Below are 57,671 nucleotides of genomic sequence, written 5' to 3'. Positions count from 1 at the left end.
CATAGGTATGAATATGGGCAAAGAACTGACTATGGACAAGGCCAAAGAAGAGCTGAAAACCCGTTTAAATCAGCTGCAATTACCTGCAGGTTATGCCTGGTCTTTTGAAGGCAGTTTCCAGTATCAGGATGAAGCTCAGGGCATAATGCAAATTAATATGTTGCTGGCTGTGGCTATGATTTATCTGGTGATGGCGGCTTTGTTTGAATCCTTAATTATGCCAACAGCTGTTATAGGTTCTTTGTTGTTCTCTTTTGTTGGTGTGTTTTGGGCCTTTTTATTCACTGGCACTTCTATGGGTATTATGGGCATGATAGGTATGCTGGTGCTGATGGGTATAGTGGTCAATAACGGTATAGTACTGGTGGATCGTATTAACCAATTACGCCACGAAAGCCCGGATGCAGAGCTGGTGCCCTTAATTATTGAAGCCTGTGAAGCCCGGTTACGACCTATTTTGATGACGGTATCTACTACTGTATTGGGTTTATTACCACTGGCTTTTGGTGATGCCGCTATAGGTGGCGACGGCCCAAGTTATGCGCCTATGGCCATAGCTATTATTGGCGGACTGGTGTTCTCGACTTTAACCAGTTTATTGCTGGTGCCATTAACTTACTGGGGTTTAATTCGCTTTACCATCCGCTGGTCTGGCTTTTTAGGCAAAGCCAGAGGGCTTGCGAATAAGGTGATTACGGCGCCTTAAATGGCGAGTTGCGAGTTAAGGTTAGCTGTGATTCGCAGATTGATTCAGGTGGCAGCGGAAAAGCCATAGTGCACGCAGACTCGCTGTTACTATCCAAGTATCTTGGAGATGCAGGGAGGCGAGAAGCCAGCCAGACCCCAGGAACATAGTAGCCTTATGTTCCTGTGGTGTGATGGAGTAGTCTGCAGTTTCAGGTACGACGGGCAGAATACTTATCGGACCCAGTCCAGCAACCTTGCAGGTCAGGGTTTGCTTAGCATCATTACTTTTCTCGCTTTGGCGGACTGGTCTTTCTCTATCTACTATGGCGAAAAGTATGCGCTTTAACTGACTGGCGTTATGCCAGATACAAAAGTAAGTCATACGTTATTGTTTTAGTGTCTCGTGACTACAAAACTTTCTTTTACTCCATTTACCGTAACTAGTGTTTATATATTGTTGATTTCGCTTCAAAAAACGGATAGCTTGAAATAATAATTACTTTCAACGCATGCAATGACTTGCTAGTTCGTTGCGGTTTGAAAAGTACGATTGGTTTTTGAAACGAACATATGCGTACTAAGCCTAATGTCCTTCAGAGTTGTATAAGTGCGGAGTAAAAATGGGTAAAAAAATCAGTGGTGCAGAATACCCTCTAGCCAAGATCTTCAGTTCAGACTTTGAATATGTAATTCCGTCATATCAGCGACCATATGCGTGGACAGTCGATCAAGCAGCGGAGCTCTATGATGATCTTTATACTTTCTATAGTTCTGAGCCAGAGGACGGTTATTTCCTCGGAAGTATAGTTCTGATTAAGCAAGAAACTTCGCCTTTTTCTGAAGTGATTGATGGCCAGCAGCGCTTGACGACGCTAACTATTCTGTTATCCGTGCTTGCTTCGATCTTGGAAGGGAAGCAGCGAGATACTCTTTCCAAGTATATTCAAGAGCCAGGAAATGAATTTGAAGGCTTGGAGCCTAAACCTCGTTTGACTTTACGTGAAAGAGATAAGACGTTTTTTGCAAAGTATGTGCAAGCATTGAATTTTGACAAACTAGGTGATCTGGACGAGAAGAGTCTCGACAATGAATCTCAAATAAATATCAAGAAAAATAGCCAACTTTTTCTTCAATTAATCGAGAAAAATCTCGGAAATAACGGCGAAAGCATAAAAGGGTTTGTTGCCTTCTTGCTTCAACGATGTTTTCTTGTCGCCGTATCCACGCCAAACCAGCAGTCTGCTTTTCGTGTGTTCTCAGTCATGAATAGTCGTGGGTTAGATCTTCAGCCAACGGATATTATTAAGGCGGACATTATTGGTAAGCTTACCACTGACAAACAGCGAGATGCATACAACGAGCGGTGGGAAGACATGGAAGTTGAATTGGGTCGTGGTGGTTTCAATGACCTGTTTACCTATGTTCGAATGATCTACGCGAAAGAGAAAGCAAAAAAATCTCTTTTAGATGAATTTAGAAATCATGTTCTTAAAGTTTCCAATGATCCAGAAAAGCTTGTCAGCGACGTTCTGGAGCCTTATGCGAGTGCATTAGCGACGGTTCGTAAGGCAAACTACGAAGCAGTCTCTCATGCTGAAGAAATCAACAGATACCTGCGTTGGCTTAATCGTATTGACAACTCAGACTGGATGCCTGTGGCGATACTCTTTCTATCAAGAAATAAAAACATACCAAAATACGTTGAATGGTTTTTTAGCAGGCTTGAACGTTTAGCTGCTTATATGCATGTATGCGCTTTGAATATCAACGAAAGGATTGAACGTTACAACGATGTCATAAGAGCGTTGGAGGATGAGCACTCATTTGACTCGCCAGCCCAAGCTGTGGAATTGATTGGAACAGAAAAGGAGAAAATGCGTGAGGTATTGAATGGGAATGTATACGAACTTACACCAAGGCGAAGAAATTATCTGATTCTTCGCCTTGATGCTTTTCTGTCTGACGGCGCTGCGTCATATGATCCTAGTATACTGACTATTGAGCACGTTCTACCTCAAACGATAGATGACAACACGGAATGGTCAAAATTGTGGCCAGATGAACAACAACGCCAAGAGTGGGTGCATCGGATAGCAAATCTGGTTCCTCTTAATAGAAGACGTAATTCTCAAGCACAGAATTATGACTTCTCAAAGAAAAAGGAGGCTTATTTTTCCGGAAATAAAGGTGTGTCGTCATACATACTTACAACACAAGTTCTGAACAGTGTGCAGTGGACACCGGAACACCTGCAAAATCGTCAAAGTGAATTGCTTGAAGTTTTGCAAGAGAACTGGAGGTTGGGCGCATAGGAACGCATTGAGTCAGGTCTCGAATGTTGTGCGCATTGCGTTGAATCAATCATGGAAAAATTCATAAATGAGTTGTGATACACCAGGCCGGCCCCTGAGGAATTCTGCAATTAGACTTGATAAAACTGGAAGCAAAATGACTCATAACTGCTTCCAGTTTGTTCTCAACATAGCTGTTATTTAGGCAAGTTATTTGGCAGGATTTAGTATTTAATTTCGTTAAATCGGTCCATCACAAATAATCAGCATACCCCCACGCATACATATTTGTTCTGGTGACGGGGTAATGGTTTTTGATGTGTCGGTCACATGCCCATGATTATCAGTGACTCGTAACCTGACGTGAGTAGGTTCATACACATCAATATGGTGGTCGGTCACACTGACTCCATTAACCCATTTTTCAACCTGGGTAATATGTCCATCCCGATCCGAGTACTCAAAGGCGGCAACTGCTATTCCAGCCTGGTAATAGGTAGTGTCAGTTCTGCTGTCGTAGCTCTCCTGAATATAATGCTGACGAATAACAGCTCTTGGCGTGTACTGACAATTTTCCACAGTACGCTGATCATTGCCAACCGCAGGTAAATAGCCGGAACATTGATAGGTCACGTAATTATTACCATCCCGATGACGTTCAGTAAGCGTCACCCACTGTGTGGCGCTTCTGGGTATATAGGACGACAAGGAGCGCCCACGGCTGGAGCAACTTGCCCAACCATAATAATATGGGGTTGATACGGTGCTCGTAGTACAGTTTACTTTTGCATCGCCGTTAGGAGAGCTTTGAGCATAGCTTTGGATACTGGTACAAGAGAGTAACAGGGCAGGTATTAACAACTTCAATTTCATATACACCTCTTTTTATTATGTTTTATAAGCAGTTTTCTGCTTAGTCGCGTCAGTAAAGAAACAAGTAAAGCTAAAACAGCCTTATTCTGTTATCATATTTATAACATCTATCTATGTAAGTTTACAACGGTTTCTGTCTTTGGGGCGGACTTGGCTTCAAGTTTTAACCAACAGGGTCAGGTCTTGAACATTTCATGGATTGAGTTAAATTGTTTATGAAAAAACTCATAAACACATCTGTCATGCGAAAGGCAATACCTGACTCGTTGAGCTAAGGTCGAAGTAGTCCAGCACCAGCAGTGATTGCTGACCAGGAGCAAATGAACTGGGGCTCGCCCTTGCTCAGGCCGTTTTTCCGTCCTTTTGTCCCAGTCTGATAGCGCAGGTGAACTGCCGGGTGTTTACTTTCAATTGCACGATGATTAACCAAGCATATTGTTAGTGTTGGGCGGTATTTAACCGCCCTTTTTTATTGGGGCGTGATATGAAACTATTCACAACAGTAGTCTGGCTGCTCAGTTTTTGGTGCTGCTACATTCAGGCAGAGCAGGCATTAAGCACACAGCAGCAACAGGTATTTGCTGCAGAACGCGCTTTTGCCAAATCTATGGCTGACCGTGATTTAAAGGCGTTTGAGCAGCATTTATCCAATGAAGCCATTTTTTTCGGTGAAGCAGTGCTTAAGGGTAAAGCTGCTGTTGTTGCAGGCTGGAAATCCTTTTACCAGCACAAAACAGCGCCTTTTTCGTGGGAGCCGACACAAGTTGAAGTGTTGGATGATGGGTCTTTGGCGCTAAGTAGCGGACCTGTCAAAGATCCGTCCGGCAAAGTAATAGCGACTTTTTCATCCGTTTGGCGCCAGGAACAACCAGGGATCTGGAAAGTGGTGTTTGATAAAGGTTGTGCCGTATGTCACTACGATAAAAAAACGTAAAACAGGCCAAACATCATTTCTGCTCTGATGTTGTGATTTGTTATAGTTTTGATACTGCAGTCACAACTCTTCCGTTTCTGTGGTTAAATCAGCAAATAAACGCATATCGCCTTTACGTTAATGGCAGATGCTCAGCAATTGTCTGCTTTTAACTGCTTGAATATTTCGGTTTGGGATAACTTTGGTAGTGTGGCGTTGAAAATACTGCTTGTACTGATGTCCGCTATTTTTTTATAGTAGTTAACACCCCGTTGTAAAATTACAAATCATCAACTGATTACCTGCTTCGGCGATCCGGTAGCTCTATTGGTTCATAATAAGGACAATAATGAATATAAAATTTGGTTTTGTGCTGGTTTGTCTGGCACTTTTGGTATCTGGTTGTACTGCCACAAAAAAAAATCCAACAGCTCTGCCTAAAGGCGTTGTTGTGAATAAATCTGTTCAGGTGCCTAACCCGGTAAAACTTCGCTACTATGTTCCTAAAGCCGCTCTGGACTCTAAGTTTTTTGCCAGTTGGCGTGGCTTATGGGTGAGCCCCGGGCAAGGACTTGCTCAAGGTGTTGATGCAGCGTTTAAGAGCCACTTTTCTGACTCTGCTTTAGCTAAGTTTAATGCAAATGATGAGTACGCATTGCTTGTTGCGCTTGCACCTGAATGGAAGCCAGGTAGTGGAGTGTTAAATTTTGAGCTGAGTTATAAGGTGTTTGACAGCAAAGGAAAGGTACTGCTGGAAGGTAAAGAAACTGATAAGGCTGACATTGGCGATATAGCGCAAACTGCAGCCTTTTATAACACCGCATTGAAGACAACTCAGGTGATCAGTGTAAAAGTATTGAATGCGCTGAACCCCAGCCTCAGCACCTTTCCAGAACTTGCGAAGATTGATTCGGTTGCAAAAGAAACGCTTGCTGATATGAAAAAACCAGTCAGTACTGGTACAGGCTTTTTCGTTAATAAAAATGGACAGGTTCTCACCGCAGCTCACGTATTGGACGATTGTCTGGTGACCAAAGCGACATTTGGCAAAAAAGACTCTTATGCGACCTTGCTGGCTAATTCAATCTTGCTGGATACAGCTGTATTGAATACTGAATTTACTCAGGTGCCATTTTTACCTGTCAGAGAAGGGGACGATACCGTAGTGGGTGAACCTGTGGCAAATGTAGGCTACCCCTTGCAAGGTGTGTTGGCTCAAAGCGCCAATTTAACCAGAGGAAATGTCAGTGCTGCTGATGGTATACCGGGCTCTATGGGGCATTTACAATTTTCCGCACCTATCCAGCCTGGTTCAAGTGGTGGCCCTATAGTCTCTGATGGTGGTGAGTTATTAGGAATGGCGGTAAGCACGCTTAATGTCACCAGTTTGATCGAAAAAGGCATAGTGCCTCAAAACGTAAACTTTGCATTAAAGCGGCATCATATTCGCCGTTTTTTAGATAAACATCAGATAGCCTACAGCAATTCAAAGCCCGATTTTAAAGCTGACTTCCGCACTGGCAATGATGCTGCATTGGCCACTGTTGTTAAATTATCCTGCTACCAATAAGGACTTTGTAATGAAATATAGCCTTGGTTTATTCGTGATGATGTCTTTTGCCTTACAGGTTAATGCCGCCGATCTGCCAGTCCAGTTTATCTCCACCTTTGATAAAGAACTGGGCATTGAAGAACAATTGAAGCAACTGCCTCAATTGACGAATCTTGGCGCTGAGACTTACGGTACTCCGGTTAAGTTGTTGGTGACCTACCATGATCAGGGCACTGCCGGAGGTGATGTTGCCAGTTTTACCTCTTTAATGCTTGCAGCAGGTTCACTGGGTATATTGCCTATTGTGGAGAACAACGATTTTGTGGTGTCCTATGAATTAAGAGTTCACTCCAAATCTATCGCAAGCTTTAGCTACAGTATCAATACCACTGAAGCAAAAAATATGTACACCATGGACCATAAGCCGAGTAAAGAAGTGCTGGATTTCGCGAAAACCACACCAGCCTTGTTCGCAAAAGATTTGGCAACTGTTCCGGCTTTTAAAGAGTTACAGCAGGAATATAGCTTTTATTTTCCAGCGAAGTAGCTGCTTCTAAGCTGCGGATAGATGAAGCTAAGCCTTTAACATAGGTGAATAGTTGTAGATGAAAAAAGAGCAAAGCAGAGATGCATTGCTCTTTTTTGCTAAAAAAGTGGATGGTTTTTGCGTCTAACTATTTTTTTCAGCCTGCAATTTTTCCAGCTGAGCCCATAACTCTTCTGCTTCTGAAGTTAAATCGGCAAATAAACGCATATCGCCTTTTCGCTGTGCCAGCATGGCTTGTTCAGCTTTGGTATCGTATTGCTGGCGTAATTTTTTCACAGGGTCGCGCTTTAAAAAACTGAACATAGATGGCTCTTAAGATGAGGCTGAACTGGATGCAGTTTAATACGCCCAGCTCAGCTGTTTAGCCCACTAAAAACTACAATGCTTTTAAAATCGCATCCACAGTGGCTTTGGCATCACCAAAACACATCTGAGTGTTGTCTTTATAAAACAATGGGTTATTGACGCCAGAGTAGCCTGTGTTCATGGAGCGCTTAAACACAATGACGTTGTGAGCTTTCCAGACTTCCAGTACAGGCATACCTGCTATAGGGCTGGTTGGATCTTCAGCTGCAGCGGGGTTGACTGTATCGTTGGCACCTATCACCAGCACCGTATCTGTATCGGACAAATCTTCATTAATTTCATCCATTTCCAATACTATGTCGTAAGGCACTTTGGCTTCGGCAAGCAACACATTCATATGGCCTGGCATACGACCGGCCACAGGGTGAATGCCAAAACGCACTTTGATGCCACGGGCTTTGAGCTTCTGGCAGATCTCCGCCACCGGGTATTGTGCCTGTGCCACAGCCATACCATAACCAGGGGTGATCACTACAGAGCTGGAGTTTCTAAGCAAATCCGCCACATCTTCTGGACTGATTTCCCTGTATTCGCCTTGCTCTTCGTCGCCCGAACTTTGTTTTGCATCGACCTGACCAAAACCTCCGGCTATCACTGAGATAAAAGAGCGGTTCATCGCTTTGCACATGATGTAAGACAAGATAGCGCCGGAAGAGCCAACCAAAGCACCAGTGACAATCAGCAAGTCGTTGGACAGCATAAAACCCGCAGCTGCAGCGGCCCAGCCTGAGTAGGAGTTCAACATAGACACCACGACCGGCATATCAGCGCCGCCAATGGAGGCCACCAGATGCAGGCCAAATACCAAAGCAATCAGCGTCATAATCAACAGGGCAGATTCTGCGCCATCAAAGCTTACAAAATAAACCAGCAATACAGCAGATGTGATTAGTGCCAGTAAATTCAGTTTATGTTTATGCGGAATATTCAAAGGTTTAGAGCTGGCTATACCCCGAAGCTTGGCAAAAGCCACCACTGAACCTGAGAAAGTGACAGCTCCGATAAATACCCCTAAAAACACTTCAGTTAAATGTACGGTAAGTTCTGCGCCCGTAGTGGTGGCGAACTCAAAAAAGCTGTTGTAACCCACCAGCACTGCAGCCAAACCGACAAAGCTGTGCAATATAGCCACCAGCTCCGGCATTTGCGTCATTTCAACTTTCAGTGCCAGCCGAAGGCCTATGGCAGCACCTATAGCCAAAGCGATAAATAACGGCAGCATTGCATCCATGCTGACGCCTGCAATGGTGGCGAGCAGGGCTATGGTCATGCCCAAAATACCCAGCCAGTTACCACGACGGGCAGTTTCCTGCTTAGATAAACCGGCTAAACTCGCGATAAAAAAAGCGGCTGCCACTATATAAGATGCTGTAATTAATCCTTGTGTCATGGCTGTTACTCCCCGCCTTTACTAAACATTTTCAGCATGCGCTGTGTGACGGTAAAACCACCCACTATATTGATACTGGCAATCAGCACGGCAAAAAATGCCAGTACCTGCACCAGCAGTGAGTCGCTGCTGATTTGTAGCAAAGCCCCTAAAATGATAATGCCAGAGATGGCATTGGTGACCGACATCAACGGTGTATGTAAAGCATGAGTGACGTTCCAGACCAGATAAAAACCCACCACGCAGGACAATAAAAATACTGTGAAATGTGCTAAAAAGTCACTGGGGGCGGAGTACCCTATCCAAAGTAACAACAAAGCGGCGGCAGCTATAAACCAGTTGGAATGAATGGATTTTTTAGGGGCTGCCGGGGCTGTTGTGGTGGCAGCTATTGGTTTAGCTGTAGCTGTCACGCTAATAGCTGGAGGCGGGTAGGTGACTTCGCCCTGATGCACCACAGACATGTTGCGGATAATTACATCCTGCATATCCAGCAGTATCTGACCATCTTTGGTTTTACATAAAAGTTTGGCTAAGTTCACCAGGTTAGTGCCATAGAGCTGTGACGACTGAGCGGCTAAGCGGCCTGGCAAGTCGGTGTAGCCAATGACTTTAACCCCTGAACTGGTTTGGAAAATCTCACCCGCCTGAGTGTATTCACAGTTGCCACCAGTTGCCGCTGCTAAATCAACAATGACAGAGCCGGGTTTCATTGAATCGACCATCTCTTTAGTGATCAGCTTAGGTGCTGGTTTGCCGGGAATAAGAGCTGTCGTAATGATAATGTCGACTTCTTTGGCCTGAGCTGCAAACAGCGCCATTTCAGCGGCAATAAATTCATCCGACATCACTTTGGCGTAGCCACTGGAAGAGGAGCCATCTTCGGCAAATTCCAGTTTTAAAAATTCACCGCCCAAAGACTCAATTTGTTCTGCCACTTCAAGCCGGGTATCAAAAGCCCGCACTATAGAACCTAATGAACGTGCCGCGCCAATAGCGGCAAGACCTGCTACACCAGCACCAATCACCAGCACTTTGGCAGGCTGTACTTTACCTGCAGCTGTAATTTGACCACTTAAAAAACGACCAAAACTATGAGCCGCTTCAATCACTGCGCGGTAGCCGGCAATATTCGACATAGACGACAAGGCATCCAGCGACTGAGCCCGTGAAATACGGGGCACCATATCCATCGCCAGTACATTAATGCCTTGGGCGGCAAGGCGTGTTACTAAATCCGGGTTTTGTGCCGGCCAGATAAAACTCACCAATGTGCTGCCTTTTTGCAGTTGGCTGATTTCCTGCTCTGTTGGGGCATTGACCTTATAAATCAGTTCGCAGCCCCAGAGTTGGGGGCCCTCTGCTATGCTGGCACCGGCCTGAATATAAGCTTCATCGGTAAAACCCGCGGCAGTACCAGCGCCAGTTTCTACCAGCACAGTAAAACCTAATTTACGCAGTTGCTCTGTGGTAACAGGGGTAGCCGCCACCCTGGTTTCGTCTTGAAGAGTCTCTTTGGGGATAGCAATAAACATCCTGACCTCTTGTCTTATTTTTTTGATCCGGCAAAGCGAATACCAGTGCCTGTTGAAAAGCTTTGGCCTGGTGATGTTTTAGCGCAAGGGCTGAACTGTTCATAAGAACAGAACTACCACTGCTTAGAGGATAGTCGGCAATTTCAGTTTTGCTTTTCAAAGGCTTAGCAGAAGATATGAAAATGGCAGAAAAAAGCAGGTAGGTTTAGATGACAAGGTTCAGATAATAAAAACCCGACAACGCTCAAGCGGTTTGTCGGGTCTCGGATAGTGAAGAGCTCTAGCTCAGGAATTTGCCGCAGAAACTTACTGTTGCTCCGGGTTCTTCAGTTTGTACTTCTGCGCATAAGTTAAAATAGCCATACTGATGCAGCTAAAAATTAAGAAACCAGCGGTCACAGGGATCACTGTGCCGTTATACATCTGGCCTATCACTGTGCCTATGCTCATCGACATAACAGAGGAGGTTGAGCCAATAATAGCTGCTGCTATTCCCGCCACATGGCCCATAGGTTCCATCGCCATAGCGTTGATATTACCAAACACCAGACCAAAGCAGAAAAACAGCACAGAAGCGTACAGCACAAAAGTCCACAGCTGTATTTCAATCACTAAATGAAGTGCTAAAAATAAGGCTGAGCTACTAATAATGCCCCAGACAGCGCGGTTGGATAAATGCTGCATGCCCCATTTTTGCACCAGACGGGAGTTCACCAAAGAGGCTGCGCCAAAGACTATAGCCAGTAAACCAAAGTACAAGGTAAACAACTCGCCTGTTTTAAATAAGTCCTGAAATATTTGTTGTGATGAGTTCAGATAACCAATAAAGCTGCCAAAAAACAACCCCATACAAATCATATAGCACACTGTTGGCACATTGCTGATCACTTCCTTAAAGCCTTCAGAAAAGCCCTTTGTGCTCATGGCAATACGGTGCTCTTTTGGCAAGGTTTCTTCTAAGCGCATAAAAATCCACACTACGATAAGCAATGCATAAAACACATAAAGCACAAAAATATCGCGCCATGTGCCTACCCATAACACGGCCTGGCCAAGGCTTGGCGCTAAAGCCGGCACCATCACAAAAATCATCATCACCAGCGACATAATACGCGCCATATCATTGCCGGAGTATTTGTCCCGCACTATAGAAATAGCCGATACATAAGGGCCTGATACCCCTAAACCCTGCACAAAACGGCCAAACAATAAGGTGTTGATATCTGTGGCGAAATAACAAATGACAGTGCCTACTAAAAACAGCGCTATACCACCGTTTAACACTTTTTTACGGCCAGTGGCGTCGGATAAAGGCCCACAAATCAGCTGGCCTATGGCCATACCCAAAAACAAAGCACTGATCACCAGTTGCGCCTGATTCGGGTGACTCATGGCAATATCAGCACGAATAGCATCCAGCGCTGGCAATAAGGCATCAATAGAGATGGCAACAATAGACATCAACAGCGCCACCAGCAAAGTAAATTCGCCGGTAGAAATGCGCGACTTTGGCGCATGAGTGGAGTAATCAGACATGTACAGCATTCCTTGTTTAAAACGGCCCAAAAAAGGCGTGGCTAGTTTAACGCTTTTACCCGACTAAAAGTGTCGGCAAATGTAAACAAATTTGGAAGTAGTAGGTTCTAGATAAGGCTAATCGACAGATAGAGCGGATAGAGTTAGCCTGGCTTTGCCCGAGGCGAAATGGCCAGACACTGGAGCAAGCCATTTTTTCTGTTGCACTCTTGTTGTTTCAGTCACAAATGTTTTACAGTAAGTGGCATCAATAAGGTTAAGGTAAAGGGAATTATCAAGAGATGACAACAGGTTACAGCTTTAAGAATCCGGAAATGATTATCGCCGGTTCCGCACTGATCGTCAGTTTAATTACCGCCTTTGTCAGTATTTATTCGGCCTCTATTGACAGAGCTTATGCCAGAGCTTCGGTATGGCCAAGAGTGGAAATTCAACGTAGCTACAACGATAGCCGTTCCTTTTTTTATTATATAGTCAGTAACAAAGGAACGGGACCTGCGGTTGTTAAACATGCCAGACTGAGCTATGACAATAAAGCGGTAAAAAGCTGGCCAGATTATTTGCAACTGCGCAGTGGTCGTACCGTAGGTCATGTGCAATCACACATAGGTTCCATAGTCTTGTCGGCAGGAGAGTCCACTAAACCCATGGAACTGCGTGATGCCGAAGTGGCGAAGTTACTTGCAGATCAAGACAACTTACAGATAGAGCTTTGTTATTGCTCTATTTATGACGAATGCTGGATGGTAAACCGCGCTAATAACCCAATACCAGTAGCCCAATGCACGATAGAGGATAAAGAGCGGTTTTTACAATAAGCTCTGGTGCCCTGTCAGTTATTGCTGATTAACTGCAGTACAGGTTGTACCCGACGACCAAAATAAATTTGTATTGTGGTTTGCTGACCTGACGCCAGACTAAGCTCAAAGGCTTGTGGAAAAATACGGCTGCAGTCTGCCATCAAAGCCACTAAATGTTCCTGATTAAACATACGCTGACCACCAGCGCCATTGGTCACAGTGATAATAGCAACGCGCTCGCCGTTATCAGCGGCCAGCAAAGCATAGTTATCCAAAATCAGGTCACTGCGTCTGGGCACAATATTTTTGTCACGCTGACAATTGAGCTGCACATCTTTGAATGGTGTAGGTTCAAACCGCAGCACCTGATCTCTGTCCGGCTCATAGGCATGCACACCAGTACTCAGCAAACCCAACAACAACCACTTATTCATCACTACCTCAAAAGAAACAAAAGTTGCAAAAAAGTTACATTAGCTGATTTGTGCACCTTTGCCAATCACTGCCGATACTTTTGAATGCTTTGTTTGCACCTGTTAAAGGTGGTGCATCCCTGACTGAGCGCAACTATTCGCTGCGCTGAAAGTCATCCGCTAAGCGGGTGAGTTCTTGTAGTTGTGTTACTTTTTGCCGTTTTTTTTGCTGCAAGCGCAACATCATCAGCAGACAAAGTGGGCATACCACCAGACTGTAAAACAGCAGCAAGTCTGTGGGGATCTCTGCAAGTTTTCGCCACTCTAGCAGCCACAACAAACCGGAAAATAACATCAAGGCAACACAGGACAATTGGGTATAGAGGTAGTAACGCAGTGTGAGCTGACAGGCCCGGGCGCGAAATTGCACTAAACCACTGCTGCTCCAGTTGTCATAAGCCAGTATAGGTCTGTGCACTGTCCAGCCGATATAAGCTGTGCTAAGTGCCCCGAATGTGAGGAACACAGCAGCCAGATACCCCAGCCATCCCGGCATAGTAAAGGCTAACCAGCAAGCGGTAGTCAGCATCACTACTGCACTAAGCCATTCGCCGTACATCAGCCATTTTTGTCGGCGTTGACGTTGTGCTGCTTGTGCCAGATCCGTCTCGTTGGGCAACTGCTCGGTTGGGGTTTTCTGTTGTTGCCAGCTTTTTGTCAGGGCGGCAAAATCAAAATTATCTGCCATTTTGCATGATCTCCATCAGTTCTGTTTTAGCGCGATTTAACCGCACCCGTACCGCCCCCTGGCTTAACTGCAGAATTTCTGCAATCTCAGGGGCATCCAAATCTTCCATCGCCAGCAAAATAACCTGACGGTTGGCTGCAGATAAGCGCCGCACTGCCAGCATTAACTGCTGGCTTTGCTGTTGCTCACCGACTTCAGCCGAAGGACAGTCCTGAACTAACAGCTGTTGATGGTCTTCATCCAGCGGCTGCCATTGCTGGCGTTTTGCCCTGGCTATGTGATCAACAGTGACGTTGTGCACAATACGAAACAGGTAAGCGCGTGGCAGCTCTGCACTCTGAATGCGCGTAGCCGACTGATGCAGCGCCAGAAAAATATCCTGCTTTAAATCCTGCCGTGCTGCCGGGTCTGCCTCTGATGCCATCAGGGTGCGGCTGATCGCGGCCTGATTTTGTTGCCATAGTTCAAGTAAAAACTGCTCAGGCGATGCAAGGCTGCTGGTAGATAGAGTCAAAAAAACCTCCCTGTTCAATATCTTATAGTTTTTATCAAAGTTATCACTCTGCTCTTAGTAAGTCTGCCCCTGTTGGCAAAGTGTTACAAAAATAAATAAAAAAATTTTTGTAACAGCTGACAAAAACTGCACGACTTCTTAAGCAAACACAACAAGTTCACTTACCTTGGCTTTAAGGAGTCTTACTTTGAAAACAATGACTTTAAAAAAATCAGTGCTGTTTTGTCTGATGGCAAGCTGTTCTCTGTCACAGGCAGTCGCTGAAAAACCAGCTGCGCAGGCCGGGACAGTGCTGTACCACAATGCCACTTTATTAAATCCCGCTACAGAGCAGCAATTGAGCGATGGTTGGTTGCTGGTCAAAGATGGTCGCATAGTGCAAATGGGCCAGCAGCAACAAGGTGATGGCAGCTTACCTGCAGCGACTCAGCAGATTGATGTACAGGATCAGTATCTGTTGCCTGGCCTTATCGATGTGCATCTGCATCTGACCGCAGGGCCACACAGAGTTGAAATGCAGGATGGTAGACCGGTTATGACGCTAAAAGGTCATAGCGAACTGACCCGCTATCATGCACTGAGCACTCTGGCTACTGGTGTGACTACCGCTTTTAGCCCTGCAGGTGAACCAGAGGCTAACGCTGAATACGCCAAACAGCAGAGAGCTGGACACTGGCCTGGTCCAAAGTTGAGTTATGCCGGTTTTGTATTTGAACCTACTCCCATTTTAGGGGGATCTGTGCATCCAAAAGATGAAGCTGGCTGGCGAGCTGAAATCAACAGACAAAAGGCGCTGGGTGCAGAGTACATCAAACTCTATCAGGGCTTAACCAAAGAAGAAGTGGCAATGGGGATAGATTTGACCAAAGCGGCTGGATTGAAAACCATAGCGCATCTGGACGCTGTGAGCTGGCAATATGCCGCCGATCTGGGGATTGATGCTTTAACTCATGCCTTGCCTACCAGTGCAGAACTATTAACCGGTGAAGGCAAAGCTGCTTATGTAGCCGAACGTAAAATTCCGCATAGCGCCCGCTTTGTTTATAGCTGGTTTAAGCACGTTGATTATGACAACGCACCTATGCAACAGCTTATCCACACTTTGGCCCGCCAACAAACCCGGATTGATCTGACGTTAGTCGCGAATGAACTGATGTACTTCGCCCGCGAGTTGGAAACCTTATACCCGGAACAGGATATGTGGGTGTATCACCCACAAATGCGCAAGCGCTGGCGCGCAACATTGGCAGCCCCCAGTTATGACTGGTCAGCAGAGGAATTAGCTACAGCGCAGCAACAAATACCCAAGGTACTGCAACTGTTTAAGCGCCTTTATGACGCTGGTGTACCACTGGCAATTGGTACTGACAGCGTGGCCAGCGGGCCATTTTACCTGCGCGAACTGCAACTTAGCCAGGTTGCAGGCCTGACAAACTGGCAGGTTTTGCAACTGGCGACCAGCGGCGGCGCACATCATCTGGGCCTGGCCGATCATGGTCAGCTCAAAACAGGTTATGTCGCCGACTTTATTGTGCTGAAAAGCAACCCACTGCACGACCTGAAAGCGCTAAATACACTGCATACAGTAGTGCAGCAAGGCAAGGCCTGGTCAGTGGATGAACTGAAGTCTCAGCTGGCAGCCCTGTCTGGCATAAAACTTTAAGCGTGTAAAAAACTGACCTGATGATCAACAACGAGGACTATTTGATGGAAACTTTAAACTACTGCGTCTCAGAACTGACGACTGAGCTTTACTCCAGTGATGCTGAATTTATGGTGCTGTTTATCGTGTTATGGCTTGTGGCCTCTGTACTGCAAAACAAATTTGAAACCAATAACGAGGAGTAAGACATGGAAACTTTACAACAATTTTTAGCGGCTTTTACTGAAGCATGGCAACAAGCGGATCTGGTTTTTTTAGTGGTTTTTGGGCTGTTGTTTTTAATAGTCTGGTTTTTGCCAAGCCTGCTGGCTTTGGCATTGAATCGCCAGCATGCAGCTAAAATTGCCTTACTCAATATTCCTGCAGGTTTTTCATGGATAGCCTGGGTTGCGTTAGTGGTGTGGGCTGTTACAGGCAAACTGGGTGATAAACTGGCTGCAAAAGCCAGTTTAAAGCCTGTCGCCTGATAGTCAGGGGTTTACAACTGCACGCTATCACCCTCATTCAAAATCAGCAGCGGCATCTGGCTATCCAGTTGCTGCTGCATATGCAGTAAACGTAACAGTGGCGAGTGTGAGCTAATGTCCCCCATCTGCCAGCTGGCATTACCATAGCCCCAGGGGATCATCACTTTGCAGCCGAGTTCATTGGCGGCAATCAAGGCATCCTCAGGCGTGGTATGGACATAGCGATACCAGTCACCATCTGTGTCATGATGATAAGAGGCTATCGGCAGCAGACAAATATCAATATCTCCGTATTTTTGCTGAATATCTTTAAAGTGGGCTGAATAACCGGTATCACCCGCAAAAAACAATGTTTTTCCGTTTTGTTCCAACAGCCAGCCTCCCCACATAGCCTGATTATGATCGTTAAACAATTTGCGGCTGTTAAAGTGGTGTGCCGGTACTAAATGGATATTCAGTTCACCTAATGTGCTGTGGCTATACCAGGCTTGTTCAACAATGTTGTAGCCAGCTTCTGGCATATAATCGGCCATACCCAAAGGCAGGTAATAGGTAGGGCTGTTGCCTATTTGCTCTATGCTGTCATGGCTAAAATGATCGTAATGCAAGTGCGAATACAATACAGCGTCTGTGGCAGCCAGCTGCTCTGCGCTCAATGTGGGGGTGTAGGGCCGTTTTATAATACCTGCCAAATGCTGAGCCCAGTTTACTGGCCAGTCAAACTGACCAAACACTGGATCAAACAGCAATTGTTGGCCATCCGGCGTCTTGACTAAAAAGCTGGCATGGCCAAGCCATTGCAGACTAAAACCGCTGTTCAACAGAGGCGCTTGTTGCACGCCAGTATACCGGCAATCCTGGCCCGGTGTTTTACACTCAACGGCCTGATGCGCAGGATAGCAGTCGACTTCGCAGTTGGCCGGATACTGACGCTGCTCCACTGGGGTACGATACAAATTACGATAGGTGCCTTGATGCTTACCTTCGGTAAATTGCTCTGTTACTGCATCTTTGCCTAAGTGGCGTTGGACCTTGTTTGCTGTACTGCAAGCGCTGAGTATTAGCGTGCTGCCAAGCAGCACGCCTAATGAAATAAGACTGAGTTTCATGCATAATCCTTTATGTATCATTGGTTTTTCCATTATTGCTGTCTTAATACCATGGCTGGTTTTCGCCCTGCAACTTGCCAGGCTAATGCCGCAACTGTACACCAGCAAATGGCAAAAGTGGCTGCCGCGGCCAGCAGGTACCACAACGGGTTCTGGCTGATACGTACGCTGAATTCACTCAGCCAGCTGTTCAGCGCCCAAAAGGTGGCAGGTATTGCCAGTACTGCGCTTACAGCCATCAGCTTGATATATTCGCTGGCCAGTAAATTCACCAGATTAAAACGTCCTGCGCCCAGTACTTTACGCATTGCCACCTCGCGTGAACGTTGCTCGGCGCTAAAAGCGGCCAGACCAAATAAGCCAACACAGGTTAAAGCTATGGCCAGCGTGGCGAATAGTGCTATGACTTTGCCCTGACGTTGCTGGTTCTGGTAAATCGCATTGTAGTCATCACTCAACCAGCTTAGTTTTAAGTCCTGGCGCTGCAGGCGCTCAGTCAGCAGGTTTTGTACTTTGGCGCGGACGGTAAGGGCCTGCTCTGGCTGCATACTGAGCAGTATATTGGCGTACGTCATAGGAGAGCGGCCACAAATCAAAATCAAAGGCTCTTGTTGTTTTAAGGCGGACCCGATCTGAATATCTGCAACCACTCCCACCACCTGCATACGCAGTACAGGAACATCTCCGGGCAGCAGCCATTGCTGACCAATCACATCCTGCAGATTTTCGTAGCCCGCTTTACGTGCCAGCGATTCGGTAATGATCACTGCCGCTGTGGCATGATCGCCATGTCTTTGGTACCAGTCGCTTTGATAGGTTTCGCTAAAATCGCGACCTGCCAGTAGTGTCAGACCTGCGGTTTTGGCAATATCAAAACCTGTGCCCATTTGTGAAATAGGGGGCAGCGCAGAGTCCACAGTTTGGCCTGGCAGCTGAATATCCATGGCCTGAGAAATGGTATCGGTGATTTGCATATCCAGTAGAGATACTGCATTGACGCCTTCTACCTTTTGCAGGCTTTGTAACAGGTTTTGGTTGTCTGCGTGAAACAACAGGCTGTTATCCATACCATTGACCATTAATCTGGCTTCACGCTGATAGCCTGTGCTCTGGTTTTGCAACAGTTGTAATTGCTGTTGCAGCACAACGCTTGATACCAGTAAACCTATAGTAATAGCGCCCTGCAGTACCAATAAGCCTTTACGCAGCCAGATAGCTGTGTTGCCACGTTGAAAATCACCACTCAGTACTTTTTTCGCATCAAAGGCTGAGATAAATACCGCCGGATAGACACCTGCCAGCACACCAACACTAAACACACTCGCCAGTAAAATCAGGCCAAAATTGCCGATATAATTCAGCTGAAGAGGGCGGTTCACCAGCAAATTAAACTCTGGTAATACCAGCTCTACAACAACTGCAGCCAGTAAACCGGCACAGCAGGCAATTAATAAGGATTCCAGCATAAACTGCACAAACAGCTGGCTACGGCTGGCACCCAAGGCTTTGCGCACTCCTACTTCTTTGGCACGCATTGCCGCTCGTGCAGTGCTCATATTGATAAAGTTGATGGCAGCAATCAGCAGTAGTAAGGCCGCCAATACCAGACAGATACTCACAGTAGCTGCTGACCCATTGACTTTAAATTCATAAGCCAGGCTGGAATGCAAATGGATATCCGTCAGTGCGCGCAGTTGCAGTTCAGTCACTTTGCCGCCTTCATAAGCTTGCTGATTCAACTGAGTGGTTAATTCGCGCAGCATAGCGGTTTGATCAAAACCTGCTGGCAATTGGATATAGCTATAGACGTTATTCACCGCAAGGCGACCGGCCGCCACTTCATCGCTGATCCGGCGCAATGAGCCCGCCTGAAAATGGCTTTGTTCAGGCATACGATACAGAGCGCTGACGCTATAACGCTGCTCGCCAAGCTGCAATTGTTGGCCAAGTACAGTAGTGTTGCCAAATAACCGCAAGGCCTCTTGTTCAGATAAGGCGATTTGATTTGGCTGGGTTAAAGCCGCAGTTAAGTCGCCTTGTAGCACCTCAATCTGGAAAAAATCTGTGATATTGGCATCCACAGCCTGAGCCCATTCCAGAGATAGTTTCTGGTTTGAACCTGCCAAGCTTAACTCTGGCGCCCCTGTGTTGATCCGGGTCACTTTCATCCGCTTGTCGTAGTTCTCCAGCACAGCTTTCATTGCCGGGCTGGAAACCGGGAAGCGCTGGTTCACCGGCAGGAAAAACTGCTCCAGCCGGTAGCTGTTTTCGGCATTCGGGTGCATGGTGTCATAACCCAGCTCATAACTGGCGTAGAGTAAAATCAGCAAGGCCGAAGCCAAACCTGTAGTTAACCCCAGCAGATTCAGCGCCAAATGCGTTTTATGCCGCAATACGGCGCGCACGCCAGTGATGAAATAGTTACCCAGCATCGTCAGTGAATTAAGCATATTTGGCCTCCAGCGCACGTTCGGTAATGATCTGGCCATCCAGCATCCGCACTATACGGCTGGCATAACGTGATTCATGTTCAGAGTGAGTCACCATCACCACAGTAGTGCCTTCGCGGTTGAGCTGGCGCAGCATCTGCATTACTTCTTCACTGTTTTTGGAGTCCAGGTTACCTGTAGGTTCGTCGGCTAAAATCAGCGCAGGGTTAATCACCAGAGCACGGGCTACCGCAACCCTTTGTTGTTGACCACCCGATAGCTGTAATGGCAAATGATCGGCCCTATGATCAATTTGCATGCGTTTTAAGATGGCTTCCACCCGGCTTTTACGTTCAGAAGCGGCTATGCCCTGATACTGCAACGGCAGCTCAACATTTTGAAATACGGTCAGCTCATCAATCAGGTTAAAGCTTTGAAAGACAAAACCAAGTTGGGTTTTGCGCAGCTGTGCTAATTGTTTTTCGCTGTAATTGGCGATGTCGGTGCCCTGAAACAAATAAGCGCCACAACTTGGGCTGTCCAGCATGCCCAGAATGCTCAGTAAGGTGGATTTACCGCAGCCGGAAGGGCCCATAATAGCGACGAAATCACCTTGTTCAATCACTAAATCAATCTGATTCAGCGCTGTGGTTTCAAGTTCTGCGGTACGAAATACACGGTTTAATTGCTGTAACTGGATCATAAGGCTGTCCTTAGTGTTGTAGTTGAATAGTATCGGCTTGTGCGAAATCGCGATAGCCGGAAATGATCACCTGATCACCAGCGTTCAGGCCGCTGACAATTTCAATCTGGTTGGCGCTTTGTTTACCCAAAGTGACGGCTTGTTTACGTGCAGTGGCTGTTTTGCTGTCGAGCACATAGACATACTGACCAGCACTGTCGGTCAGGTAAGTGCCGCGTGGCAGCACCAGAGCATCACGCTGCTGGGTTTCGAGTTGCAGTGTTAAGTTCACCGACTGGCCACGTTTCACCTTGTGTTCGCCCGGCAGAGTAAATTCAAGTTGAAATTGGTTATTGACGACCCGGCTGTCAACCCGGCTGACTGTCAGTTGCAAGTCCTGTTGATTCAGGCTGGCATTGGCTTGCATGCCTGTGCTGACGCGGCTTAAATAAAATTCATCCACACTGGCGACTAGCTTGTAGCGGTCCGGTATATCAATTTGACCCATGCGGCTGCCCGGAGCGCGGGATTCACCGGCTTCCACATTAAACTCGCTTAAATAACCGCTGACCGGAGCCCGCACCAACAGGTTTTGCACATTCTGGCGGGCAAATTCGAGGTTTTTGGTCAGCATAGCCACACTTTCACTTAACTGGTTTAATTGCTGTTTACGAATAGCCTCGTCTTGCTTCTGCTGCTGTTGTGTCAGCTTCAGGCGCTCTTGCTGATAACGTAAATCCTGTTGCAAATTCAGCAGGGTTTCTTTGGCCAACACGCCGCTTTTGACTAACGGCTCTGTCTGGGCCAGGTTGCGTTTCAGCGTTACCAGTTGATGTTCTATATCCAGCACATCACGTTTTAAGTTTAATCTGTTGGTTTCAATGGTCATTTGGGTATTACGCAGAAAATTCATCTGCTCTGTGACCTGAGCTTCACGGCTGATGAGATCCAGCTGTAATGCAGTGTTGCTCAGCTTGACCAGAGGCTGGCCTTGGGTAACAAACTGACCCTGCTCAGTCAGCTTTTCTTCGACCCGGCCACCTTCAATCACATCCAGATACACCGTCTGTTGTGGCATCACATTGGCGCGCAGCGCTATGCTTTCCTGCAGGCTTTGCTGTTGCACTATGGCTGTGCTGACTGAGCTTAGTGGCAAAGCCAATGACATTTGAGCACTGGCTTGCCAGGTACTGCCAAACCAGGCTGTGCCCGCAAGCATTGCAACCACGATAGCTGGTGCTGTCAGGCGACGGCGGGTTGTGGGCGTGATTTTTTTATCCATGGGTATGCTCCAAAAAAACCTGTGTTGTGAGCTTTATAACGCAATGGTTGTGCCAAAAGGTAAGTTATTGTTTATCAATGCTTTATTGTTTTTGGTTAGTTGAAAGTGTCCGCTGGTGATACAACAGACTGTCCATAAATGGACAGTCTGAAAAAACCTTAAGCTATTGGATTTAAAAGACTGTTGCGAAGGAATGACGTTTTCGGTAGGGTGCAGAAATAAACCGCAAGGATGTATCAATGAAACAGCCCTACAAGGTACTGGTACTGGATGACAACCACGACATTCTGATCGCCAGCCGTATTTTTTTAAAGCAGCATTTCGCTCAGGTCGTGACCTTACATGAGCCTGCTTTATTAGTCAGTACGCTGCAGGATCCGCCAGACAGCCTGCCTTTTGATGTGCTGTTGCTGGATATGAATTTCAGCCGCGATACCCAAAGTGGCGAAGAAGGTTTGTTTTATTTAAAACAGGCATTAAAGGCGCAACCAAAGCTAAAAGTAGTGATGATGACAGCATATGCGGCCTTGCCGTTGGCGGTAAAAGCTATGCAAAGTGGGGCGGCTAATTTTATTGCAAAACCCTGGCAGAATGAGCAGTTATTGCAGACGCTGCAACAGGCGTTGCAACAGCCAACTCAGCACACCTCTGTTCAACAGAGCCAAGCCTCGCGCGCTGCATCCGAAAACACTGCCACTGACACTATTCCACTTTTAGGTGACAGCCCGGCCATGCAGCAGGTGCTGCGCACCATTGAAAAAGTAGCGGCCACTGATGCCAATGTATTGCTGCTGGGCGAAAGCGGCACAGGTAAAGCTTTGGTCGCTCAGGCTATTCATCAGGCCTCCAAACGTGCGGCCGCACCTTTTGTCAGTGTGGATATGGGCAGTTTAAGTACCAGCTTGCTTGAAAGTGAGTTGTTTGGTCACAAAAAAGGTGCTTTTACCGACGCCAAAAGCGATTATGCAGGCCGTTTTGTCGAGGCCAGTGGCGGCAGTCTGTTGCTGGATGAACTGGCGAATTTAGCTTTGCCACAACAAGCCAAACTGCTGACAGCACTGCAAAACCGCACTGTAGTGCCTGTGGGCGCCAGTCAGGCTGTGGCTGTGGACATTCGTTTAATTTGCGCCACCAACGAAAACCTCTATCAGGCGGTAGCAGAGGGCAGTTTCCGCCAGGATTTGCTCTACCGTATCAATACGGTGGAGATGGTGTTGCCACCTCTTAGAGATCGCAAAGAAGATATCCTTTTGCTGCTGGATTGGTATCTGCAGCATTATTCCCAGCGTTATCAGCGCGATGGTTTGCAGATAAGCGTTGCCGATAAGCGTACTCTGCAGAGTTACGACTGGCCAGGTAACGTACGTCAATTAGCACATGCAGTAGAGCGCGCTGTGGTATTGGCAGAAGGCAGCATGCTGGATTTCAGTCAGTTGCAAAGTACGACAATAGCGCCGGTTGCAACGACGGAGCAAACTGCGGAGACAGATTTTTTCCTTGAATTTGTTGAAGAAAAAACCATTCGTCAGGCGCTGCAGTATTATCAGGGCAATGTCAGTCAGGCAGCGAAAGCGCTGGGTTTAACCCGCGGCGCTTTATACAGGCGGTTGGAAAAATATGGCCTTTAATACCCGCTTACTGCTCTTGCTTGGCAGTTTTACTGTGCTGCTGATTTTAGCCTACAGACAGTGGCAGAGCGGAGCATCGGCCTTTGCCGTCGTCTTAACTTTGGTTACAGTGTTAGCAGCCTGGTTGATCTGGCAACACTGCAGCACTCGCCAGCGCCAGACTGCATTGGTGCTTAAAGCTTTGGCAAATCAGGATACTTCGTTAAATCTGCGCGACCAGCCAGAACTGCAAAAGTTACTGGCCCAGGTTCAGCAGCAACTGGGCAATAGCCGCCAGCAAGCGGAGGCACGATCGCAGTATCTGCAAACTTTGCTGAGTCAGTTGGATGTCGCTGTGCTGGAATTTGCTTCGGATGGTCACTTACTGCAAGCCAACCCTGCGGCTATGCGCCTGTTGTCGACAGTGCAGTATCAACAGCTGCTACAAGGCCGTTTTGATGAGGTTAACTTAGCCCTGCTTGCCGCTAAATTACAGAGCACTGCAACGCATTATCAGGGCCAGTTACAATGGCAACAGCCAGGCTACACAGACCGGCTGGCGCTTAGCATTGTATGCACCCGAATTCAGGGCCAGCTGCGTAAACTGGTAACGCTGCAAAGTATTAATCAGGCACTGCTTCAGCAGGAAGTGCAGGCTTATCAGCAACTGACCAGAGTGCTGACGCACGAAATTGCCAACTCTGTTACCCCTATGGCGTCTTTGGCACAAAGCTGCCAGCAGATTTTACCAGCAGCAGGCACTGTATTAAGTCAGGATGATCATGTGGATCTCAGTGAAGCCTTAACCACTATAAACAGGCGTGGCCAGCATCTGGCCGATTTTATTCTGTCGTTTAAACAGTTAAGCCAGCCGGTACAAGCAGATTTAAAACAGACCAATCTGGTAGCTATTGTCAAAAATTGTCTGGCCTTACAGCGTGATGCCATCAGTCAGTCCGGAGTTGAGCTAAAGACGGATTTCCCCGCTAAGGCTCTGTTATGGCTGGATGAAGCGCTAATGGAGCAGGTTCTGATTAACCTGCTGCAAAATGCACTGGATGCGATGCAGCACAGCGAGCAAAAACAACTTACCGTGATGCTCGAGCGCAATGCACAACAACAATGGCAACTGAACATCAACGACAGCGGATCTGGTATTGCACCCGAAGTTGCACAGCAAATTTTTATTCCGTTTTTTACCACTAAGGCAACAGGTTCAGGCATTGGCTTACCTTTATCACGGGCGCTGTTGCAGGTGCAGGATGCTCAGCTGGAATACAAACCAGCAGATCAAAGCGGTAGTTGTTTTAGCATACGTTTTGCGCAGTAGCTTTGTAGCAGATAAAACTCCAAAGCTTTACAGGTACAGGCGAGTCATTGTATGTTGAAATCCAGTTTTCCTGGCTGTTTTATACAGTCAGGCTGCTTATTAAATTTCACGCCATTTCATCATTTAAGGACAGATCATGAATATTCTGAAAGATAAAACCGCACTGATCGCCATCGCAGCTATAGCCGCTTTGTTACTGATGGGCTACGCCAACCTGCAGCAGGCAAGCGCTAATAAACAGCTAAGCACGCAGGTCGAAAAGTTAAGCACTCAGCTTGAACAACTCAACGGCAAGTCAGTAGAACTACAGGAACAAGTTGATGATCTGGCACAGCAGTTAACAGCCAAACCACGGCAGTTGGTGGCGAGTAGGTAGTTTTGGTGGCATAGGTTTTTGAGTATACGGCAAAACGCTATGCATCTCCTCAAATGTATTTTCAACTAAAAATTTTGGTCTTACACAAAGAAATAATCTCTTGACCGATTAGTTATTTTGGGTAAGCCTTACGAACAATAGAAAAATTAAATAACTAAATGGATTCAGACTGAAATTGGCGTTTGAATACCAGCCTTTCAGAAAAAAATTTTAATTGGGTATCAGAAATGTCTAATGGGTTTTTCTTTCTTCAAGCAGACCAAAACAACTACAATGGCAAGTTTATTAGGCGTTTGGATGATTTTTCCAACGAAAACAAAACACAGATATTTGTAATAAATAAGCCGCTGGGGGAGAGTAGGTATAACTACAGTTATACTGGTGCAATTATTCTTTTGGTACCCAAGCATAAAATAATGATTATTAACTTTGAAGATAGTGATGATGATTTTGAAGACTATTATCTGGATTTGTTGGAAGATATAGCATCTATTTCAGATAAATACCATTATAAGTCAGTACTTGGTAGACTTCGGAACTGGAAAGATGATTTAGTATCTACCTATAAATTTAAAAAAGCGGCTGAGATAGAAAGTGTAAAATCATTATTAAATGAGAATAAAATTGAAAATCTACTCATACAGAAAAAGTCTGAGTTGGTAATTTCTCTGCTTACCGGAAGTATCAATGATATAGAAAGAGTCAAAGACGATGTCCCTGAGAGTATACTGGATAAAATAAAACAAAAAATAATTTTGTTTGATGGTGATCAAACAAGGTTTATCTACCATGAGTTAGATAAAAAAGTGGTGAAAATACAAGGTTTATCTGGTACAGGTAAAACAGAGTTGCTTCTCCATAAATTGAGGGATATATATGTAAATAAGGAATCATCAAAGGTATTGCTTACGTGTCACAACAAGATACTCGCAGCTAGTTTAAGAAAAAGGATCCCTGAATTTTTCAATTTCATGAAAGTCGAGCAGCAGATCGAATGGGATGAGAGATTATGGTGTGTGCATGCTTGGGGAGCATCGTCAGATGAATGCTCTGGAGCATACAGGTATATATGCCATATCTTCGATATAAAATTCCAACGATATTCTTACACTATGTCTTTTGCTAGAGCATGTCGTCTTGCCATTGATCATATTAAAAAATTGAGTTCAGAAGATCATAAGTTTGCTTTTGATTATGTGCTTATAGATGAAAGTCAAGACTTTCCAGAGGAATTTATTGAGCTTTGCTCAATTGTTACAAAAGATAAAGTTTACGTAGCTGGAGATATTTTCCAAGGTATTTTTGATGAGAATATTATAAGTCAAATTACTCCAGACTATCTGTTGAATAAGTGCTATAGAACTGATCCAAGGACATTGATGTTTGCTCATGCACTTGGAATGGGTTTATTTGAAAAGAATAAATTAAGATGGCTGAATGATGATCAGTGGGGTACTTGTGGCTACCTTGTTGATAAAGAAATGTCTAGTAAGATCTATAATCTTAGACGAGAACCTTTACGGCGATTTGAAGATTTAGAGACTGATAACATATCTAGTATTGATATTGCTAAAACCGACTTTGACCAAGATAAACAATCAGATTTAGTCATTAGCGTAATACAGAAAATAAAAAATGAGAATCCAACGTTGAGTGCTAACGACATTGGGATTGTTTTTACTGGTCCCAATTCAAGGGGATTTGATCTAGCTAACATACTTGAGTATAAGATAAGTAGACAGCTAAACTGGCGATTAAACAAAGCCTGGGAGTCAAAGAATACAGTAAAAGACTCTGTGTTTATTAGTAATAAAAATAATGTGAAAGGACTGGAATTTCCCTTTGTTATATGTGTGAGTGAGTTAATTTCAGATATGAAACATGAGAGAAATGCATTATATATGCTACTTACACGTTCGTTCATAAAGTCATATCTTATAATATCAAATCAAATATCAAAGGATAAAATAGAGAGTATAGAAAATGGCTTGTCGTTCCTTAAGAAAAATGGGTATTTGAAAATAGAAGCTCCAAATGAAAAAGATTTGGAAAAAATTAGAACTAGTATAGATGTTGATGAATCGAAAATGTCTATATTTGATATGACTGATGCGGTTTTTGAAGAGCTTGAGATTCCAGGTCTATGGAGAGAACCACTGCTTAATCTTGTGAAAAATATGGATCCAGAAAATGTTAGTTATGAAGTCGTTCGGGAGTTTGTTCTTTCTACTGCTGATAAAATGGCTATTAGGAAATGAGGAAAGAATTAATATTTTACATTGATGAAACAATAGCAAAAAACATATCTTTTGCTATCAGAGATAAATTTGATTACGCAGTTCTTATCCTTAATATAGTAAACTCAGTTAAGTTGTCATACGCTTTAAATATAAAGAGTGGTTATGGAGAAATCTGTATTATTACTGAAAAAATGAGGCGAGTTGTATGCCGGTTGGAATCAAAAATTTTTTCAGTTTCTCTCCCTTTTACTGTTCGCTTTCAGGATGATTCTGTTTTGTTTGAGTCAAAAACTTCAGGGATTATTGATAGTATTCTTGTCTCCAATGCTTTGAGTGTTTTGAACAGTGAAAAATTGCGAAGTGAGTCTTGTGTAGCTCAACTCGCAGATCTCATTATCGATATGTCGTACAGCAAACCCGAGCTTTGGAGTTTTTTGAAAGAATTGTTATTTCTAGAAGACTCCTATCTCAGGTTCGATCATGACTCTAAAAACGAGAATGGGTCATTGCATCCACTCAATCATTTGGATGTATTTTATTCTAATAGTGCAACATTTAAGATTGGATTGCACAAAAAAATAGAGAGTTCCGATTTTATTGACATACTTGATGTCAAAACGGATTGTCATTTTTTACAAAAAAAGTGATCTTTGAGCCATCTATTTTACAAATTACGTTTGCATGACCATTTCTCTGGGCGGTTTAATTAGTTCAATTATTAACCGTATTTACCCCCAATCAAAATCCTGCATAACTGCTGAAAATCCTGTCAATGCTACAAAATCACATGTTCGGTGACTGCCAGTTGTAAGCGTTGATACTCATGTAAAGCGATGTTTCTGAAACCAATCATTTTTTTCAGGTTGTCGGCAAGTTCAGCCGGAATAAAATCAGCTGTGGCTAACAGGGTAAATACATCGCGGGAGCTTTGTGGCACACCAAGCTTATGCAGGCGGATCAGATGCTGGCCCATCTTCACAAGCGCGTTGAATATTCAGAATAGCTGCGTCCTGACGGGTCAAGTCTGTGGCAAAAGTGGCAGGGTTTTTATTGTATTATTCCGGGGCGCGAAGGATGCAGCGCTCAATAGTGGCCGCTTTATTGAGCAGCACATCATCTGGGAGCGAGTTGTGATCAACGGCCATAAACAGACCCATCCTTTTTAATATCAGCTAAAAGTTCGGCGCGGGCTTCGTTTAGTGTGGTCATTGCTGACAGCAGCGTGGCTTCATAACTGCCAACCTGTTGATCAACGGCGTAAAGGCGCTGTCCTTTGGTCAAAATTTGGTATTGCATAACAGTAGATGCTGCACGAAAATCCAGCAAATCCACTTCACAGTGCAGCAGCTCTGCCAGATCGCTACTGATATCCCATAAATCAATCACATCGGCATAACCTGGCACCAGTACTGCTAAATCCAAATCGCTGTGTTTGTCTGCAGTGCCTGCGACCTGACTGCCAAAAGCATACACAGCCATAAGATCTGGCAAGCGCTGCTGCAATAGTTTAACGATAAGGGGAAAGTTCAACATAATCGCTTGTTTGCTGCATCTGTTCTGCCAATCATAGTAACTTTTAACCCCTGGCACGACAAATAAAAGTACGACAAATAAAAGCACGACAAATACAGATCTAGCCTGCCACCTTTGGAAGGCTTTCCAATCCTTGCTGCAACCAATCGAGCAATAACCGTACTTTAACCGGTAAATGCCGGTTCAGTGGATACAAAGCCCAGATGCCTTCGTCGGAGGGTTGTTGTTCTGATAATAAAGCCACTAAACGGCCATCCTCTAAATAAGGCTGCAAGTAATAATCCGGTAATTGGGTAATGCCTAAACCTTTGAGTACCGCATCTGTTAATGCCACGCCGCTATTACAACGTAAATAAGATTGGGGTTTAAATTGCAGCTTTTGGCCTTGCTGTTCAAAACGCCAAAAGTCGACAGAGCCAACCAAACAGCGGTGCTGATGCAGTTCGGCTACTGTTTCTGGTGTGCCGAATTTTTGCAGGTAGTCGGGGCTGGCGCATAAATACAAGGTGCGTTTGCCTAAGGCTTTGGCCTGTAAACTGGAATCGGTAAGAGTTCCTAAGCGGATGGCGCAGTCAAAACCACCTTGCACTAAATCCAGTTGATCATTAGTCAGTTGCAAATCCAGCTGCACTTTGGGGTAACGTAATAAAAACTCATGCAGCAAAGGCGCAATAAATTGCTCGCCGTAATAAACAGGGGCGGTAATTTTTATCGCGCCCGAAGGTTCGTGTTGTAAGCTGGTAAGCTGCTGATTGGCCTGATGCAAACCATTAACCAAAGCGCGGCAATGCTGGTAATACATCACCCCTTGCTCTGTTAAACGCACCTGACGGGTGGTGCGAAGCACCAGTTTGCAGTTCAGCCGTTGCTCTAATTGCAGCACAGTGCGACTGACCTGAGCCACAGAAATTGCTAAGACTTTGGCCGCTTTAGAAAAACTGCCAAGTTCTGCCACGGCCACAAATTCGCTGATGCCTTGCCATTCTTTCATTTATGCAAAACTCATTTGTTATTTGCAGGGATTATCATCGAATAAGAAAAAATTACAATAAGCTATAGTAACTACTACTCTGGTTTGGAGAACAAGAATGAAAATGATCAAAACGCGTGCAGCTGTAGCCTGGGGTCCGGGTCAACCGTTAAAAATTGAAGAAGTGGATTTAATGCCGCCACAAAAGGGCGAAGTGCTGGTGCGTATTGTCGCGACAGGTGTCTGCCATACCGACGCTTACACTTTGTCGGGGCAGGATTCTGAGGGTAAATTCCCTTGCATTCTGGGCCATGAAGGGGGTGGTGTAGTTGAAGCCATAGGCGAGGGCGTCACCAGCGTGGCTGTGGGCGATCATGTGATCCCTTTATACACGCCTGAATGTGGCAAATGTAAATTCTGTTTATCTGGCAAAACCAACTTGTGTCAGGCTATTCGCGCCACCCAGGGTCAGGGCTTAATGCCGGATGGCACTACACGTTTTTCCAAAGACGGCCAGCCTATTTATCACTACATGGGCACTTCTACTTTTTCTGAATACACTGTGCTGCCGGAAATTTCGTTAGCCAAAATCAATAAAGCCGCGCCTTTGGAAAAGGTTTGTTTATTGGGTTGTGGTGTGACCACTGGCATGGGCGCTGTAATGAACACTGCCAAAGTAAAAGAAGGCGATACTGTTGCTGTCTTTGGTTTAGGTGGCATAGGTTTATCCGCCATTATTGGTGCTGTGATGGCCAAAGCCAGCCGCATTATTGCAATAGACATCAACGAGTCTAAGTTTGATATCGCCCGTCAGTTGGGTGCGACTGATGTGATCAATCCAAAGAGTTTCGACAAGCCTATTCAGGATGTGATTGTTGAAATGACGGACGGCGGCGTTGATTTCTCTTTTGAATGTATTGGTAATGTCAACGTGATGCGCTCAGCCTTAGAGTGCTGTCACAAAGGCTGGGGCGAGTCGGTAATTATTGGTGTAGCACCTGCCGGTGCAGAAATATCAACCCGTCCATTTCAGTTAGTCACTGGTCGGGTATGGCGTGGTACTGCTTTTGGTGGTGTCAAAGGCCGCTCTGAATTACCGGACTACGTGGAGCGTTATTTAAAAGGTGAGTTTGAACTGGATACCTTTATCACCCATACCATGCCACTGGAGCAAATCAACGAAGCCTTTGATTTGATGCATGAAGGCAAATCAATTCGTACTGTGATCCATTTCTAACCAGAGTCTTTAGTCATTCATTAAAAGCCCGGTTCGCCGGGCTTAGCACAAGGATAAAGCAATGACGTTAATTCAGTTGTCCGAACATAAGTTGTTTGCCGGCCGGCAGATTAAATATCAGCATCACTCAGACTCCGTCAAAGGTGTGATGCACTTTTCTGTTTATTTACCACCAGCGGCTGAAAAGCAAAAAGTGCCTGTGTTGTATTGGTTGTCTGGCTTAACCTGCACAGATGAAAACTTCTCGATCAAAGCCGGAGCGCAGCGTGTTGCGGCTGAACTGGGCATCGCCTTAGTGATCCCGGATACCAGCCCTCGAGGTGAGCATGTAGCAGACGATGCCGCTTACGATTTAGGTCAGGGTGCAGGTTTTTATGTCAATGCGACCCAAGAGCCATGGGCTGCGCATTATCAGATGTACGACTATATCAGCCGTGAACTGCCTGCTTTGATTGAAGCGCATTTACCTGTCACCTCCGCCAAAGCTATCAGCGGTCATTCGATGGGCGGCCATGGTGCTTTAGTGATAGCTTTACGTGAAGTAGGTGCTTACCGCTCTGTTTCGGCTTTTTCACCTATTTGTCAACCTTCAGAATGTGACTGGGGCAAAAAGGCCTTTACCGCTTATCTTGGCAAAGATCAAAGCCAATGGTTGCAGTACGACGCGGGTTTTTTACTGGCGCAAAAACAAAACAGTTTGCCAATGCTGATCGATCAGGGTGAGGCTGACCAGTTTTACCCTTCACAGCTTCGCACTGAATCCTTAATCGAAGCCAATCAGCTTAGTCAGAGTGGGGCGCAAATCCGTTTGCAAAGCGGCTATGATCACAGCTACTTTTTTATCAGCAGCTTTATTGAAGAACATCTGCGTTTTCATGCAAGGCACTTAAAAGGTTAGCTAGAGCAACTGCGCGTGATTTTCTGGTTGCCTGAACTTTGATGGCGCGGTTATACTTCTGCCCGCGCTTAGGGGAGTAATTTACAAAACCGCCAGGTTTTGTGTTGTTGTCAACATACTTGTACCTCACTGTACATGGCAACAACGTCCCGTTTGATCATCGCTGATCAGGTACTAATGAGACCTAAGACAATGCACTAACCCCAGGCGGGAGTTGGTTTATTGTCTTATGTTTAGTTTTCCCGCCAGGTGCAGTTTATGTTTTTTGATGCCTTTGTTGCCTCCTTCGCTTCTGTTGCTGTTGCAGAGATTGGCGATAAAACCCAGCTTTTGTCTTTGTTCCTCGCAGCCCGCTTTCGCTCCCGTGGCGCTATTATTGCCGGTATTCTGGTGGCAACCTTATTAAATCACGCCGCATCAGCCTGGTTTGGTGCCTGGGGGGCGCAATTTATTCCACAAGGCTGGCATGCCTGGCTGTTAGGTGGCTCTTTTATTGCCGTGGCGCTTTGGTTACTTATTCCTGATAAAGACGACAGCGAAGAAGTCAGTGTTTTAAAATACGGTGCATTTTTTGCCAGCTGTATTTTGTTTTTCCTGGCAGAAATTGGCGATAAAACTCAGGTGGCCACTGTGCTTTTGGCTGCTACTTACCCGGAAACCTGGCAGGTAATTTTTGGCACCACTATCGGCATGCTGGCAGCCAATGTGCCTGTGGTCTATGCCGGCAGCTGGTTGCTGGAACGTATTTCATTGGACTGGGCACGCCGCGTGGCCTGTGCCATCTTTATGCTGCTGGGGGTGCTGACTATTCTGATGTACTAGTTTGACTGAATATGCTTTCACTGGATTGCCAGACTTAGTTTTTAACGAAAATCTGGTGGTAACAGCGTGTTGAAACTTCAAGCTGGCCTGAGATTTTTTGTTGTTTAATTTGTGAACAACCCGACTCTGCCTTAATGTTAGTATTCTCCGGCTGAGTCAAGTATAATGCGCGGCCATTTTTGGCAGGCAAAACCGAGTGAAGCAACAGATGCAAATGAATCAGGTCCCTTTAAGAAAATCCGCAGCAGTGGACCGCATGTCGGCCGAGCGTGGATTATTTTCTTATCCGAAATACTGGGCTGAGTCCTTTGGTACTGCACCATTTTTGCCAATGAGCCGGGCCGAGATGAAACAACTGGGCTGGGACAGCTGCGATATTATTCTGGTGGTGGGTGACGCTTATGTCGATCACCCCAGTTTTGGTATGGCCGTTGTTGGCCGTATGCTGGAAAGTCAGGGCTTTCGGGTAGGTATGATTGCTCAGCCTGATTGGTCGTCCAAAGATGCTTTTATGACCCTTGGCAAACCCAATCTGTTTTTTGGTGTCTCTGCCGGCAATATGGACTCCATGATTAACCGCTACACAGCGGATAAAAAACTACGTCACGACGATGCCTACACGCCAGGCAATGAAGGCGGAAAACGACCTGACCGTGCTGTGCTGGTGTATTCACAGCGTTGTAAAGAAGCCTACAAAGATGTGCCCGTGATCATAGGTGGTATTGAGGCCAGCCTGCGCCGTATAGCTCATTATGATTACTGGCAGGAAAAAGTTCGTCGCTCCATTATTTTTGATGCCAAAGCCGAGATGTTGATTTACGGCAATGCCGAACGTCCGCTGGTGGAAGTCGCGCATCGTATTGCCAATGGCGAAGATATCAATACGCTGCACGATATTCGTGGCACTGCTGTGATCCGCAAAGAGCCTTTACCGGGCTGGCGTGGTGTCGATTCAACGGCTATTGATAAAGTAGGAAAAATTGACCCTGTGCCTAATCCTTATGGTGCAGATGATGTGGGGTGTGGCACTTTTTCTGAATTCGCTCAACAAGGTATAGACCTCAGCAAAGCGCCTGAGGTGGAAGCCAAGCCAATTCTGGTGCAACCGCCACGGCAAAAACCGTGGGAAAAAACTTATGTCAAACTGCCTGCTTTTGAGCAGGTGAGTGTCAATAAGTCCTTGTATGCCCATGCTTCTCGTATTTTGCACCAGGAAACTAACCCAGGTTGCGCCCGCGCTATTTACCAGCGCCATGGCGACCGGCATTTATGGGTCAACCCACCTGCATTCCCGCTGACCACTGAAGAGATGGATGGTGTATTTGGCTTGCCTTATCAGCGCGTGCCGCACCCGACTTATGGTAAAGCCAAAATTCCTGCCTATGAGATGATCAAAACTTCGGTCAATATTATGCGTGGCTGTTTTGGTGGCTGTTCTTTTTGTTCTATTACAGAACATGAAGGCCGCGTGATCCAAAGCCGTTCGCAGGAATCGATTTTAAAAGAAATTAAAGAAATTCGTGACAAAGTACCGGGTTTTACCGGTGTGATTTCGGATTTAGGCGGCCCAACCGCCAATATGTATCGCTTACGTTGTAAAAATCCAAAAGCTGAGCAAACCTGTCGCAGGCCTTCTTGTGTCTACCCGACCATTTGTGAACATATGGATACGGACCAAAGCCCGACTGTGGATTTATACCGTGCTGCCCGTAAAGTGGATGGCATTAAAAAGATTCTGGTCGCCTCTGGTGTGCGTTACGACTTGGCAGTTGAAGATCCAAACTACGTCAAAGAGTTAGTGCAGCACCATGTAGGTGGTTATTTAAAAATAGCCCCGGAGCATACCGAAACAGGTCCATTGTCGAAGATGATGAAACCCGGCATGGGCGCCTATGACAAGTTTAAAGAAATGTTCGACCGTTTCAGCCGTGAAGCCGGTAAAGAGCAATACCTGATCCCTTATTTCATTTCAGCGCATCCTGGCACTACCGACAAAGACATGGTGAATTTAGCTCTGTGGCTGAAAGAACGTGATTTTAAACTGGATCAGGTGCAGAACTTCTACCCAAGTCCTATGGCAAACGCGACCACCATCTATCACACAGAGATGAACTCGCTGAAAAATATCAAAGGCAATACCGAAGTAGTGCCTGTGCCTAAAGGTGAACGTCAGCGCCGCTTACATAAAGCCTTGCTGCGATACCACGACCCGAAAGGCTGGCCAATGATCCGCGAAGCTTTAGTCAAAATGGGCTTAAAACACCTGATAGGCAGAAGCAAAGGTTGTCTGGTGCCGGAAGAAGGCAAAGAGGACCTATTCCTGCGTGCTATCAAAGTACCAGGTAAAAAACCAGGTCAGGTAGCCTTAACCCGGCACACTGGGGTAAACCCTGCGGCTAAAGCTGTTGAGAAAATCAAACGCTCGTCCGGTAAACCATCTTTTAGCAAAAAAGCTAAAGGGTAAGACTTATGGCAATGGATATTGTACTTGAAACCCCACGTTTGATCTTGCGCTCTTTTACGCTGGATGATGTTGATGCTATGTATTCATTAGCGACTGTGCCGCAAGTGATACGTTATGTTGGCAATAAACCAGCGCAATCGAAACAGGATGTGCTGGATTATCTGCAACAGCATCCGCTGCGGGATTATCAGGTTTATGGGTATGGCCGTTTTGCCTGTGTCTGGAAAGCAACGGGGCAGGTAATAGGTTTTAGTGGTATTAAGTTTCTTGAGGAAATTCAGGAAACTGAGCTTGGTTATCGTTTTTTACCAGAATTCTGGGGCAAAGGTTTAGCGACAGAAGCAGGTTCTGCCGTGATTGAGTTTGCTCAGACTTTAGGCCTGAACCGCTTAGTAGCAGTGATCCATCCGGATAATGAAGGTTCTAAACAGGTTGCGACCAAACTAGGTTTTAGTCTGGAAGGTAAAACACAATTGTCTTTGCTTGATTATGTGGAACCCTTGCTGTTTTCCCGCGCCATTTAAACAAGCCGCTTTAGTACTGATTCAGGCTCTGTTAAACTTTGCCGCCTTTTGATTGGAGTTTGTATGGCGTTAAAGTTTCAGCTCAATTTACAATCCGCCTTAGCACAGACTCTGATCTGCCTGCTGTTGGCTGGTGCTGCTATTTGTACTTATCAAGCCAAACCCTGGCTGGCATTTGTGCTGTTGCCTGAACCTATGACTCAATCTCAGTTAAATCAAGCCAATGACTTTGAGGCAAAGAATCCTGAAGCTGCGCAGGTGCTGCACGCTTATTTAGGTATCCGTGCTTTCATCGCCAAAGAAAAAGTCTTGCTGGAACACCATGCAAACTGGGATGATCAGGACAGAGATGAAAGCTGGGCAGAAGCCACCGAATACCTGTTAGCCCACTTAGCTGTCACCACCACCAACAACGAGTTGCGTATTTTGGCCAGTGAATGCCGTAATACCTTGTGTCAGGTTAAATTGATGGCGCCTGCGCCTTTGACGAAAGAATTCACCGCCAAAATTCTGGAGTACGCCAAAGTATTAAAAGCCGGTGAGCTGGAATATGCTGATCTGGACACCTTACCCGGTGCTGTGTTATTAAAACTCAAAGCTAATAAGCGTTATAAGTTTGATGAGGCGACCACCAGAGATTTATGGCCAGACGAGCGGACACAATGGGAACAGGAGCTGAAAACATGGTACAAAAAATAAAGTATCCGGCGGTTTTTCTGCTGATGTATTTGCTTTGTGCTTTGATTGATTTTGGTACCACTTACTATCGGCAGGCAAAAATTCCTGCGACAGAGTACAGCAGTGCTGAATTGTCTGAAGCTATGCAGAAGTTGATGCAGCAGCACCATCTGACCGGCGCTGACTTGTCGCAGGCGATCAGTGATCTACAACAGCAGAAGAAGCGTTACCTCGAATAAAACCGCTGTTTTTTACTCCATATGCCTCGCTACAGAGCTGCGTTGAACAAGCCTTCCGTTATTCAGCATTGTCTGCAGTGTCATCCTGATAAACTACGACTTTGTTGCGTCCGGTTTTTTTGCCCTGGTACAAAGCGATATCAGCAGCAGATTGCCAGCGGACCAGATCCAGTTGCAAATCGTTCAACTGAGCCACACCAAAAGTGGCTGTTACTAAGATTGGTTGTTTGTCATAGACTATATCCATCTGCATCAGGCATTGGCGTAGTTCTTCACAGACCACCAAAGCTCCCTGCACTGAAGTGTCTGGTAATAATAAAATAAACTCTTCGCCGCCCCAGCGCGCCAGTACATCTTGCTGACGCAGGCGTTGGCTTAAACTTTGAGCTACTTTTGCCAGCACCACGTCACCAGCATCATGACCGTAGCTATCATTAATGCTTTTAAAATGGTCTATATCCAGTAATACCAGAGTAAAAGACGACTTTTGCCGTATCGCCTGACGTTGCAATAATTCAAACTGTTCAGAAAACGCCAGACGGTTAGGTAATTTGGTCAGAAAGTCGGTGCGGGCTTGTTGGTTCAGCGCAAGGTTCGCCTGCTCGAGATCCGCAGTACGCTGGCGTACAAGCTCGTTGAGTTTTGAGTTTTGCTGATGCAGATTGCGGGTTCGGCCTTGCCACATAAGCCAGAGCGATAACAATCCAACCAGACAAACAAATAACCAGAGTCTTTTGTCCTGCCACAATGGCGCATGGATCACAAAGTGCAGTCTGGCCGTGCTGTGTTCTGAATGCTCCAGACTATTTCGTACCTCAAAACTGTAATGACCAGGCGGTAGTCTGTTGAAGCTCACCTGATGCTGGTGGCCTATGTAATGCCACTCGCGGTCTGAGCCAGAGAATCTGTACTGATACTGATGGCCATCGGTGAAAAAATACTCCAGAAAGCTGAAGTGAATGCTGATTTCTTTGGTATGAGCCGGGACTTCCAGTGGATCTTGTGCTGTGCTTTGTGGGTCCAGCCACTGTTTTTGATCGGCTTTGAGTTTGCTGATCACCATATGGGCGTTAAATTTGTAATCCTGCATCAGACGTGGAGTAAATTGATATAAACCTGCTGCAGTACCTAACCAGAATTGACCCGAGGCCGTGCGGTTCAGCGCTCGGGTTTCCAGTAATAACGCATTAATATTGGCCTTTTCAGCAAAAAGCTTGAAGGTTTTACTGGTTAAATTCAGTTCAGCCAGACCTCTTTTTGTACTGACCCAGACTGAACCTGGCTCCTGTGCATTGATGGCGACCACTCTGTTGTCCGGCAGTCCTTGCTCCACCTGATAAAGTTCACTCTGGCTTTGGTTTAAGTCCATAAAAAACAAACCCTGATTGGTACAGACCCATAACTGGTGTTCATTCACCTTCTCAAGGCAAAGCAGAACGTCTGTTGGCAGTTGTATCAGGCTATCGGCCCCACTATGGTAACGGCTTATTAGTCCAGTGTGGCGCTCCAATCGGTACAGGCCGCTGAAGCGACTAACCATCCATATGCTGTCTGAGGTATCGCTGATAATACTGATCACGGCATCACCGGGTTGTGAGGTGATACTGTAGTGTTCAAGCTGTCCTTGTGGATTTTGTTGTGGCCACTTCACCAGGCCTTTTTCCCATATGCCAAGCCACAATGAACCATCAGCGTCCGCTGCCACTGAAGTGATCCCAGCCAATTGTCTGATGGTATCAGGTAAGCTTTTTTGGCTGAACTCCTGGTCCGATGCCTCAGAGACAAACAACCCCAGATCTGTGCCGACCCAATACTGCCCATGGTGATCCCGGGTTACTGCCTGAATTTGATTGTGGGGGCGACGGGTGGGTAAGCGGTGTGTTTGCCAGCGTTGTTGCTTGAGATCATAACTGACCAGATCGTGATCCACTCCCAGCCAGATCCTGTCGTCGATAATGGTTTGACTGTAAATACGTCTTAAGGTTTTTTCTGCCATGCCGGGTTTCTGGGGCAGCGGTACTGCTTTGAAATTTTCAGGCAAGGGATTCATTTTAAAGACCCCCCTGTTGCGGCTCGCCACCCAGATCACCCCGGTCTGGTCTTTAAAAAATTTACGAATATCTGCAGTTTGCAAAAAATGTTCAGGAGTCTGAGGTTGCGTCAATCCGGTGTTTATTCTGAACAAACCTGCGCCGCTGCCAACCCAGAGCTGGCCCGGTTCTGGTTGAAACAAGGTATTGATCACGCCAAATTCAGCCGGGTAACGTGAGGTGATTTGCCCAAGCTCAAAGCTAAAGAAAAATAAGCCAAGCTGAGTACCGAGCCAAAGCCCTTGTTCTACCAACAGCAAGGTGCGGATCTCGGCTGGATTCAGGCTGACATCTTCGTCTGAGAGTGCAGGCTGCGGCTGGTGCTCTACCTGTTGCAAATCAGCCGACAAGCTATATAAACCTTTTGAGGTGGCAAGCCAAAGGGTGCCGTTGTCAGACTGTGTGACCTGCCATACTCTGATATCCGGTAGGAGTTGAACCTGATGCAGCCTGCCGGGGTCTGTCGAATGCACATAACGCAACCCTTCCACTGTGCCAATCCATATTCGTTGTTGCTGGTCTTCAAAAAAACTTTGTGCTCTGTCTGAGGGCAGTTGTTGGGCCGGACTCGCTTTGGTGTGATAACGCATGCTGATTGTGAGTTGCTGGTCCAACAAAGTCACGCCCTGACCCCAGGTACTGACCCAAAGTCGCTGCTGACTGTCGACTAATAATTGATTGACATTGGCCATCGCGGATTGAAGTTCTGTCTCTGTCAGAATGTTCCTGCGGCTCAGTTCGTACCCATCAAAACGTTGCAGACCATCCAGTTCACTGGCAAACCAGATATAACCTTTCTGATCTTGTTTGATGTCGTAACTGATTAAAGGGGCGTCAGCATGTTGTTGCGCCAAAGATGAAAATTGCATGGAGGCCAATAAAGAGCAGGGAAGCAGCAAAGCAGACAATAAACACCAAATCAGAGCTGGATGCATAGTAGGAAAAGCCTCGGGAAAACAAGGAAATGGGCTTAGATGCCAATGCCTGTCCAAATCCTAGCAGTCAAAATTACAGAAGCAAAGTCAGGAGGGTAATTTGTTAAAAGAAAAAACCGGCCCGAACCGGTTTTATGTACAGGAAGTACGGTACGTCGGAAATGCAGGGAGCATATTTTCGACGCATGTACAGGAAGTACGGTACGTCGGAAATGCAGGGAGCATATTTTCGACGCATGTACAGGAAGTACGGTACGTCGAAAATGCAGGAGCATATTTTCGATGCATGTACAGGAAGTACGGTACGTCGGAAATGCAGGGTGATATCGGTCTCTCGAAATGCCAGGAGTTTGGCATTTCGCCGATATCACGCCATTGCCTCTGGCGATGGCCGGGGCATATTTTCGACGTTAGCAAAGCTAGTTTGAGCTTATTAAGGCTGTTTGCTCTTTGGACTAAAAAACCAAGGAGCCCGTTGTTTTTGATCCGGGTACAATTGGTTCATCGATTCTGCATCATACAAACGGCCGTTCACCATGCTGTATTTCACTTTGTCGCTGTCCATTATGTTTTTCAGCGGATCGGCATCCAGGATAATTAAGTCAGCCAGTTTGCCTGCTTTTATTGAACCGAGCTGATGATCCATACCAAAGGTTTTCGCTGGGTTAATGGTCGCAGTTTTTAAGGCTTCAAGCGGGCTCATTCCCCCTTGAGCAAACATCCAAATCTCCCAGTGTGCGCCTAAGCTCTCGCGCTGGCCATGAGCGCCAATATTAGTGACTACTCCCAAGTCGGACAACTCTTTGGCCATTTGAGCTATAGCAACATGGTTGTAATGATGGTCCGGCGCTTTAGGGCGACGCATACTGCGTGGGCGAAGTTCATCAGCTGGTACATACTGGCTTAAACGAGCATGTTTCCACACGTCGGTTTTATCGTACCAGTAGTTTTCACCAAAGATACCGCCGTATGCTACCACTAAGGTTGGGGTATAGGCCGTGTTGCTTTGTTGCCACAATTGCTTCACGTCATCATAAAGCACTGCAGCAGCCAAAGAGTGCTCGAGCGTGGTATGACCGTCGACCACCATGCTCAGGTTGTGCTGCATTAAAGAGCCACCTTCAGGCACAACCATCATTTCCAGTTCACGCGCTGCTTCAATCACCTGCTGACGCTGATCGCGGCGTGGCTGGTTGTAGCTCTTGACTGAAAAAGCACCGACTTTTTTCAGCCGTTCCAGATGGAATTTGGCATCGTCCAGACTGTCAATATGCGAGGTATAACCTGCACCATAAGCGCCATACAAAATAGTACCAGTGGAAAATATCCGTGGGCCCACTGTGATACCTGCTTTTTGCATCTCACTGGCAGTAAATATTTCCTGAGTATCATTGGATGGGTCATGAATCGAAGTGACCCCTAAAGCCAGGCTGGCGTAGTTCTTGTAGTTTTGTTGTGGGATCAGCTGATTCACACCCTGGGCGCCGTGCGCATGGGCATCAAATAAACCGGGCAATAAAGTTTTGCCGCTGATGTCGATGACTTCAGCTCCAGCTGGCACTGTCACATCATCTCTGGTGCCAACAGCTTTGATTTTATTGCCTTCGACCAGCACCACTGCATCCTGTAGTACTGTATCTCCTTCCATAGTAATAACCTGACCGCCGACAAAAGCGATTTGACCCTTGGGTTTATCCATAGGTAGGCTAAAGCCAATATTAGTGCCGCTTTTGGCGTCCAGTTTTACTTTGCTGTTGACGTCAAATAAACCAGCAATGCTGTGGTGGTACAACTCTGGGCCTAAGTGCCAGTACAAGCTGCTGCTGTCAGAGGTCCAGCTGATGTCAGTGCCCGCTTTCACAGAGAGTTGTTTCACTGGGAATTGTTTGTCTGAGCCGCTGATATCAATGACTGCGCCACGTTCAGTGAATGGGGTAACGTACACTTTAAAACGGTCAACAAAAGCTAAGTACTTGCCATCAGGCGAGAGTTTAAATTCAGTGCCGTATTTGGCTGTGTATAAAGTGCGCTGCTGCTCTGTAGCTAAATCTATGCTCAATAGAGTTGGTGATTCGCCATAATCCTGCGCAAAGACTCTTTTATTGTCTTTGCCAAACATAGGGGCAAAACCATTGCGGCTGATAAGTTTCGGCTGCTCTGCTCCATTGACACTGGCCAGATAAAGACCGGTATTCAGTGACCATTTTTTATCCAGCAAAGAGCCTGCACCAGACTTGCGATAGACCACAGTCTGACCGTCCGGGCTGAACACTGGTTCGACGTATTTACCTGGTTCTGGCGTTAAATCCCGGCTTTGGCCTGAAGCTAAATCCAGCAGTTTAACCCGGCCTTGTTCTGTGTCATGCCAGCTGACATAGACCAGCTTGCTGCCATCGCGGGAGAATTGAGGATAAAACTCAAAATGGTCATTCTGGCTGGTCAGCCGTTTGGCTGAACCTGATTTTAAGTCTTTTATATACAAATGACCCAAAGCTGAATACACAGCTTTTTTACCATCAGGTGACATATGCAGGTTGCCCAGCACTTTCACATCCAGCTGATCTTTGTCTAAGTCCTGTTTAAACTTCACCGCAGTTTGTATGGTTTTGCTGCGCTCGACAGAAAACGGAATAATGGTTTTTCTTTTGCTGGCAATATCCAGACTGTTGATTTTACCGCCTGCCCAATACACCAGCTTCTTATTATCCGGTGTCCAGCTCAAGGTTGGGTAAACCCCATGAATAGCCCAGGTTTCCTGCATGTCACGATCAAGCTGGTTATCCAGTTGCGTATGTTCGCCACTTTCTAAATCGTATAAAAACAAGCTGGTCTGGAAATCGACACGGCGGATATAGGCCAGATATTTACCATCAGGGGAAGGAGTAGGGCGGATTGCGCCACCTGCACCTTGCAACAGCACATCAATTTTGCCGGTTTCACGCTCAAAACGCTTAATAACATAAATGCCTTGTTCTGAGTCTTTGCTGTAATGGAAAGTTTTTCCTGGCGTATCATCCTGAGAGAAATAAATGTATTGACCGTCTGGTGAAAAGGCGGGTTCACCCAGGTCTTTCTGATCATTGGCTTTGGCGGTTAGCATCACACCTGCACCACCTGATTTATGATATTGCCATACTTCACCAGCACCTAAAGAGCGGCTGGCGGTAAAGTGTTTACGGGCGACGATAAATTCGCCGTCCGGGCTCCAGGCCGGGCTATTCAATAAACGGAATGTTTCTTCGGTCACTGCTTTTTGCGCTGAACCGTCGGCTTTCATCACCCAAATATTATCGCCACCGCCCTGATCGCTGGTAAATGCAATGTACTTGCCATCAGGGCTGAATACCGGCTGCATTTGCCAACCTATATCTGAAGTTAAGGCTTTGGCTTTACCACCGCCAATAGGCATCGTATAAATATCGCCTAATAAATCAAAAGCAATGGTTTTACCGTCAGGACTGACACTGACATTCATCCAGGTGCCTTGTTGCACATCAATCGTGATGTCTGTGAACTTGCCCTGGGGTTTATCCACATTCCAGAGCGGTTTTTTATCATCGGCTATGGCCAGAGTGGAGCATAAAGCCAGGGCAATAAGACTGTAGTTATAGTTTTTCATCGTTGAACCTCTTGTTGGTTGTTCGTACGCTGCCATAAAGCGAAAGCAGGGTAAAGTCTCTGCAACAAAACTGCGGTTAAAAGCCAGACTTTTCGGACTGATGACCTTAGTTTGGAGTAAAACTTTGGCCTGCATCAAAAAGTGGTTACACTGGAGTGAGTTAGAATAAAAGCCGGAGCTGAAGTGGAATCTCCTTGTGTGGCCTGTTGCAGGCTGAATGAAGAAAAAATATGTGTCGGTTGTTACCGCCATATGGATGAAATTGTCGACTGGCGCAAAAAAACGCCAGAAGAGTACCAACAAATAGCCATTAGTATTGAGCAGCGAAAGGCGGTAGCCCGCAGTCAGGGGGAAACAGTACCTATGACAGAAGCTGAATGGAAAGCTGCCCGTGCACGTAATGCGGCAAAATTAATAGCAGGGGAGGCACTATGATATTGGACCCCGCCTGGTTCGATATCAGCCCGTTATCCTGGCAAGCCATAGGCGTTACCTTACTGGCTGGCAGTATTGTTGGTTTGGAACGTCAGCTACGCGGCAAACCCGCAGGGATCCGAACTTCTATTTTGATCACTATGGGGACTTATTTATTCGTTGCTTTGTCCTTACCGCTGGGACATTCAGTGGTCGACTCAAGTCGTTTGGTTGGGCAAGTGGTGACAGACCCTAGCCGTATTATTGGCCAGGTGGTGACTGGTATAGGTTTTCTTGGTGCAGGCGTGATGCTGACTCGTGAAGGTATAGTGGTTGGCGTTACCTCTGCCGCGACTATTTGGGTGCTGGCAGCCATAGGTGTTGCTACAGGTTTAGGCCATTATCAGGTTGCTATTTGGTTGTCTGTCGTGGTCGTAGGGGTTCTTACCGGAGTAGATACTCTGGAAAACGCCAGCAGCGCATTGCGTCGTGGCGTGCACAGAACCACAAAAGACTGGATCTCCCGAAAAACCGCAAAGGATTCAGACGAAAGCCAGGATTCAGGGCCTGATGAAGGCAAATAATAAACACTAAATACAGGATTGTTATGTTAGAAGCAGTTTGGATAGGTTTTGCCTTTAGCTTAGGTTTGTTAGTGCGCTTAATTGGTTTGCCGCCATTGATTGGTTATCTGGCAGCTGGCTTTATGATCACTGCAACTGCCACAGATTTGGACTTACCCAAAGAAGGCAATGCCATTATTGCCCATGTTGCACATTTAGGCGTGTTGTTACTGCTGTTTACCGTAGGTTTAAAACTCAATATCCGCAGTTTGGGTAAACCCGAAGTATTAGGCGGCAGTCTGGCGCATTTTGCCAGCTCAGTCTTGCTCTATACGCCCATCATTTATCTGACATTTGAACCCGACTGGTATTACGCCTTGATGCTGGCAGCCGCTTTGGCGTTTTCAAGCACTGTACTGGCCGCGAAAGTACTGGAAGGCAAAAGGGAAATTCGGGCTTTTCACGGCCGGGTTGCCATAGGCATTCTGGTTATGCAGGATTTAATTGCGATGGGACTCTTGAGTTTTACTCAGGGTATCACGCCATCTCCTTTTGCTTTACTGGTACTGCTGGTGCCTCTGCTACGACCTTTGCTTTATAAGCTGATGGATTTAACAGGCCATGATGATTTACAAATCTTATTTGGTGTGCTGTTGGCCGTGGTTATAGGCGGCTCTGGTTTTCTTGCTATAGGTTTAAGTTCTGAGTTAGGAGCTTTAGTATTTGGTGCTTTGCTGGCAGGGCACAACAGAGCAGGGGAGCTGTCTAAAACTTTATGGGGCTTAAAAGAGTTTTTCCTGGTGGGATTTTTCCTGAAAATTGGTTTAGGAGGTTTACCGGATCAGCAAGCCTGGTTATTTGCCGCTTTGATGACTGTGTTACTGCCTTTTAAAGCTGTACTGTTTTTTACCTTATTGGTGTTATTCAGATTAAGAGCTCGTAGTGCTTTTTTATCGGGTTTAGCCCTGAGTAACTACAGCGAGTTTGCCTTGATTGTTGCCGCCAGTGTGATGCCACAATTTTTGATCCCATTGGCCTTAACTGTGGCTTTATCTTTTGTGGTTTCAGCCCCGTTAAACCGCTTTGCTCACCCTTTGTATGAACGTTTGGCACACCGGCTTATTCCGTACGAACGGGATATTCACCATCCGGATGAGCAACCTGTGTCTTTAGGCGAAGCTGAAGTCTTGATTATGGGCATGGGCCGCACTGGGTCTGCTGCTTATGAATATCTTGAACACAAATGCCATCTGGTGGCGCTGGATTCGGATCCATCCAAAGTGGCGGAACACCAGGAAAAAGGCAACAACGTACTTTTTGCCGATGCAGAAGATCAGGTGTTTTGGCAAGGTTTAAAACTGGTCGGTATTAAAGCTGTAGTGCTTTGCTTAAATGATGTGGAAGCCAAAGTGATAGCGACCAGAAAACTGCGACAAGCAGGTTTTAGCGGCTTAATCGTATCGCACAGTATGCATAAAGATGAAGCAGCTGCGATTTTGGACGCTGGCGCTGATCATACCTATCTGACGATGTCAGAAGCTGGTGTAGGTTTAGGTGAAAGGGTGCGTCAGCATATTACGCTTTAACTTGTCATCGGGGCACAGCAGTGCCCCCTTATATTTAACAACTGTAATTTAAGAGCTGAGTTTTAAGCCAATAATACCTAACAGTATCAAACCAATACTGATTAAACGTCCTGCAGTAGCAGGATCGCCTAGCAGGTAAATGCCGACTATCACAGTGCCAACAGCACCAATACCTGTCCAAACCGCATAAGCCGTACCTACAGGTAAATCCCGCATCGCAAGCCCCAGCATGGTAATACTTAACAGCATAGCGCCAAGAGTCCAGACGGTTGGCCAGAACTTTGTAAAACCTTCAGTGTATTTCAAACCCACAGCCCAGCCGACTTCCAATAAGCCAGCCACAACAAGCAATAACCAGTTCATAAGGTATTCCAGTTTTTGAAGTTGGGGTCGTCCCCGATATACAGATGCGCTATTGGGTCGTCCCGACAGGCCATAGTAGAAAAGCGCCGCAATTTTAACCATGCGAGCGCTTTATGGCAAGCATTAGGCTGAAATCTAGTCGAGTGTACCCGCCGCTATTTGTAAATCTTCAGTGGTTAAAAGCGCCACAGGCAAACAGATTTTTAATGCTTGAACGACCATATCTACAGGCATTGAAGCCACGGCTTTGCCTATAGCCTGCTCAGGTGCATAAGGAATATGTAAAAAACCGGCCCGCACTTTGGGGCTGTTTTTAAGCTGGTGCATCAGGGCATAAAACACTGTATTGCAGACATAAGTGCCTGCTGTATAAGACACTGATGCTGGAATTCCTTGTTGCTTCAGACCATTAACCATAGCTTTGACAGGTAAAGTGGTGAAATAAGCAGTTGGGCCATCGCTGACCACAGGCTTGTCCACCGGTTGCTGTCCTGCATTATCGGCAATACGGGCGTCGATGATGTTGATAGCGACTTTTTCAAAACAAAGTTCAGTCCGCCCACCTGCCTGACCTACAGCCAACACCAGCACAGGTTGTAACTCTTTAATGGCGGTTTGCAGTTCCTGTTGGCTTTTTTCAAACACACAAGAGAGCTGCCGGCTGACAATCTGCACTTCGTCGTCCAGTTGATAGCCATCGAGCTGCTGCACGGCCTGCCAGGAAGGATTTTTTTGTTCACCGCCAAAAGGCTCGAAGCCGGTCAGTAAAATAGTCTGCATTTGTGCTCCGTTAGAACATAAGGACATACATCAGGATAATATTAACCCCAAGCAACAGCACTGCTGTAGGTGCTTGAGCTTTAATCACGGCATTTTTATCCGGCAATTCTAAAAGTGCGGCTGGCACTATATTAAAGTTGGCCGCCATAGGGGTGAGCAAAGTGCCACAGTAGCCACAAAACATGCCTATAGCCGCCATAATGGCTGGGTTACCGCCGTGCTGGATCACTAAAAGCGGAATACCAATACCTGCTGTGATCACCGGGAAAGCGGCAAAGGCGTTGCCCATAATAATAGTAAATAAGACCATGCCAATGGCATAACAAGAGACAGCCAAAAATGGGTGGTTTAAATTTAAATACAAGCTGGTCAGTTGTGATACGGTTTCACCGACACCAGCCTGATTAAACAGCAAACCTAAAGTTGCCAGCAACTGAGGCAATAAAAAAGCCCAGCCTATGGCTTCGATTAAACGTGAGGATTCTTTTAACGCCTGCGTAGGTTTTTCCCGGGTCAGATGTAAAGCCGCCAGTATGGCTAAAAAGGCCGCTAAACCTAAAGCCGATAAAGTGGCATTTTTTGGGTCCAGTAAAGACCAGCCATCGCCCTGAATATGCACCAGCACCAATACAGAAAATACCGTCAGCAAAGGGATCATCAAAGCCGGGATAAATAACTTGTTACCAAGGCGTTTCACCGAATCCAGCCGTTGCTGCAGCTCCAGAGTTGGATAGGTGCCACCTTTTACACCACCCAAACCTGCCACTAAGGCCATCAACACCACTAAAGCACCGACCAGAGCGGGCGGCATAAAATCACCGAGTAGGAAAATCAGGCCATAACTAAACCAGAACAAAGCGCTGCTGTATCTTTTATCTTTGGTACTAAAAAAAGCCACGGCAAAAAATAACAAAGCAGCCACATAATACAGCAAGGTCATACTAATCATGGCGCTGCTCCTGTTGAGGTGCTTGCTTCAGCTCATCTTTCAGCTGGCGTGCCAGATAAGCGTCAAATCGCAGTAAACGGCTACCATGAATTAAAAAAGCCGCAATAGCTGTTGGAATACCCCAAAGCGCTATATGCAACGGATCAGTCTCAATACCGGATTCCCTTAAAAAGGTATGCATCAAAATAATGGCGCCAAAAGCGACAAAAATATCTTCACCAAAAAACAGCCCTATATTGTCGGTCGCGGCCGACATAGCGCGGATTTTGTATTTAATTTTATCCGGCAGGCTTTGGTGTTTTTGCTCAAAAGCAGCCTCCGCCATCGGCGAGAGTAAAGGCCTTACCATTTGTGGGTGACCTCCTAAACTTGTCAGGCCCGCAGCTGCTGTACTTTCCCTTAATGCAAGATACACCAGCAATAAACGTCCTGTAGTGGCCGCTTTAATTTGTTGTATCCAGTTTTGGGCTTTTTCGCGCAGGCCATGCCGCTCCAACAGACCAATGACAGCCAAAGGCAATAACAAGATCAGCGGTAAATTGCGGGTTTTTAAAAAGGCGGTGCCTAAAGACTCCAGCCAGATCATGACCGGCATCTTCACTGCCATACCTGTAGCAAAAGCCGCCACTGTCACCACCAGCACGGGGTTAAATTTCAGTAAAAAGCCAAGCATCACCACTGCGATACCAAGCAAAGGCCAAAGGCTAAAATCGGGCATATAAAATCCTGTTGTTTTTGTTATTACTGTCTATAGCTACACATAATTTGGCATGAAAGCGAGAGCAAAACGTTAAAAATCAGACGAAAAGCGATGTTTCCCATCTGCGGTTTTTCGCTTTTATCGCAGTGCCTCTGACGAAAAAAATAAAGTGAAATTAGGGCTCTAAGCCGCGCCGTATCTGATGTTTCATCAAAAGCTCGACTCGGCGAAAAACCCTCGCTATAATGCCGCGTCCTATATAACAGGTCTGGATTGTGCACCTTAAGGCAGAACCCGGACAAGCGAAGAGATGGCGTAGTCAGGCGCCCGATTTGATTTTGAGGTAACAAGATGCAAGTTTCTGTTGAAACCACACAGGGTTTAGAACGCCGTTTGACCATTACTGTTCCAGCTGCTGCAATCAGCACTGAAGTTGACAAAGAATTAAAACAAATTGCTAAAAACCGTCGTGTGGATGGTTTCCGTCCAGGCAAAGCGCCTGTTGCGATGATCAAAAAAATGTTTGGTCTGTCTGTATTACAAGACGTGGCTTCACGTCAGATGCAAAACCATTTCTATCAGGCGATCATTGCGAACAAGTTAACTCCTGCTGGCGCTCCGACTTTTGCTCCTGGCCAACTGGCTGAAGGCAAAGACTTAGAATTCGCAGCAACGTTCGAAGTGTATCCGGAAGTTCAACTGAACGCTCTGGACAAAGTTGAAGTCACTAAGCCAGTGGTTGAAATCACTGCTGATGATTTAGAAACTATGTTAGGTACTTTACGTAAGCAACATGCGACATGGGCAACAACTGAAGCTGCGGCAGCTTCTGGTGACCGCGTGATCATCGACTTCGTCGGTTCTATCGACGGTGAAGAGTTCGAAGGCGGCAAAGCCTCTGACTTCACGTTAGAATTAGGCCAAGGTCGTATGATCCCAGGTTTTGAAGACGGTATCATCGGCAAAAAAGCCGGCGACGAAGTGACTGTTGAAGTAACTTTCCCTGCTGAATACCACGCTGAAAACTTAAAAGGCAAAGCAGCCAGCTTTGCTGTGACTGTAAAAGCAGTTGAAACTCAACAGTTACCAGAAGTAAACGACGAGTTCGCCAAACTGTTTGGTTTAGCTGAAGCGACTGTTGATGCATTAAAAGTTGAAGTGAAAAAGAACATGGAGCGCGAGCTGAACAACAGCATCAAAGCTCGCGTAAAAGATCAGGTAATCAAAGGTTTGTTAGCCACTCATGAAATTGAAGTGCCACAAGCTCTGATCGACAGCGAAATTGATGTATTACGTCGTCAGGCGTTACAGCGTTTTGGCAACAACCTGGATCCAAAACAATTACCAGAATTACCAGCTGCTTTGTTCACTGAACAAGCCAAAGACCGCGTGAAAGTAGGTCTGTTATTAGGTGAAGTGATCAAAACAAACAGCCTGCAAGTTGAAGATGCCCGTGTTCAGTCTCTGATTGAAACTGTGGCTTCTGCGTACGAAGATCCACAAGAAGTGATTCAGTACTACAACAGCAACAAAGAATTGTTACAAGGCATGCGTAATGTCGCTTTAGAAGAGCAGGCCATTGACCTGGTTCTGAGCAAAGCTAAAGTAACAGAAGAAAAAGCCAAGTTTGATGAGATCATGAATCCACAAGCAGCAAACTAAGATTTGACATCTGTTTGTCAGGCAGTTTTAATGGCTCGAGCATCATAGTTCGGGCCATTTTCATTTTTAGCCTTCGGCTATATAAGGTCCCCCACTTTTCAATTAAGGAAATCGCATTATGGCATTTGAGCCAAGAATGAATGAGTTAGTCAATGCCTTAGTTCCTATCGTTATTGAGCAAACCGCTAAGGGCGAGCGTTCTTTTGATATTTATTCACGCCTTTTAAAAGAACGGGTGATTTTTTTAACGGGTCAGGTCGAAGACCATATGGCCAATCTGATCGTCGCCCAGCTGTTGTTTTTAGAATCTGAGAACCCGGAAAAAGATATTTATATCTATATCAACTCACCAGGTGGTTCTGTCACTGCGGGTATGTCGATTTACGACACCATGAAGTACATCAAACCAAATATTGCAACAGTCTGTGTAGGCCAGGCCTGCAGCATGGGTGCATTTTTGTTATCTGGTGGTACCAAAGGCAAGCGTTACTGCTTACCCAACGCCCGTGTGATGATCCATCAGCCTTTAGGCGGTTTCCAGGGCCAGGCCACAGATTTTGAGATCCATGCCCGTGAAATTCTGTATATCAAAGAGAAATTAAACCGTTTGATGGCAGAGCATTGTGGCAAAACTTATGAACAGGTGTGTAAAGATACAGAGCGTGATAACTTCTTAAGTGCACAGCAAGCCTTGGAATATGGCCTAATCGATGCCATATTAACTCAAAGGGATGCGAAGTAAGTTTAATTCAGGGGTGGAGAAGGGCGCTAAGCTGGCCATCCCTATGTAGTGGAAGAGGAAGTTACATGTCTGATCATCGCTCTGATGGCGAGAAAAGCAGCAAGTTGTTGTATTGCTCTTTTTGCGGCAAATCACAACATGAAGTGCGCAAACTGATTGCAGGCCCACAGGTCTATATCTGTGATGAATGTGTTGATTTGTGCAACGATATTATTCGCGAAGAAATTAAAGATATTTCGCCAAAACGCGACAGCAATAAATTGCCGGTGCCAAAAGAGATCCGTGCTCACCTGGATGACTATGTGATAGGCCAGGAGCATGCGAAAAAAGTTCTGGCGGTGGCGGTCTACAACCACTACAAACGTTTACGCAGCATGCAGCATAAACAGGACGTTGAGCTGAGCAAAAGTAATATTCTGCTGATAGGCCCTACAGGTAGCGGTAAAACTTTATTAGCCGAAACCTTAGCCCGTTTGCTGGATGTGCCATTTACTATGGCCGACGCTACTACATTAACCGAAGCGGGTTATGTGGGTGAAGACGTTGAAAATATCATTCAGAAATTACTGCAGAAATGCGATTACGATGTAGAAAAAGCCCAGCGTGGCATTGTTTACATTGATGAAATCGACAAAATTTCGCGTAAGTCCGACAATCCATCTATTACCCGTGACGTCTCAGGTGAAGGTGTACAGCAGGCTCTGTTAAAGCTGATTGAAGGCACTGTGGCCTCTGTTCCACCTCAGGGTGGACGTAAGCATCCACAACAAGAGTTCTTACAGGTTGATACCTCGAAGATCCTGTTTATCTGTGGTGGCGCTTTTGCGGGTCTGGATAAAGTCATTGAACAGCGTTGTGCTAAAGGTTCAGGTATAGGTTTTGGTGCTGAAGTGCGCGCCACCTCACAAAGCCGTACTTTGACCGAAAGCTTTAAAGATGTGGAACCTGAAGATTTAGTCAAATACGGTTTAATCCCTGAGTTTATTGGTCGTTTACCTGTGGTGGCGACTTTAACTGAACTGGATTTAGCCGCATTAATGCAAATCTTAAGTGAGCCGAAAAACGCGTTGGTGAAACAGTTTGGTGCATTATTCCAGATGGAAGATGTAGAACTGGAGTTCCGTGAAGATGCGCTCAAAGCCATAGCGCAAAAAGCCATGGAACGCAAAACCGGTGCCCGTGGCTTGCGCTCTATTGTTGAAAACGTCTTGCTTGATACCATGTATGATTTACCGTCCATGGAACATGTCAGCAAAGTTGTTATTGACGAGACAGTGATCCGCGGTGAGTCTCAGCCGATATTGATTTATGAGACTGTGGAAGCTGCTGCTTCGCAGTAAATAGAAAAGGGTCTGGCCGATAAAAAAGGGGTCAGATCACATTATGAGGAAATAATGTGATCTGACCCCATTTTCCAGAACCTGTTTTTACAAGTCCAAATTTTTTGCTAATTCATTGAAGTGACATAAACAGCCCCCATATACTGTTGAATCATGTCACCTGCAGTAAATAATTCGAGAGAGATTTCATGACAGTAGCAAAGACTGAACGTTTGCATATGCCTGTATTGGCATTAAGAGACGTGGTCGTTTATCCGCATATGGTGATCCCGCTGTTTGTTGGCCGGGCTAAATCCATTAAATGCCTGGATGCCGCGATGGAAAAAGAGAAACAAATCTTTTTAGTTGCGCAAAAAGACGCCACGCTGGACGACCCTAAAGATTCTGATCTGTATCAGGTGGGTACTGTCGCCACTATTCTGCAGTTGCTCAAGCTTCCTGATGGCACGGTCAAAGTGCTGGTGGAAGGGGGCAAACGTGCTCAACTGGTTGAGTTTACCGATACGGAAGACACCTTCGCCGCCTATGTTGATTTAATTCCGACACCGGAAATGGACAGCCGCGAGCAGGAAGTTATTTTGCGCTCTGCCGTCAATCAGTTTGAAGGTTATATCAAACTGAATAAAAAGATCCCACCTGAAGTGCTGACAGCCTTGTCTGGCATTGAGGATGCTGCCCGTCTGGCGGATACCATGGCAGCTCATATGCCGCTAAAAGTGGACGACAAGCAAAAAGTTTTAGAAATCATTGATGTGACGGAACGTTTAGAGTTCCTGATGGCGATGATGGAAAGCGAAATCGACATTCTGCAGGTTGAACGTCGTATTCGCAGCCGTGTGAAAAAGCAGATGGAAAAAAGCCAGCGCGAGTATTACCTGAATGAGCAAATGAAAGCCATTCAGCGTGAACTGGGCGAGCTGGAAGATACACCGGATGAATTTGAAGCCTTATCGAAAAAAATCGAACTGGCCCAGATGCCGGACGAAGCCCGCACTAAAGCCACGGCTGAACTGCAAAAGTTAAAAATGATGTCACCTATGTCGGCTGAAGCCACAGTGGTGCGCAGTTATATCGACTGGCTGACCAATGTGCCCTGGAAAAAACGCAGCAAGGTGAAAAAAGATCTGGCTGGTGCAGAACGTATTCTGGACTCGGACCACTATGGTCTGGATAAAGTCAAAGAACGCATTCTGGAATATCTGGCAGTGCAGCAGCGCGTCAACAAATTAAAAGGCCCGATTTTATGTTTAGTCGGACCTCCGGGTGTAGGTAAAACCTCACTGGGTCAGTCTGTTGCCAAAGCAACAGGCCGTAAATATGTGCGTATGGCCTTAGGTGGCGTGCGTGACGAAGCGGAAATCCGTGGTCACAGACGAACCTACATCGGCTCTATGCCTGGAAAAATCATCCAGAAGATGGCCAAAGTTGGAGTACGTAACCCGTTATTCCTGCTGGATGAAATTGACAAAATGGCCTCTGATTTCCGTGGTGATCCGGCCGCTGCTTTGCTTGAGGTGCTAGATCCTGAGCAAAACACCGCCTTTTCGGATCACTACCTGGAAGTGGACTACGACTTATCTGACGTGATGTTTTTTGCCACATCCAACAGCTTAAATATTCCGGCGGCCTTACTGGACCGGATGGAAGTGATTCGTTTAGCGGGCTACACCGAAGATGAGAAGCTGAATATTTCCAAGCAGCATCTGATCAACAAGCAGATTGAACGCAATGGCTTAAAACCTCACGAAATTGAGATTGAAGACAGCGCTATTGTGGGCATTATTCGTTACTACACCCGTGAAGCTGGCGTCCGTAATTTAGAGCGCGAAATCTCCAAGTTATGCCGCAAAGCAGTGAAAAACATTCTGCTGGATAAAAACCTGCAGAAAGTGGTGATTAATCAGGACAACCTGGAAGATTTCTTAGGCGTACAACGCCATGACTATGGTAAAGCGGAAGACAGTAACCGCATTGGCCAGGTAACGGGCTTAGCCTGGACTTCTGTCGGTGGTGATTTACTGACGATTGAAGCTGCTGCTGTGGTAGGTAAAGGCAAACTGACGTACACAGGCTCTTTGGGCGATGTGATGAAAGAGTCGATTCAGGCCGCTATGACAGTGGTTCGTAGTCGTGCTGAGAAGCTGCGTATTAACGAAGACTTTTATGAGAAACGTGATATTCACGTGCACGTACCTGAAGGTGCAACTCCTAAAGATGGTCCAAGCGCAGGTATAGCTATGGTGACGGCTCTGGTGTCCAGCTTAACGGGTAATCCGGTGCGGGCAGATGTCGCCATGACAGGTGAAATCACCTTACGGGGTGAAGTTCTGCCTATAGGTGGCTTAAAAGAGAAGCTGTTAGCTGCTCACCGTGGTGGTATCAAGCGGGTTTTAATCCCTCATGACAACGTGCGGGACTTAAAAGATATCCCGGATAACGTCAAAGGTGACATTGAAATTCGAGCGGTAAAATGGATTGACGAAGTGTTGGAATTAGCGCTGCAAGAGCCGCCAACAGGGATGTCGGTGCTTGAAGTGGAAAAAATTCCAGCAAAAAGCAAAAAAATCCAAAAAAATCCGGCTTAGGGGCTTTTCAATTACTCTGGCTGTGTTAAGTTATGGGCAGTTTCGACGCAGCCCTTGTGCAGCAAGGGTTGTGGCCTAACAGAAATTTTTGTAGTGCGTCGTTTTGTGCTTGCAAGGCTACATCAGGCTTGATATAACAAACGCGCTACTACGACAAACCAAATTTACTGTAGTTGTTGAAAATAATAACAATTGAAGGGGATGATATTGTGAACAAGTCTCAACTTATCGACAAAATCGCTGCTGGTGCAGACATTTCTAAAGCGGCAGCTGGTCGTTCTCTGGACGCGTTCATCGACGCTGTTACTGAGGCTCTTAAGGAAGGCGATTCAGTAGCCTTAGTTGGTTTTGGTACATTTGCAGTTCGCGAGCGCGCTGCACGTTCAGGCCGCAACCCACAAACGGGTGAAACTATCCAAATCGCTTCTGCGAAAATTCCTTCGTTCAAGCCAGGTAAAGCGCTGAAAGACAGCGTAAACTAAGCTGAACGCCTGGCTGATCCAGCCGGGCTTATGAAGCTGATGGTTCTGCCAAAGTCTCATTGATACTGGCGGAGAAAAGCAAAACGCATTAAGCCTGACGCTGCCACAGCTTTTATGAAAAAGGCGTATCTGTTAAGATGCGCTTTTTTTTTAAGACAACCAAAAGTTGCCAAAAGAGACGTAGATACAATGTTAGAAAAGATCAGAGAAGGTTCGCAGGGTATGATCGCCAAGGTCATTCTTGGCTTTGTGATCCTGACTTTTGCTTTAGCCGGGGTTGGCAGTTATCTTGGCAACACCAGTGAAATGCCAGTGGCCACAGTCAACGGTGATGAAATTACTAAAGTTCAGTTTGATACCGCTTACCAAAACGAAAGAGCCAGAATGCAGCAGCAGTTTGGTGAGATGTTTGGCATGTTGTCAGCTGACAGTAACTATATGAACAATTTCCGTAATTCAGTGCTGGAAAAACTGATTGATGAACAGTTACAACGTCAATTAGTCACAGAACTGGATTTAATGGTCAGTGACGATGTGTTACGTGACACTATTCGTAGCATGGCAGAGTTTCAGGTAGAGGGCGTTTTCAACAACGACCGTTACATTGCGCTGCTGCGTCAGAATGGCTATGAGCCAAATCAGTTCCGTGATTATTTACGAGCGCAAATGTCAGCTAACCAGTTAGTGGTTGGTTTAGCCGGATCAGAGTTTGCAACTGTATCAGAAATGCAATTGTTGTCTAAGTTACAAATGCAAAGCCGTGATATTCAGTACGCTGTATTAAAAGCTGCCGATTTTGCCGCTGCAGTTGAAATTAATGATCAATTGTTGCAAGACTATTATCAAGCCAACGCCAATCAGTTTGTATCACCAGAAACAGTGTCTGTGGACTATGTGCAGCTCACTGCTGCCGATATAGCAGCAACAGTTGAAGTAACAGATGCTGATTTACAAGCTTATTACGATGCAAACCAAAGCCGTTATGAAACGGAAGAGCGTCGTCGTGTTTCGCATATTCTGTTGGAGTCTGCTGACGACAATGCTGAAATCGAAGCCAAAGCACAATCTTTAGCTCTGCAGTTACAGCAAGGTGCAGATTTTGCTGAGCTGGCGAAAAAAGAATCTGCCGATACCTTCTCAGCTGAAAAAGGCGGTGACCTAGATTTTATTGAAAGAGGGGTGATGGATGCTGAATTTGAAAAGGCAGCCTATGCTCTGACCAAAGCCGGTGATATCAGCCCTGTGGTAAAAACAGAGTTTGGTTACCACATTATTCAGTTAACTGAAGTTCAGTCTGGTTCGGTGAAAACCTTTGATGAAGTCAAAGATCAAATTCTGGCTACAGTAAAAGATGATAAAGCCGCTGAAAAATTTATTGATCTGCAGCAGCAGTTAGGCGAAAAGAGCTTTGAAATCGCGGACAGCTTGCAGGAAGCTGCTGAAGCTGTAGGAACTAAAGTAGTTTCTGTACCAGCCTTTAGCCGTTCCACTGCCCCAGCTGAATTAACTGCACCTAAAGTTCTGCAGACTCTGTTTTCAGAAGACTTTATCAGTGCTGGTGTGAACAGTGACGTGATTGAAGTCGCACCACAACATGTGGTGGTAGTTCGGGTGAATACGCATCAACCAGAAACCACGAAGAAGCTTGAAGAAGTGAAAGATCAAGTTCAGGCCGCTGTGGTGGCGTCTAAAAGTTCTGAGTTAGCCCAGGCGAAAGCTGAAGCTTTACTGGCTGAAGTCCAGGCAGGAAAATCTTTGTCTGACGTAGCTGCAGCCGCAGAGTTAACTCTGGAAACTAAAGCTGCTGTCACCCGTTTTGGTGGCGATATAGATTCAGACATCCGCACCAAAGCTTTTGAACTGGCTAAACCTACAGAAGCTCAACCTGCTACTGTGGCCATGTTAAATCTGGCGAGCGGTGACTCAGCTTTAGTGGCTGTGACTAAAGTGACAGACAACGAAGTGACGGATAAACCTGCGGTTGAACAACTGCAACAGTTTGCTGATCAAAAAGCACAAGGTAGTTTTGGTGCTTTGCTCGCGGCACTAAAAGCCAAGGCTGAAATTACCCGTTCTTTACCTGAAGCCGCTGCTGACGAATAAGTTTAGTAGTCACCAGCGTTCAAATAAAAAACCAACCTGCGGG

Annotated in this window: 51 protein-coding genes (1 of these 51 running past the window's edge); 30 read left to right on the top strand and 21 right to left on the bottom strand. The window is 46.0% G+C overall.

Annotated elements, in window-relative coordinates; genetic code table 11:
- Window positions 1-706: the 3' portion of an efflux RND transporter permease subunit gene (locus RHEIN_RS10025; RefSeq protein WP_008898861.1), read on the top strand. The gene continues 2,360 nt to the left of window position 1, outside the view; the window shows 706 of its 3,066 coding nt (coding positions 2,361-3,066); its start codon lies off the left edge, out of view; it ends in the stop codon at window positions 704-706.
- Between the two features lie 601 nt (window positions 707-1,307).
- A complete protein-coding gene (locus RHEIN_RS10015) occupies window positions 1,308-2,999 on the top strand; it encodes a DUF262 domain-containing protein (protein WP_008898860.1) in 1,692 nt (563 codons plus the stop codon).
- A 219-nt stretch (window positions 3,000-3,218) separates the two neighbouring features.
- Here the strand turns inward: RHEIN_RS10015 and RHEIN_RS10010 are convergent, their stop codons facing one another.
- Window positions 3,219-3,851, bottom strand: coding sequence for a hypothetical protein (locus tag RHEIN_RS10010; protein WP_008898859.1), 633 nt, complete (start codon window positions 3,849-3,851; stop codon window positions 3,219-3,221).
- Window positions 3,852-4,335: 484 nt separating this feature from the next.
- Between RHEIN_RS10010 and RHEIN_RS10005 the strand changes: the two genes are divergently transcribed.
- The 3 genes from RHEIN_RS10005 to RHEIN_RS09995 all read left to right on the top strand — a co-directional run bounded on the left by RHEIN_RS10005 (window position 4,336) and on the right by RHEIN_RS09995 (window position 6,863).
- Complete coding sequence (locus RHEIN_RS10005) at window positions 4,336-4,785, top strand: YybH family protein (RefSeq protein WP_008898858.1); 450 nt, start codon at window positions 4,336-4,338, stop codon at window positions 4,783-4,785.
- A 328-nt stretch (window positions 4,786-5,113) separates the two neighbouring features.
- A complete protein-coding gene (locus RHEIN_RS10000) occupies window positions 5,114-6,334 on the top strand; it encodes a S1 family peptidase (RefSeq protein ID WP_008898857.1) in 1,221 nt (406 codons plus the stop codon).
- 10 nt (window positions 6,335-6,344) lie between these two features.
- Window positions 6,345-6,863 (top strand): hypothetical protein, encoded by a 519-nt coding sequence (locus RHEIN_RS09995; RefSeq protein WP_008898856.1) that lies wholly within the window; start codon window positions 6,345-6,347, stop codon window positions 6,861-6,863.
- Between the two features lie 123 nt (window positions 6,864-6,986).
- Here the strand turns inward: RHEIN_RS09995 and RHEIN_RS09990 are convergent, their stop codons facing one another.
- The 4 genes from RHEIN_RS09990 to RHEIN_RS09975 all read right to left on the bottom strand — a co-directional run bounded on the left by RHEIN_RS09990 (window position 6,987) and on the right by RHEIN_RS09975 (window position 11,690).
- Window positions 6,987-7,166, bottom strand: coding sequence for a DUF6435 family protein (locus RHEIN_RS09990; RefSeq protein ID WP_008898855.1), 180 nt, complete (start codon window positions 7,164-7,166; stop codon window positions 6,987-6,989).
- Window positions 7,167-7,239: 73 nt separating this feature from the next.
- Window positions 7,240-8,619, bottom strand: coding sequence for a Re/Si-specific NAD(P)(+) transhydrogenase subunit beta (gene pntB / locus RHEIN_RS09985; protein ID WP_008898854.1), 1,380 nt, complete (start codon window positions 8,617-8,619; stop codon window positions 7,240-7,242).
- Between the two features lie 5 nt (window positions 8,620-8,624).
- Entirely contained in the window at window positions 8,625-10,154 is a 1,530-nt protein-coding gene (gene pntA / locus RHEIN_RS09980; protein WP_008898853.1) for a Re/Si-specific NAD(P)(+) transhydrogenase subunit alpha, read from the bottom strand.
- Between the two features lie 306 nt (window positions 10,155-10,460).
- Entirely contained in the window at window positions 10,461-11,690 is a 1,230-nt protein-coding gene (locus RHEIN_RS09975; RefSeq protein ID WP_008898852.1) for a multidrug effflux MFS transporter, read from the bottom strand.
- Between the two features lie 281 nt (window positions 11,691-11,971).
- Between RHEIN_RS09975 and RHEIN_RS09970 the strand changes: the two genes are divergently transcribed.
- On the top strand, window positions 11,972-12,508 hold the full coding sequence (locus RHEIN_RS09970; protein WP_008898851.1) for a hypothetical protein: 537 nt from the start codon (window positions 11,972-11,974) through the stop codon (window positions 12,506-12,508).
- Window positions 12,509-12,522: 14 nt separating this feature from the next.
- Here RHEIN_RS09970 and RHEIN_RS09965 read toward each other — a convergent pair whose 3' ends face one another.
- The 3 genes from RHEIN_RS09965 to RHEIN_RS09955 all read right to left on the bottom strand — a co-directional run bounded on the left by RHEIN_RS09965 (window position 12,523) and on the right by RHEIN_RS09955 (window position 14,165).
- On the bottom strand, window positions 12,523-12,924 hold the full coding sequence (locus RHEIN_RS09965; RefSeq protein ID WP_008898850.1) for a hypothetical protein: 402 nt from the start codon (window positions 12,922-12,924) through the stop codon (window positions 12,523-12,525).
- A 133-nt stretch (window positions 12,925-13,057) separates the two neighbouring features.
- A complete protein-coding gene (locus RHEIN_RS09960) occupies window positions 13,058-13,651 on the bottom strand; it encodes a hypothetical protein (RefSeq protein WP_008898849.1) in 594 nt (197 codons plus the stop codon).
- Window positions 13,641-14,165: an RNA polymerase sigma factor gene (locus RHEIN_RS09955; RefSeq protein ID WP_008898848.1), complete on the bottom strand. Its 525-nt coding sequence runs from the start codon at window positions 14,163-14,165 to the stop codon at window positions 13,641-13,643. The genes RHEIN_RS09960 and RHEIN_RS09955 overlap by 11 nt, the downstream gene beginning before the upstream one ends.
- Before the next feature lie 196 nt (window positions 14,166-14,361).
- Between RHEIN_RS09955 and RHEIN_RS09950 the strand changes: the two genes are divergently transcribed.
- Genes RHEIN_RS09950 through RHEIN_RS09945 form a run of 3 tightly spaced genes read left to right on the top strand, consistent with a single transcriptional unit; the run spans window position 14,362 to window position 16,295 of the window.
- The gene (locus tag RHEIN_RS09950; protein WP_139056445.1) at window positions 14,362-15,828 is read left to right on the top strand and encodes an amidohydrolase family protein; all 1,467 of its coding nucleotides are present in this window, start codon (window positions 14,362-14,364) and stop codon (window positions 15,826-15,828) included.
- A gap of 44 nt (window positions 15,829-15,872) precedes the next feature.
- The gene (locus RHEIN_RS21035; RefSeq protein WP_008898846.1) at window positions 15,873-16,013 is read left to right on the top strand and encodes a hypothetical protein; all 141 of its coding nucleotides are present in this window, start codon (window positions 15,873-15,875) and stop codon (window positions 16,011-16,013) included.
- Between the two features lie 3 nt (window positions 16,014-16,016).
- A complete protein-coding gene (locus RHEIN_RS09945; RefSeq protein ID WP_008898845.1) occupies window positions 16,017-16,295 on the top strand; it encodes a superinfection immunity protein in 279 nt (92 codons plus the stop codon).
- An 11-nt stretch (window positions 16,296-16,306) separates the two neighbouring features.
- Here the strand turns inward: RHEIN_RS09945 and RHEIN_RS09940 are convergent, their stop codons facing one another.
- From RHEIN_RS09940 to RHEIN_RS09925, 4 genes are read right to left on the bottom strand one after another with little or no spacing between them, the layout of a single operon-like run.
- A complete protein-coding gene (locus RHEIN_RS09940; protein WP_008898844.1) occupies window positions 16,307-17,404 on the bottom strand; it encodes an MBL fold metallo-hydrolase in 1,098 nt (365 codons plus the stop codon).
- Window positions 17,405-17,436: 32 nt separating this feature from the next.
- Window positions 17,437-19,854, bottom strand: coding sequence for an ABC transporter permease (locus tag RHEIN_RS09935; RefSeq protein WP_008898843.1), 2,418 nt, complete (start codon window positions 19,852-19,854; stop codon window positions 17,437-17,439).
- Window positions 19,847-20,536, bottom strand: a complete 690-nt coding sequence (locus RHEIN_RS09930) for an ABC transporter ATP-binding protein (RefSeq protein WP_008898842.1) — start codon at window positions 20,534-20,536, stop codon at window positions 19,847-19,849. The genes RHEIN_RS09935 and RHEIN_RS09930 overlap by 8 nt, the downstream gene beginning before the upstream one ends.
- A gap of 10 nt (window positions 20,537-20,546) precedes the next feature.
- A complete protein-coding gene (locus RHEIN_RS09925) occupies window positions 20,547-21,797 on the bottom strand; it encodes an efflux RND transporter periplasmic adaptor subunit (RefSeq protein WP_008898841.1) in 1,251 nt (416 codons plus the stop codon).
- A 239-nt stretch (window positions 21,798-22,036) separates the two neighbouring features.
- Here RHEIN_RS09925 and RHEIN_RS09920 point away from each other — a divergent pair, with 239 nt between their 5' ends.
- From RHEIN_RS09920 to RHEIN_RS20415, 5 genes are all read left to right on the top strand, one after another.
- Window positions 22,037-23,425, top strand: coding sequence for a sigma-54-dependent transcriptional regulator (locus RHEIN_RS09920; RefSeq protein WP_008898840.1), 1,389 nt, complete (start codon window positions 22,037-22,039; stop codon window positions 23,423-23,425).
- The gene (locus tag RHEIN_RS09915) at window positions 23,415-24,734 is read left to right on the top strand and encodes a sensor histidine kinase (RefSeq protein WP_008898839.1); all 1,320 of its coding nucleotides are present in this window, start codon (window positions 23,415-23,417) and stop codon (window positions 24,732-24,734) included. The genes RHEIN_RS09920 and RHEIN_RS09915 overlap by 11 nt, the downstream gene beginning before the upstream one ends.
- A 136-nt stretch (window positions 24,735-24,870) precedes the next feature.
- Window positions 24,871-25,110: a hypothetical protein gene (locus RHEIN_RS09910; protein ID WP_008898838.1), complete on the top strand. Its 240-nt coding sequence runs from the start codon at window positions 24,871-24,873 to the stop codon at window positions 25,108-25,110.
- A gap of 182 nt (window positions 25,111-25,292) precedes the next feature.
- Entirely contained in the window at window positions 25,293-27,368 is a 2,076-nt protein-coding gene (locus RHEIN_RS09905) for a DEAD/DEAH box helicase (protein WP_202797808.1), read from the top strand.
- Entirely contained in the window at window positions 27,365-27,997 is a 633-nt protein-coding gene (locus RHEIN_RS20415; RefSeq protein WP_008898836.1) for a hypothetical protein, read from the top strand. The genes RHEIN_RS09905 and RHEIN_RS20415 overlap by 4 nt, the downstream gene beginning before the upstream one ends.
- Window positions 27,998-28,125: 128 nt before the next feature.
- Here RHEIN_RS20415 and hepT read toward each other — a convergent pair whose 3' ends face one another.
- From hepT to RHEIN_RS09885, 3 genes are all read right to left on the bottom strand, one after another.
- Window positions 28,126-28,329, bottom strand: a complete 204-nt coding sequence (gene hepT, locus RHEIN_RS21145; protein ID WP_337456934.1) for a type VII toxin-antitoxin system HepT family RNase toxin — start codon at window positions 28,327-28,329, stop codon at window positions 28,126-28,128.
- A gap of 155 nt (window positions 28,330-28,484) precedes the next feature.
- Entirely contained in the window at window positions 28,485-28,883 is a 399-nt protein-coding gene (gene mntA, locus RHEIN_RS09890) for a type VII toxin-antitoxin system MntA family adenylyltransferase antitoxin (RefSeq protein WP_237704354.1), read from the bottom strand.
- 100 nt (window positions 28,884-28,983) lie between these two features.
- Window positions 28,984-29,874 carry a LysR family transcriptional regulator gene (locus RHEIN_RS09885; RefSeq protein WP_008898833.1) on the bottom strand — a complete coding sequence of 297 codons (891 nt, stop codon included), beginning with the start codon at window positions 29,872-29,874 and terminating at the stop codon, window positions 28,984-28,986.
- Window positions 29,875-29,980: 106 nt separating this feature from the next.
- Here RHEIN_RS09885 and RHEIN_RS09880 point away from each other — a divergent pair, with 106 nt between their 5' ends.
- The 7 genes from RHEIN_RS09880 (at window position 29,981) to RHEIN_RS09850 (ending at window position 36,715) form a co-directional block, all read left to right on the top strand.
- A complete protein-coding gene (locus tag RHEIN_RS09880) occupies window positions 29,981-31,090 on the top strand; it encodes an S-(hydroxymethyl)glutathione dehydrogenase/class III alcohol dehydrogenase (protein WP_192826712.1) in 1,110 nt (369 codons plus the stop codon).
- A 61-nt stretch (window positions 31,091-31,151) separates the two neighbouring features.
- The gene (gene fghA / locus RHEIN_RS09875; protein WP_008898831.1) at window positions 31,152-31,988 is read left to right on the top strand and encodes an S-formylglutathione hydrolase; all 837 of its coding nucleotides are present in this window, start codon (window positions 31,152-31,154) and stop codon (window positions 31,986-31,988) included.
- A gap of 258 nt (window positions 31,989-32,246) precedes the next feature.
- Window positions 32,247-32,810 (top strand): TMEM165/GDT1 family protein, encoded by a 564-nt coding sequence (locus RHEIN_RS09870; RefSeq protein WP_008898830.1) that lies wholly within the window; start codon window positions 32,247-32,249, stop codon window positions 32,808-32,810.
- A gap of 256 nt (window positions 32,811-33,066) precedes the next feature.
- Complete coding sequence (locus RHEIN_RS09865) at window positions 33,067-35,274, top strand: YgiQ family radical SAM protein (protein WP_040554939.1); 2,208 nt, start codon at window positions 33,067-33,069, stop codon at window positions 35,272-35,274.
- Between the two features lie 5 nt (window positions 35,275-35,279).
- Window positions 35,280-35,798, top strand: a complete 519-nt coding sequence (locus tag RHEIN_RS09860; RefSeq protein WP_008898828.1) for a GNAT family N-acetyltransferase — start codon at window positions 35,280-35,282, stop codon at window positions 35,796-35,798.
- A gap of 63 nt (window positions 35,799-35,861) precedes the next feature.
- Window positions 35,862-36,497, top strand: a complete 636-nt coding sequence (locus tag RHEIN_RS09855; RefSeq protein WP_008898827.1) for a hypothetical protein — start codon at window positions 35,862-35,864, stop codon at window positions 36,495-36,497.
- Window positions 36,482-36,715 carry a hypothetical protein gene (locus tag RHEIN_RS09850; protein ID WP_008898826.1) on the top strand — a complete coding sequence of 78 codons (234 nt, stop codon included), beginning with the start codon at window positions 36,482-36,484 and terminating at the stop codon, window positions 36,713-36,715. Before RHEIN_RS09855 ends, RHEIN_RS09850 begins: the two co-directional genes overlap by 16 nt.
- A 58-nt stretch (window positions 36,716-36,773) precedes the next feature.
- Here RHEIN_RS09850 and RHEIN_RS09845 read toward each other — a convergent pair whose 3' ends face one another.
- Both RHEIN_RS09845 and RHEIN_RS09840 read right to left on the bottom strand, forming a co-directional pair.
- Window positions 36,774-39,740 carry a ligand-binding sensor domain-containing diguanylate cyclase gene (locus tag RHEIN_RS09845; protein ID WP_008898825.1) on the bottom strand — a complete coding sequence of 989 codons (2,967 nt, stop codon included), beginning with the start codon at window positions 39,738-39,740 and terminating at the stop codon, window positions 36,774-36,776.
- Between the two features lie 433 nt (window positions 39,741-40,173).
- The gene (locus RHEIN_RS09840) at window positions 40,174-43,359 is read right to left on the bottom strand and encodes an amidohydrolase family protein (protein WP_008898824.1); all 3,186 of its coding nucleotides are present in this window, start codon (window positions 43,357-43,359) and stop codon (window positions 40,174-40,176) included.
- 183 nt (window positions 43,360-43,542) lie between these two features.
- On the opposite strand from RHEIN_RS09840, the gene RHEIN_RS09835 reads away from it, so the two are divergent.
- From RHEIN_RS09835 to RHEIN_RS09825, 3 genes are read left to right on the top strand one after another with little or no spacing between them, the layout of a single operon-like run.
- Window positions 43,543-43,794 carry a DUF1289 domain-containing protein gene (locus RHEIN_RS09835; RefSeq protein WP_008898823.1) on the top strand — a complete coding sequence of 84 codons (252 nt, stop codon included), beginning with the start codon at window positions 43,543-43,545 and terminating at the stop codon, window positions 43,792-43,794.
- Window positions 43,791-44,357, top strand: coding sequence for an MgtC/SapB family protein (locus RHEIN_RS09830; protein ID WP_008898822.1), 567 nt, complete (start codon window positions 43,791-43,793; stop codon window positions 44,355-44,357). Before RHEIN_RS09835 ends, RHEIN_RS09830 begins: the two co-directional genes overlap by 4 nt.
- 23 nt (window positions 44,358-44,380) lie before the next feature.
- The gene (locus tag RHEIN_RS09825; protein ID WP_008898821.1) at window positions 44,381-45,922 is read left to right on the top strand and encodes a cation:proton antiporter family protein; all 1,542 of its coding nucleotides are present in this window, start codon (window positions 44,381-44,383) and stop codon (window positions 45,920-45,922) included.
- Window positions 45,923-45,970: 48 nt separating this feature from the next.
- On the opposite strand, the gene sugE is transcribed toward RHEIN_RS09825, so the two are convergent.
- From sugE to RHEIN_RS09805, 4 genes are all read right to left on the bottom strand, one after another.
- Window positions 45,971-46,285, bottom strand: coding sequence for a quaternary ammonium compound efflux SMR transporter SugE (gene sugE, locus RHEIN_RS09820; RefSeq protein WP_008898820.1), 315 nt, complete (start codon window positions 46,283-46,285; stop codon window positions 45,971-45,973).
- A 135-nt stretch (window positions 46,286-46,420) separates the two neighbouring features.
- Complete coding sequence (pcp, locus tag RHEIN_RS09815) at window positions 46,421-47,065, bottom strand: pyroglutamyl-peptidase I (RefSeq protein ID WP_008898819.1); 645 nt, start codon at window positions 47,063-47,065, stop codon at window positions 46,421-46,423.
- A gap of 10 nt (window positions 47,066-47,075) precedes the next feature.
- Window positions 47,076-48,014 (bottom strand): DUF979 domain-containing protein, encoded by a 939-nt coding sequence (locus tag RHEIN_RS09810; protein WP_008898818.1) that lies wholly within the window; start codon window positions 48,012-48,014, stop codon window positions 47,076-47,078.
- Entirely contained in the window at window positions 48,007-48,732 is a 726-nt protein-coding gene (locus RHEIN_RS09805; RefSeq protein ID WP_008898817.1) for a DUF969 domain-containing protein, read from the bottom strand. Before RHEIN_RS09805 ends, RHEIN_RS09810 begins: the two co-directional genes overlap by 8 nt.
- A 333-nt stretch (window positions 48,733-49,065) precedes the next feature.
- Between RHEIN_RS09805 and tig the strand changes: the two genes are divergently transcribed.
- From tig to RHEIN_RS09775, 6 genes are all read left to right on the top strand, one after another.
- A complete protein-coding gene (tig, locus tag RHEIN_RS09800; protein ID WP_008898816.1) occupies window positions 49,066-50,376 on the top strand; it encodes a trigger factor in 1,311 nt (436 codons plus the stop codon).
- Window positions 50,377-50,494: 118 nt separating this feature from the next.
- Window positions 50,495-51,118, top strand: coding sequence for an ATP-dependent Clp endopeptidase proteolytic subunit ClpP (clpP, locus tag RHEIN_RS09795; protein WP_008898815.1), 624 nt, complete (start codon window positions 50,495-50,497; stop codon window positions 51,116-51,118).
- 65 nt (window positions 51,119-51,183) lie between these two features.
- Window positions 51,184-52,458, top strand: coding sequence for an ATP-dependent protease ATP-binding subunit ClpX (clpX, locus tag RHEIN_RS09790; RefSeq protein WP_008898814.1), 1,275 nt, complete (start codon window positions 51,184-51,186; stop codon window positions 52,456-52,458).
- Between the two features lie 188 nt (window positions 52,459-52,646).
- Window positions 52,647-55,043, top strand: coding sequence for an endopeptidase La (lon, locus tag RHEIN_RS09785; protein ID WP_008898813.1), 2,397 nt, complete (start codon window positions 52,647-52,649; stop codon window positions 55,041-55,043).
- Between the two features lie 209 nt (window positions 55,044-55,252).
- A complete protein-coding gene (gene hupB, locus RHEIN_RS09780; RefSeq protein ID WP_008898812.1) occupies window positions 55,253-55,525 on the top strand; it encodes a nucleoid-associated protein HU-beta in 273 nt (90 codons plus the stop codon).
- 189 nt (window positions 55,526-55,714) lie between these two features.
- A complete protein-coding gene (locus RHEIN_RS09775) occupies window positions 55,715-57,628 on the top strand; it encodes a SurA N-terminal domain-containing protein (RefSeq protein WP_008898811.1) in 1,914 nt (637 codons plus the stop codon).
- The last annotated feature ends 43 nt before the right edge of the window (window positions 57,629-57,671 follow it).

The sequence above is a fragment of the Rheinheimera sp. A13L genome (assembly GCF_000217935.1).
Classification (GTDB): domain Bacteria; phylum Pseudomonadota; class Gammaproteobacteria; order Enterobacterales; family Alteromonadaceae; genus Pararheinheimera.
This window is presented reverse-complemented; position numbering and strand designations above follow the sequence as displayed.

Coding starts and splice junctions, on each gene's coding strand:
- RHEIN_RS09915 (WP_008898839.1), top strand. CDS start 23,415: ATGGCCTTTAATACCCGCTTACTGCTCTTGCTTGGCAGTTTTACTGTG.
- RHEIN_RS09925 (WP_008898841.1), bottom strand. CDS start 21,797: ATGGATAAAAAAATCACGCCCACAACCCGCCGTCGCCTGACAGCACCA.
- RHEIN_RS09910 (WP_008898838.1), top strand. CDS start 24,871: ATGAATATTCTGAAAGATAAAACCGCACTGATCGCCATCGCAGCTATA.
- pcp (WP_008898819.1), bottom strand. CDS start 47,065: ATGCAGACTATTTTACTGACCGGCTTCGAGCCTTTTGGCGGTGAACAA.
- RHEIN_RS09775 (WP_008898811.1), top strand. CDS start 55,715: ATGTTAGAAAAGATCAGAGAAGGTTCGCAGGGTATGATCGCCAAGGTC.
- RHEIN_RS09990 (WP_008898855.1), bottom strand. CDS start 7,166: ATGTTCAGTTTTTTAAAGCGCGACCCTGTGAAAAAATTACGCCAGCAA.
- RHEIN_RS09945 (WP_008898845.1), top strand. CDS start 16,017: ATGGAAACTTTACAACAATTTTTAGCGGCTTTTACTGAAGCATGGCAA.
- RHEIN_RS09855 (WP_008898827.1), top strand. CDS start 35,862: ATGGCGTTAAAGTTTCAGCTCAATTTACAATCCGCCTTAGCACAGACT.
- RHEIN_RS09805 (WP_008898817.1), bottom strand. CDS start 48,732: ATGCCCGATTTTAGCCTTTGGCCTTTGCTTGGTATCGCAGTGGTGATG.
- pntA (WP_008898853.1), bottom strand. CDS start 10,154: ATGTTTATTGCTATCCCCAAAGAGACTCTTCAAGACGAAACCAGGGTG.
- RHEIN_RS10005 (WP_008898858.1), top strand. CDS start 4,336: ATGAAACTATTCACAACAGTAGTCTGGCTGCTCAGTTTTTGGTGCTGC.
- mntA (WP_237704354.1), bottom strand. CDS start 28,883: ATGTTGAACTTTCCCCTTATCGTTAAACTATTGCAGCAGCGCTTGCCA.
- RHEIN_RS09935 (WP_008898843.1), bottom strand. CDS start 19,854: ATGCTTAATTCACTGACGATGCTGGGTAACTATTTCATCACTGGCGTG.
- RHEIN_RS09965 (WP_008898850.1), bottom strand. CDS start 12,924: ATGAATAAGTGGTTGTTGTTGGGTTTGCTGAGTACTGGTGTGCATGCC.
- RHEIN_RS09960 (WP_008898849.1), bottom strand. CDS start 13,651: ATGGCAGATAATTTTGATTTTGCCGCCCTGACAAAAAGCTGGCAACAA.
- RHEIN_RS10015 (WP_008898860.1), top strand. CDS start 1,308: ATGGGTAAAAAAATCAGTGGTGCAGAATACCCTCTAGCCAAGATCTTC.
- RHEIN_RS09840 (WP_008898824.1), bottom strand. CDS start 43,359: ATGAAAAACTATAACTACAGTCTTATTGCCCTGGCTTTATGCTCCACT.
- RHEIN_RS09850 (WP_008898826.1), top strand. CDS start 36,482: ATGGTACAAAAAATAAAGTATCCGGCGGTTTTTCTGCTGATGTATTTG.
- RHEIN_RS09870 (WP_008898830.1), top strand. CDS start 32,247: ATGTTTTTTGATGCCTTTGTTGCCTCCTTCGCTTCTGTTGCTGTTGCA.
- lon (WP_008898813.1), top strand. CDS start 52,647: ATGACAGTAGCAAAGACTGAACGTTTGCATATGCCTGTATTGGCATTA.
- RHEIN_RS09975 (WP_008898852.1), bottom strand. CDS start 11,690: ATGTCTGATTACTCCACTCATGCGCCAAAGTCGCGCATTTCTACCGGC.
- RHEIN_RS09830 (WP_008898822.1), top strand. CDS start 43,791: ATGATATTGGACCCCGCCTGGTTCGATATCAGCCCGTTATCCTGGCAA.
- RHEIN_RS09940 (WP_008898844.1), bottom strand. CDS start 17,404: ATGAAACTCAGTCTTATTTCATTAGGCGTGCTGCTTGGCAGCACGCTA.
- RHEIN_RS09810 (WP_008898818.1), bottom strand. CDS start 48,014: ATGATTAGTATGACCTTGCTGTATTATGTGGCTGCTTTGTTATTTTTT.
- RHEIN_RS09995 (WP_008898856.1), top strand. CDS start 6,345: ATGAAATATAGCCTTGGTTTATTCGTGATGATGTCTTTTGCCTTACAG.
- RHEIN_RS09860 (WP_008898828.1), top strand. CDS start 35,280: ATGGCAATGGATATTGTACTTGAAACCCCACGTTTGATCTTGCGCTCT.
- RHEIN_RS10000 (WP_008898857.1), top strand. CDS start 5,114: ATGAATATAAAATTTGGTTTTGTGCTGGTTTGTCTGGCACTTTTGGTA.
- pntB (WP_008898854.1), bottom strand. CDS start 8,619: ATGACACAAGGATTAATTACAGCATCTTATATAGTGGCAGCCGCTTTT.
- fghA (WP_008898831.1), top strand. CDS start 31,152: ATGACGTTAATTCAGTTGTCCGAACATAAGTTGTTTGCCGGCCGGCAG.
- RHEIN_RS09920 (WP_008898840.1), top strand. CDS start 22,037: ATGAAACAGCCCTACAAGGTACTGGTACTGGATGACAACCACGACATT.
- RHEIN_RS09865 (WP_040554939.1), top strand. CDS start 33,067: ATGTCGGCCGAGCGTGGATTATTTTCTTATCCGAAATACTGGGCTGAG.
- RHEIN_RS09930 (WP_008898842.1), bottom strand. CDS start 20,536: ATGATCCAGTTACAGCAATTAAACCGTGTATTTCGTACCGCAGAACTT.
- RHEIN_RS21035 (WP_008898846.1), top strand. CDS start 15,873: ATGGAAACTTTAAACTACTGCGTCTCAGAACTGACGACTGAGCTTTAC.
- RHEIN_RS20415 (WP_008898836.1), top strand. CDS start 27,365: ATGAGGAAAGAATTAATATTTTACATTGATGAAACAATAGCAAAAAAC.
- RHEIN_RS09950 (WP_139056445.1), top strand. CDS start 14,362: ATGACTTTAAAAAAATCAGTGCTGTTTTGTCTGATGGCAAGCTGTTCT.
- sugE (WP_008898820.1), bottom strand. CDS start 46,285: ATGAACTGGTTATTGCTTGTTGTGGCTGGCTTATTGGAAGTCGGCTGG.
- RHEIN_RS09825 (WP_008898821.1), top strand. CDS start 44,381: ATGTTAGAAGCAGTTTGGATAGGTTTTGCCTTTAGCTTAGGTTTGTTA.
- clpP (WP_008898815.1), top strand. CDS start 50,495: ATGGCATTTGAGCCAAGAATGAATGAGTTAGTCAATGCCTTAGTTCCT.
- RHEIN_RS09970 (WP_008898851.1), top strand. CDS start 11,972: ATGACAACAGGTTACAGCTTTAAGAATCCGGAAATGATTATCGCCGGT.
- tig (WP_008898816.1), top strand. CDS start 49,066: ATGCAAGTTTCTGTTGAAACCACACAGGGTTTAGAACGCCGTTTGACC.
- clpX (WP_008898814.1), top strand. CDS start 51,184: ATGTCTGATCATCGCTCTGATGGCGAGAAAAGCAGCAAGTTGTTGTAT.
- RHEIN_RS09845 (WP_008898825.1), bottom strand. CDS start 39,740: ATGCATCCAGCTCTGATTTGGTGTTTATTGTCTGCTTTGCTGCTTCCC.
- RHEIN_RS09885 (WP_008898833.1), bottom strand. CDS start 29,874: ATGAAAGAATGGCAAGGCATCAGCGAATTTGTGGCCGTGGCAGAACTT.
- RHEIN_RS10010 (WP_008898859.1), bottom strand. CDS start 3,851: ATGAAATTGAAGTTGTTAATACCTGCCCTGTTACTCTCTTGTACCAGT.